This window comes from Arthrobacter globiformis (assembly GCF_030818015.1).
Lineage (GTDB): Bacteria > Actinomycetota > Actinomycetes > Actinomycetales > Micrococcaceae > Arthrobacter > Arthrobacter globiformis_C.
The window spans coordinates 2,164,235-2,221,390 of the sequence record NZ_JAUSZX010000001.1 but is presented as its reverse complement, the minus strand read 5'-3'; the positions used below and the strand labels follow the sequence as shown (position 1 = coordinate 2,221,390).

The following is a 57,156-nucleotide window of genomic DNA, read 5'->3' as shown; positions in this document are numbered from 1 at the left end:
GTCGGCGGCGGCTCAACCACGGGCTTGGCCAAAGCGGTCGCCATGACCACTGGGCTGCCCATCATCGCCGTCCCCACCACCTATGCCGGATCTGAAGCCACCAACGTCTGGGGGCTGACGGAAGCGTCCCGGAAAACCACCGGTGTGGACGACAGGGTACTGCCTGTCACGGTAATTTACGACGCAGCCCTGACGCTCTCCCTTCCGGTGGACCTCTCGGTCGCTTCAGGCCTGAACGCATTGGCCCACTGTGTTGATTCGATGTGGGCTCCACGTGCTGACCCGATTAACCAGGCCCTGGCAGCCGAAGGTATCCGCGCGCTGAACCAGGGTCTTCCGCTGATCAAGGATGACCCGTCAAGCGTCCCTGGCCGGGAACAGGCCCTGTACGGGGCGTACCTTTCCGCGGTCGCGTTCGCTTCCGCCGGCTCAGGGATGCACCACAAGATCTGCCACGTCCTGGGCGGCGCCTACAACATGCCCCATGCCCAAACACACGCCACTGTCCTGCCCTACGTCCTGGCATTCAACGCACCCTTCGCGGCGGATGCGGAGGCAAGAATCGCCGCCGCCTTCCGAACCGACAGCGCCATCAAGGGACTCAACGCCCTGCGCGAGACCCTTAACGCGCCCAAGGCCCTGAAAGACCACGGCCTGGCCGAGGAAAACATTCCCGAAGCGGTCGGGCTGATCCTGCCGGCAATCCCCGCCTCCAACCCGCGCCCGGTCACGGAGGAAAACCTCGAGGAACTCCTCCGCTCCGCCTACTCGGGCACCACCCCCGGACTCTAAGGAACCCGCCATGAGCATCCAGTCCTCAACACCGCAGATCTCCGCCGAGCAGGTTGCCGTCGAGCAACAGCTCGTGGACACCGTCGTCGCATCCTTCAGCAAGGCCGAGGACCAGCGCCTGAAGCAGCTTATGCAGTCCCTGACCCGGCACCTGCATAATTTTCTCCGCGAAGTGCGCCTCACCGAGGAGGAATGGAATGCAGCGATCGAGTTTCTCACCGCTGCCGGTCATATCACCGATGACAAACGCCAGGAGTTCGTGCTCCTCTCCGATGTCCTCGGCGCCTCCATGCAGACCATCGCCATCAACAACCAGGCATACAAGGGAGCCACCGAAGCCACGGTCTTCGGCCCGTTCTTTGTCGCCGACGCACCGGAAATCCCGATCGGTGGGGACATCGCCGGAGGTGCCAACGGCCAGCCATGCTGGGTCGAAGGCACCGTTACGGACACCGAGGGGCGCCCCGTCCCTGGCGCCCGCATTGAAGTCTGGGAAGCAGATGAAGACGGGTTCTACGACGTCCAGTACACGGACCAGCGTGTGGCCGGGCGCGCACACCTGAATGCTGATCAGGACGGGAAGTACGCGTTCTGGGGCCTCCGCCCGACCCCCTACCCGATCCCCCACGATGGGCCTGTCGGTAAAATGCTGGCAGCCGTGGGCCGCTCCCCCGTGCGCGCGTCCCATCTGCATTTCATGGTCACCGCTGACGGCCTGCGCCCCCTCGTGACGCACATCTTTGTCGAAGGAGACCCACAGATCGAGATTGGTGACTCAGTGTTCGGCGTCAAAGACTCGCTGATCAAGAAATTCGAAACGCAACCCCCCGGGACCCCCACTCCCGACGGCCGCGACCTGGACAACCAGTCCTGGGCCCGCACGCGCTTTGACATTGTCCTCGCCCCGGTTCTCTTTTGAGATGAGAGCTGCTAGTTCACCGTCCGATAGGGCGGGGTCGGATCCGGTGTCCGGCGCCGCCCTATCGCTGTTCTGTGCCGTGGCCCTGAGAAAGGCCGTGGAAGGGCAAATCCTTCCCGCCTTCACGGAGGCGACAGGAGCGGTCGTAGACGTCGTCTTCGAACCAACGGGTCTGCTTCTGCAGCGGATTGAAGCCGGTGCGCGGCCCGGGATCTTCGTAGGAATAACAGGGTCCCTGGAGGCCTCTGCTTTCACTGAGGTCTTCGACCTGCCAATGTGCCTGCCGGTCGCGAAGTCCGGAATAGGGGTTGCAGTGCCACCGGACGCCAACAGCCCGGATATTCGTTCAGTTGACGGGCTCATCAGTGCGCTGTCGGCCGCGCGCTCTGTCGCGTATTCGCGGAACGGACCGAGCGGGATCTACTTTTCCCGTGTGCTTTGGGAACTGGGCATAGCCGAGCAGGTGGATTCCCGGTCCACAATCGTTGACCAGGGGCCCACCGCGTACGCACTCCTCGACGGGCGGGCGGACATGGCCATCCATCAGTTGAGTGAACTGATGCTCGTTCCCGAGGCGACGGTCATCGGCCCACTCCCGGACGCCGTCCAGCATTACACCGAGTTCTCCGCGACATTGTCGCGTAAGGCCCGTAACGACGCCCTGGCCTCTTCCCTCTTTGACTTTATGACCGGCCCGTTGGCTGCACGCGCCTACCGTGAGACTGGCCTGCAGTCCCCCTAGTACGCCGTGCAGTGATCTGTTGGCCGGGGAGCAGCGCGCGGTGCCCAGAGACCCGGTGAACCAGGGATAAATCCTCCCGTTTCCACCAACGTCGAATTTCCTAATGGGCATTTCTTTCCCGAACCCCTCCGCCAGCTGATCTCCTGCGCGCGGCCTGCTGGCCTCACTTGCGGATGCTGGATGCTGCAACGGACGGCATCCGAAACCCATGCCGTCAATCGCAGCAGCATGAATGGCGGCGGTGCCTTTGAGCCAGGTACTTTTTGCCCCATGACGTCCTTATCGAAGCCGCCGGGCCCAGCTTCGGTCTTGCCATCAAAGCCGGTCATACCCGTGGGCCGCCTCTTCGTGCGAGGCGGTTGCTCCCGCGCGGGATCTGTGGGGAGGAACCCGGGGACCCCCAGAGCAGACAGGCAGCGGTCCCGGGGCTACAAGCCCGGGACCGCTGCCCCATGCACCTGAAACGCATCGTTTATGTCCGGCCGTTGACCCCTCTGCGGGCTACGATCACCCAGGCGGACACTGCCGCGAGCAAGGCTACTCCGTTGAAGACGTTCGCCACCCAGGTTTGGGCGCCCATTAGAGTCAGGCCGTTGCTGCCCACGGCAAGTAGAAATGCTCCGACGACTGTGCCCCATACGTTGAAGAAGCCCGGCCGTATGGTCGCTGCCCCCAGGAATGCTGCTGCGTAGGCCGGCAGCAAAAACTCCGGTCCCAGGGTGGGCGGTGCACTTCCGGACCGGGATGCCAGGAGGAATCCGGCGAACGAGGCCAGCAGCGCTGCCAGCACGAAGGATGAGGTGAGATAGCGCTCTGTTCGCACGCCGCTGAGGCGGGCTGCCGGGCGACCCATGCCCGTGGCCCGCAGATACCGGCCGAAAGGTGTGCGCTCCAGCAGATACCAGATGACAAGGACGAGAACGAGGGCGTACGTGATGACGATCTGGATGCGGGAGCCGGGCACGCTGGTGAGCCTGGCGAACTCTTCGGATTCAAGGGTCATCAGTGATCCGCGGGTGAGCAGCAAGTTCAGGCCGGCAAGGATGGTGGCCATTGCCAAGGTTCCGATGAAGGCATTGATGCCGATTTTGACGACGAAGAAGGCGTTCACGGCTCCGACCAGCAGGCCGAAAATGAGCGTTCCTGCCAGTACCAGCGGCAGGGGCATCCCGGCGTTCGATAGGGCGATGGAGAGAATTGAGGAAAAGCCCAGGACCGCTGCGATGGAGAGGTCAAATTCCCCGGCGGCCAGGGGAAGGATGGCAGCCAGGGCCAGGATGATGGGGATGGACTGGTCGGCGACGATTGCCATGAGGTTCCCCGCCGTCGGAAAGGTCCGGGGCATCAGCAGCGCAAAAATGGTGACGAGGAGAATCAGGAACACGATAACGCCGTAGCGGGTGAGAAATGCGGCCGGTCCTGGTCGGCTACGAGCCGGGCCCGGCTTCGGCCGGGCTTTCGTGATGGTGGAAACCATTGCTGTGGTGATCCTTTTCGTGGAGGGTGACGGGCTGCGGGACGTCATTGGTCCGCGCCGGCACAGAGGAGTGCAAGCTGTTTTTCGGTGATTTCGTCGGGGCCGGCGGCGGAGGCGGCTATGGCTCCGCGGTCAAGGACGATGACGCGGTCGCACAGGCCAACGAACTCGTCAAAGTCCGTCGATGCGACGACGACGGCTTTTCCGGTGGCTGCGAAGCCGCGGATGATGTTCCAGATTTCCTGCTTGGCCAAGGCGTCGACACCCTGCGTTGGCTCGTCGAGCAGGAGCACTTCTGTTGCCCGGCTGGCTGCTCTGGCGATAACGACCTTCTGTTGGTTACCGCCGGAGAGGGTGCTGATGGGGGACCGGATGTCTCCGGTCTTGACCTGGTAGGTTTCGGCAAGTCCTTGGGCCGAAAGCGATTCGGATTTCAGGCGCAGGAGTCCGCCTTTGAAGAAGGTGTCCAGGCTGCCCATGGTCAGGTTATCGGTGGTTGCCATGCCGAGAATGCATCCTTCGGCCCGGCGGTCCTGTGGCACGGAGACGACACCCCGTTTTACTGCGGTTCCCGGGTGGGTGGGGTGGTACGGCTGGCCGTTGAGTTTCATTGTTCCTTGGTGTGGGCGTTGCGCGCCGGAGAGCAGGCGGATTAGCTCGCTCCGCCCGCACCCGACGAGCCCTGCCACGCCGAGGATTTCACCTGCCCGGATTTGCAGGTTCACGTCCTGGAGCGTGGTTCCTTGGAGGTTGTTGACCTCGAGCACGACGGGTGTCCCGCTGAGGTCGGTCCGGCGTGGTTCTTTGGCTGCGATGGTTTGTCCTACGACCCTGGAGACGATGTCCGGGATCTGCAGTTGTGCTACAGCCTCTTCCACGACGAGTTCCCCGTCCCGAAGGACGATGAGGTTGTCTGCCAGCCGCTTGACTTCTTCTGTGCGGTGGCTGACGTAGATGACCGTACCGCCGTGGTCGCGCAGTCGCTCAACGGTGGCCATGACTGCGTGGACTTCATCGGCGGGAAGTGATGCCGTGGGTTCATCCAGGACCAGAACGTTCCTGGCGAACACGTCCTCGTCTTCGCCGTCGTGCTGGAACGCCCGGGCCATCCCGACCATGGTCCGCAGCGTCGGGCTGAGGTCAGCGACTTTGGTTTGCGGGTGAACCGGCAGGTCGAAACGCTGCAGGACCTGGGCGACATATTCGTCCTGCTCCCGCTGGGCGATGGGACCCAGTGCGGAGGGGGCTCTGAAGCGCCCGACCATGGCGAAGTTGTCCGATATGGTTAAGGGCCCCACCAGCCCGACTTCCTGGTGGAGGAACCGCAGCCCCAAGGTATGGGCGTGCTTCGGTGTCAGGTGCCCAGCGATCGGGGAGCCCGCGATGGTGATCCGGGATCCGGGATCGGGTCGGTATATTCCCGCGAGGATCTTGATCAGCGTCGATTTGCCGGAACCGTTCATGCCCAGCAGTGCGGTGATCTTTCCGCGTTCAAAGCCGGTGGTCACGGACTTGAGTGCTTTAGTGGCGCCGAAGGAGATACTCAGGTCTTCGCATGCGATGGCGTAGTTGGTCATCTTGGTGTCCTGGATCCGGGGCCAGCTGCTACTTGGCCGATTTCCAGGCGGTGAGGAACGCGTTTTTCCAGTCAGCGTCCCCATCCCATGGCACCGTAGTGACATTCGAGGAGGTGATCAGCTTGTTCGGCACCGTCCGCTGGCGTTCGGCCTCTGCAAGGGAACCGCTGAACAAGCGGTTCATCTGATCCACTGCGCTGTAGGCGATCCATTCGATCGAGTACCCGACTGAACCGGACACCGGCTTGTCTCCTGCCTGCAGGTCTTTCAGGGAGGAAGGGTCCGCGTTGTGGGACACGATCTTGATGTCGGGACTGGACGAGCGTTCGATGACGGGGGTGATCGCCGTGACGACAGGATCGTAGGCTGCCCAGACAGCGTTGACGTCTGGGTTGGCTGTCAGTGTGGCCTGGAACTCCTGGGGCAGGGTGGTCTGCAGTCCGGACAACTGGAATTCCATTTCCTTGACGATGGTGCAGGAGGGGCAGAATTCCTTTAGTCCTTCTGTGAAGCCTTTGTGCCAGCCGATGACGGCAGGGAACTGCGGGTCATTGATGGTGACGACGCGGCCGAGGCCGCCTGTTTCAACGGTGAGCAGGGCAGCGTTCATGCGGCCGGCCTGGACGTTGTCCGTGCCTGTTTGCGCATCAGCGAATTCCTTGGAGTTAGGCTCCATGGCGTTGACCACCTTGATTCCGGCGGCGCGGGCAAGGGCAACGTCGTCCTTGACCAGGATTTCCGGGATTGCCCCGAGCACGATGCCGTCGACTTTGAGCTGCATGGCGGTGCGGATGGCCTGACGCATCTTTTCAGGGTCCCCGGCCGGGTCGATCATGCGGGTGTCCCAGCCCAGCGTCTTGCCGGCCTCCTGCACGGAGTCGGCCACGCGCTTGCACCCTTCTGCCGCGTAGGTGCAGGGGATGACGACGATGGAGATGTCCCTGGCGATGGCAGGTGAGTCGGAGGCCAGAGTCGCCTCTGTGACTTTCGACTCGGACTTTTCGACAAAGTTCTTCGCCTGCGCTAACGCCTGCTGGCCGGCGCTGTCAAGGCCTTGGTCTGACTGGCCGGTAGAGGAGCCTGCGCAGGCGGCCAGGGAGAGGATCAGTGCGGTGGAGGCCCCAAGCGTCAGCGCTGTGGACCTGATTCTATTTTTGGGCATGTTCTTCCTTCGACGGTGTGAAGCAGCGGATGTGTGCGGTCCCCAGCCGGGGACCGCACGGTAGAACACGGCAGGGGGTGAAAGGGACGGGCTAAGAGGCCGAGCCAACTGGTTGTGCCGCGACGGCCTCCAGCGCAGCCCGGATCTCGTCGACTGTGGCTGTCTGTCCGAGCAACGAAAAGGTCTCAAGCGTCGCCTCGTGGGCGGCATCCGTTGCCGCAGCGCAGGCATCCGAGACGATGACCGCACGGTATCCGAGATTCACGGCATCCCGGGCCGTTCCTTCGACCGTGATGTTGGTGGCCACACCGGTGAAGAGCACCGTCTCAATGCCGAGGCGGCGCAGGATCGAATCCAAGGGCGTGACCGGGAACGCGGAAGTACCGGGGTGGCTGACCACCGGTTCAGAATCCAGTGGAGCCAGCTCCTCAATGATCTGCGCTCCGGAGCTTCCCTCCACGAGGGCGTTCAGGTCCTTGATGGCATGGCTGAGCCCGGTGTTCATGACGAGTTCGGGGTAGCCGGGCCGGAAGGCGGCGCGCGCCCAGATGACCGGAACGCCGGATTCCCTGGCGGCCTCGACCAGGATGCGGGTCCTGTCGATGACGCCGTGCCGCTGGACGGCCTCGGCGAAGAAAGGGGCGAACGCCCCCTGGGCGGTGACAATGTCCTGTTGCCAGTGCACGTTTACCAGTGCCGTGCGGGCGGGATCCAGCTGCAGCTCGTTGGTGGTCATGGCAGTGTCCTACTTTTCGTTCGGGCTGATGATGTAGTTGCTGAAGCCGCCGTGGCGGTTCTCGATGCCGTTGATCGCGTCGTTGACCTTCGCCAGCGGGTAGACCACGTTTTCGAAGATGGACAAGTCGACCATGCCGTTGGCGGCCATGGCTGCCATGTCCTGGCCCTCCCCTGCGGTGAACCAGACGGAGCCGATCAGCTGCTGCTGCTGGTCCATCATGTGGTGGACATCGATGGGGACGTCCCCTGCAGTGGCTCCGATGTTGACGGCCTTTCCGCCGCGGCGCAGGGATTTCATGCCCTGGATGAAGGGCTCGTGGGGTGTGCCAGGGCCAAGGGCGCTGATGTGGACGTCGACTCCGCCGTCCGTGACGCTGCGTACCCATTCATCGATCGGTCCGTCGAGGCTGGAGAACGTCTGGATCCGCTGGGGGGCCAGGGCGCGGACCCTTTCGAGCAGGGCGCGGTCACGTCCGATGCCCAGGATTTGTGTGGCGCCGAGGGCGAGTGCGTACAGGGCGGCGCCGAGGCCGAGGGTTCCGCTGATGCCGTTGATGAGCACGGTGGTGTCGGTCCCGACGTTGGCTTTACGCAGGGCGGAGTACGCGGTGCCAAGGTAGCCGAAACGGGCAGCGTGTTCGAAGCTGACCGAATCCGGCAGTTTAACCAGCGCATACTGCGGGGCGATCATGTACTCGGCCAGTCCGCCGTAAGGGTAGCGGTCCAGCATTTTGGTGGCCGTCGGCGTGAAGCCGAAGTAGCCGGAGAATGCGTAGCTGGTGCAGTTGATATGGTCTCCGCGGCGGCAGGCCAGGCATCCGCCGCAATGGCGACCCGGGTTGACGTACACCCGGTCCCCCGGCGCGAACCCGTGGACGTCGGAGCCTACCGCTTCGACGACGCCCGCCGGGTCGAGACCGAAAATGGCCGGCAGGGCGGGAAGGGGGTTCTGGGGAAACCAGGTCGTCCAGTTCGCGAGAATGTTCGCGAGGTTCGGCACGATGTTGCAGGCCTGCACAGATACCCGCACATCCGCCGGGCCGGGCTCGGGAAGGGGTACTTCCTCCAGCACCATCGGTGCTCCGACCTCGTGCATACGGGCTGACATCATTGTCCTGGTCACTATTCACTCCTGTGGGATGTTTGAGGGCCGGCTTCACGCCGTTGACTTCAATATAAGAGCCTCTGATGTGACGGGTGACACGCATGCCCACTCAGTGGGAAACTAGTCTGCAAGAGGCGAATAAGAGCCTCTGACATGTAAGGAGCGTCCAATGGCGGGCAACAGCTCAACTCCCGGGCAGTCGGTGTCCGCAAAAATTTTTCTCGTTCTGGACGCCTTCGCCGGGGAGCGCACGGTGCTGTCGATGTCCGACATCGCACGTTTCACGGCCCTGCCCACCAGCACGGTCCATCGCCTCATCCAGGACATGGTCACCTGGGGCGGCCTCGAGCGCACATCCGGCGGCGGCTATGCCATCGGAGTCAGGCTCTGGGAGATAGCGGCAAGGTCCAACCGCAGCTACGGCCTGAGGGAGGCGGCCATGCCATTCCTCCAAAGCCTCTGGGAAACGACGAAGGCGCATGTGCTAATCGCCGTCATGGACGGCACTGATGCTCTTTTGATAGAGCGGATCGCCGGAACCCGCGGAGTGCCCGCAGCCGGCCGGGCCGGGGGCAGGCTGCCGCTTCACGCCAGCTCCTCCGGAAAGGTCTTGCTGGCATACGCCGAACCTGAGATCCGGGACGCCGTGCTGGCTTCACCCTTGGCCCGTTACACAACGAATACACATACCGACCCGGAGGTCCTTCGTCTGGAACTGGACCGCATCAGGAACGATGGCGTGGCCACGTCAGAGAACGAATTGACCCCGGGATCAGTTTCCTGCGCGGCCCCCGTGTTCGGTCCGCCGGAAGTGGGCATCGCTGCGGTGTCACTCCTGAGTTCACCAGGGGCCAGGGACCTGAAAGAGATGAAACTCCTCGTGCAGATGGCCGCGCGCGGACTCTCCCACGCCCTCGCCGGCAGCCACGCCGCCACCACCATCAGCCCCCGTTTGCACCGGCAGGCAGGGAGCTAGACGGTATAGGGCAGGATAGCCGCCGCAGCACGCCTACCGCAGCGGTTCAGGGCCGTCGGCCAAAAGATTCTGGACGCAGGCCTCCATCGTTTCGCGCAGGCGCCTGATCTGGGCATCACTGAGCCCGGCGAGCATCTGCTTCTCGATTCGGTCAGCGGCTTCCTCGCTGCGTGCAAGGACAGCCTCGCCCGCAGCCGTGAGGAAGTTACGCAGAATCCGCTGATGCCCCGCATCGGCACGCCGCTCGATGAAACCACTGCGCTCGAAAGAGGCGACCATTACCTGCATCGACTGAGCTGTGACGAAAGACCGGCGGGCCAGCTGAGCCGATGAAAGGCCCGGACTTCTCCGCAAAATACTCAGGGCGGCGTATTGCGGCGTGGTCAGCCCCTGTTCCTGCATGATCGCATCCAGGTCCCGCCGGACCGCCGACTCCAGGCGCTTCACCAGATAGGTCACACGGGCGTGCGGTTCGTCAGTAACGTGCTCCCCGGGACGGCCGGCGCCGGAAACTTCTGCAGACATGGTTGACAGCTTATCAGAATGACTGATATCTCTTGTATCAGAAACACTGATATTCATTCCGGAGCCCGACGCATCCTGTGATGGGCCGAATCCGGGACCACATCCACCCACTCATTCCGCTGAAGGATTGTCATGACAGTTGAAAACACCACGCCCCAGGAGCCTTGGGGCAACACCGTTCTCGTCGAGTTCGACGAGAACCGCATCGCCTGGGTCCGCTTCAACCGCCCGGAAAAGCGCAATGCAATGAATCCGACGCTGAACCGTGAAATGTACGCCACGCTCGAATACCTCGAAACGGACGACAGGTGCGCAGTCCTAGTCCTGACCGGAACCGAAGAGTCCTGGTCCGCGGGGATGGACCTGAAGGAGTATTTCCGCGAAACGGACGGCAAGCCCCGTTCAATACAGAACAAGGTCCGCACCGAGGGGACGAACTGGCAGTACCGCAAACTGCTCAGCTACCCCAAGCCGACCATCGCCATGGTCAGCGGCTGGTGCTTCGGTGGCGCATTTGTGCCCCTGGTTTCCTGCGACTTGGCCATTGCCGCCGAAGATGCAACCTTCGGCCTTTCCGAAGTGAACTGGGGCGTCACTCCCGGCAACCTGGTGACCCGGGCCCTGGCCGAGACCATCCCGACCCGGGACGCGATGTACTACATCATGACCGGCGAACAGTTCGATGGCCGCCGGGCCTCCCAGATGCGGCTGGTCAACGAGGCCGTCCCGGCCGATCAACTGCGCGAACGCACCATTGCGCTGGCCAAGCAGCTGACGAGCCTCAGCCAGTGGGTGGTCCGCGGTACCAAGATGGGCTTCCGGCACTCCCGGCTCATGTCTTGGGAAACTGCTGAAGACTTCCTGTACGCCAAGCACGACCAGGCCATCCTGTTCGACACCGACGCCAGGGAACAGGGCATGACGCAGTTCCTGGACGAGAAGACCTACCGGCCCGGCCTGGGCACCTACACCACCGCGACCGCAGAGTAAGCAGCCCGTGATGACCACAACAACAGACATTGTCAGAGTCCCTCTCAGGATCGCCGGCGAGGCCGCCGATCCCGCCAGCGGACGCTACTTTAACAAGATCCAGCGCTTGACCGGGGCGACGGTGGCTACCGTCGCGGCGGCTGGACGAGCCGATGCCGAGCGTGCCGTCGACGCTGCAGCTGCCGCCGCTCCGGTATGGGCCGCCACCCCGCCAGCCCAGCGCCGAAAGATCCTGGAGGCAGCAGCAACGCTGCTGACCGAGCGCAGCCACGACATCGCTGCTGTCATGGGTAAGGAAATGGGAGCTGCAGCTGCATGGTGCCACTTCAACGCCATGCTCGCCGCCAACATGCTCCGCGAAGCCGCCGCCCAGGTCTACTCGACGGTCGGCCAGGTTATCCCTTCAGACGTGCCAGGACTCTCCGCGACGGCTGTACGTGAACCCGTCGGCGTCGTTGTCGGTATCGCCCCGTGGAACGCGCCGCTGATCCTTGGAGTGCGCGCTGTGGCCATGCCGTTGGCGTTCGGGAACACCGTGGTACTGAAAGCCTCCGAAGAGACTCCGGCGACACACTCCGCGATCATCGAATGCCTGATCGACGCCGGCCTGCCGGCCGGCGTGGCCAACCTGATCACCAACGCACCCGAAGACGCCGCCGACGTCGTCGACGCCCTGGTCACCCATAAAGCGGTCCGGGTCATCAACTTCACCGGGTCCACGAAGGTTGGCCGGATCATTGCCGAAAAGGCCGGCAGGCACCTGAAGCGCTCCGTCATGGAGCTGGGCGGCAAAGCCCCGTTCATCGTGCTCAAAGACGCAGACCTGGAGGCCGCCGCTGCAGCCGCATCCTTCGGGGCGTTCATGAACCAGGGCCAAATCTGCATGTCCACCGAACGGATCATCGTGGACAAGGCCGTCGCAGCGGAGTTCAGCCAGTTGCTGGCCGAGCGGGCCGCCAAGCTGGTCGTAGGCGATCCCGGAGAACCCGCAACACAGCTCGGCCCGCTGGTTCACGAGGCATCCGTCGAACACGTCACCGCTCTGGTTCGCGACGCTGTCGAAAAGGGTGCAACAGTCCTTACAGGCGGCGAAGCCGACGGGCTGTACTTCCCCGCAACAGTCCTCACAGGTGTCACCAAGGCCGCCAGGATCTACACCGAGGAGTCCTTCGGCCCGCTGGCGCCGATCATTGAGGTTGACGGCGCCGACGAAGCCATTGAAGTTGCAAACGACTCGGAGTACGGTCTGGCCGCGGCCCTGTTCACCAGCGACGTCAGCCGCGGAATGGGGCTGGCGCGACGCATTCAGTCCGGCATTTGCCACATCAACGGAGCCACCGTCCACGATGAGGCACAGATGCCTTTCGGCGGAGTAAAGTCCAGCGGCTTCGGGCGCTTCGGTTCCGCAGCTTCCCTGGAAGAATTCACCGAACTGCGGTGGATCACCGTTTCAACCGAAGAACGCCACTACCCTATCTAGTCAATGGAGACACTTGTGAGTATTGCCGGAGCTTCCGACAGCCCTGCCCTGCACGGGCAGGAAACGGGCCAGTTCCCCGGGCTGAGATACGGGGAGCTGGTGGAGCGCCGGGCGCTCCGACAGCCCCTGCGCACCGCCATCATCCACGACGGGGCGCGCATCACCTACGGGGAACTGCTCGAACGGATCCATGCGGCAGCCGCGTTCCTGACGTCCCAAGGCGTCCGACCAGGCGACAGAGTGGTCTGCGTCAGCGAGAACCGCCCCGAAATACTCATCGCGCTCTATGCATGTTCACGCATCGGCGCAGTCTTCACCCCGATAGGGATTGCAGCTCCCGCCGCGGATGTGAAGTTCATCCTCCGCGATCTCTCCGCAACAACAATCCTGGTATCGGAACGCTCCGTTCCGACGGTTCTGGAAGCCGTCGGAACGGACACCGCCGTCAGCATCATCCAACTCGAAGCCCAATCCCGCCACGGGCTTCCATCCCTTCCACTCAACACCGGCGCGGAAGCCGGAGAAATCCGGCCGGAGGCCGACAGCCCCGCCATCATCATCTACACATCAGGCACCGCCGGGCACCCCAAGGGCGTCGTCCTCACCCACAGCGCGCTGTTCTTCAACGGTGTCAACACCCTCCTGGGGCTGGACATCGCCAGCGACGACGTGACACTGGTGAACACCCCGCTCTCCCACATTGCCGCACTGAACACGATTGCCGTCGCGACCCTGCACAAGGGCGGCAGCGTAATCATTGACAGCAAGTTCGACGCAACCCGCTGCCTCGAACAGATCAGCGAATACGGAATTACCACCATGTTCGCCGTTCCCTCAATGCTGACCCTGATGGCTCAAAGTCCCGGCTTCGCCCAAGCGGATACCTCCAGCCTCCGCTGGATCCTCGGCGGCGGGGCACCTATACCACCGGAACTCGTCGCCCTCTGGTCTGCGCGGAACGTCCCCGTGCTGGCCTCCTATGGAATGACCGAGGCTGGGCCCTCCATCAGCTTCAGGCGGCGGACCGACGCCTCCGGCAAAGCAGAATCATCCGGAACGCCAGCCCTGCTGACGGACGTCCGCATTGTCTCCTCGGACGGAACCGACCTCCCGCCAGGGGAAATCGGCGAAATCCTGGTCCGCGGACCACACACGGCATCGACTTACTGGCGGGACGCCAAAGCAACCGACGCAGCCTTCGTCGATGGCTGGCTCATTACCGGCGACAGGGGCCTGATTGATGCCGACGGTGATCTCTGCATCACCGGCCGCTCGAAGGAAATCATTATTACCGGCGGAGAGAACGTTGACCCGGCAGAAATTGAACACCTGATTGCCAGCTACCCCGGCATTCTGGACGCTGCGGTGATTGGCCGACCCGACCCGTTGTGGGGTGAAGTCATCACCGCCGTGATCGTCTCCGAGTCCAACGTTGAACTCAAGGAGCTCCAGGAATACCTCCGCCCTCATCTGGCCAGGTTCAAACTCCCGCGCCAGATTGAACGAAGGGAAGAACTGCCCCGCAGCCCTGTCGGAAAACTACTCCGGCGCGAACTGCGCATCCTCCCGCCGGACAACCCCTAACCACAAACCAACCAGGAATGCAGAAGGAAACACGATGACCGCAGCCACCCACGAAACCGCGCAGTCCGAGAAAACAACTCTCCGGACCCGCCTTTACGGCGAGTGCGATCCCATGAACTACGAAGCGCTGCTCACCGATGCCGAGCAAGGAGAACTCCTCAAACTTCGTGCATTCCTCGAAACAGAAGCCAAACCCCTGCTTGCCGACTACTGGGAGCGGGGCGAGTTCCCCGCCCAACTCATCAAGCCCCTGGCGGCGCTGGACCTCATCACCCCGGCATCCCTCACCGTCGGCGGCACAAAACCACGGTCACTGTACGAAGGCTTCCGCAACTTTGAACTGGCCCGCACGGACGCCTCGCTGGCAACGTACTACAACGGCCAGTCCGGGCTCTTCCGGACAACCGTGCTGCGTGGCGGCAGCGAGGACCAGGCCCAGACCTGGCTGCCACTCATCGATTCCTTCGAAATGACCGGCGTGTTCGCCCTCACCGAGCCAGAGCACGGATCCGATATCGCCGGCGGACTAACAACGTCCGCCCGCAGAAGCGGGAACAACTGGGTCATCAACGGGGAAAAGCGCTGGATCGGAAACGCTGTCTTCGCCGACTACCTCGCCGTCCTAGCCCGCGATGTCGCCGACGGCCAAATCAAAGCCTTCCTCGTGAAAACAGATGCCCCCGGTGTCACCATGAAAACCATCGGCGGCAAGATGTCGCTGCGCATGGTCCAGAACTCAGACATCTCACTGGACAACGTGGAGATAACCGAAGAGTTCAGGCTGGCGCGCATCAATTCCTTCGCCGACGTCGCCGACCTGCTCCGCTCCATGCGTTCCGGCGTGGCATGGTTCGCCGCCGGTGTGCAGGCAGGAGCCTACGAAGCAGCACTGAAGTATGCCGGGGACCGCGAACAGTTCGGCAGGCCCATCTCCGGATTCCAGATGGTCCAGGACAAACTCGTCGGCATGCTCGGCAACACCATCGCCTCACTCGGCATGGTTGTCAGACTCTCCCAGCAGCAGGACCAGGGCGTCTACCGGGACCAGGACTCCGCGATGGCCAAGGCCTGGGCCTGCTCGCGTATGCGCGAAACCGTAGCCTCGGCCAGGGAAATCGCCGGAGGCAACGGCATCCTCCTGTCAAACGACGTCGGTCGATTCTTCGCCGACGCCGAAGCCATCTACACCTACGAGGGCACAAAGGAAATCAACACCCTGGTCGTCGGCAGAGCCATCACCGGCCGCAGCGCATTCACACGATAACAAGCCGCACAGGAGACCGTCCGCAGCCGCACGGCGACGAGGCCCGTGACAGCGAGGCGAACACAATCGCCGACGTATCAATGAACATATTGCCGCAAACTCTCACAGAGAAAGGGAATCACGGTGACGAGATTCAGAGTTGACGATTGGTACCGATTGCCCTCTGCCACCGTAGAAGTCCGCCGATATGGTGCCTTTGTCCGAAACGGAATTGTCGACGCAGCCACCCCTGATTCGCAAATGCTTTGGTTATCACCCGAGGGTGTGGACAGCCGCGTTTTGCTCGACAAACAGGACGGTTACGAAGTTTGGATCCAGCCGTACCAGCTGCAACTGGTGAGGACCTGCAGCGCGATCCGATCAGAAGCGATCCGCCCAGATGCGCCAGCAGGTGTCCACGTTCGGGTCCGCCTTCAGCTAGCCATGGGTGACATCTGCGGAGGATCCCCGCTCTTCAGCCCAAGCGGCCAATCGCAATAACCAACCCGAAATTCGGGTGTCGGTTCCGCCCCAACCCATTGAACCTCCCGTCTTCGGCCCGTGGGGCTATGCGGCGCCGTAACTACGGCCCTAAAGGGCGGCGAGCAAGATCGCCAATCGCCGCCTTCAGCGGAGAGCCGTAATGGCAGCCCACGGGTGCACCGTCGCGAGACGTGATTGACCCCAAAGCAGTGATGTTCGTTCAACGAACATGGCCCTCCTGAAAGCCCACCGCCGACAGACGATGGAATCAACACCAATTGAGGAGTCCCAGCCCAGGCCTCACTCCTCCGACGGAAGGCAATGAAGTGTCTACTGAGACGACGAGTGAGACCAGGAATGAAGAAGCTCCAGAACACTCCCCCGACTACGAGCTGACCGCATCACCCTGGATTGGACTCCACTACAAATGTGAAACGGTCAGTAGTCGACCCTAGGTCGTGTTGAAACTGCAAGTACGGCACGCATGGGGGACAGGCCGCCCTGGCTTTTGGCCCGGCATCATTGGCTGCGGGGGTGCCACTGCCCATCAGTAAGCTTCGCAAAGAGATATCCCGCAATCACGCCGAAGGCCCGACACTATGTACAGACCGGGAACAGGCGTAGTGCGGCGGACCCTCCTATCCGGTTGGAATGAACCCCAACCTGACGTCAGGCATGAACCTGCAGGGCTGAGTAGGGTCGATCCGTCTCTATTCTGACGGCGGCTAGGGAACCTCCTCGGTCTCAACATGACAGGGCACTATTGCCGGCGACTGTCTGCATACTCACCACGGGATCGGCGGTCAGCAGGTAACAACGTCATAGATGAGCCGGTCCCCCGCAGCCCGCACGCCGCCGGTCGGCTGATGGGTCGACATTCGGCCGGCCAAGTGCACGGGTTTCGCTCCATCGAGAAGCAGCGCGTGGTCGGCAATCAGCCGCCGGTGACAGCGCCACCAGACCGTTTCGCTGCACATGATGGCCGTCCGCCGTTCTGCTGCTTCCGCCAGCACCTCGGCCAGCGCCAACCGATCTTTGCCAAAGTGCGGATGCTTCCGACTGCCCGGGGCCGATCCGCACATCGACGACGGAAGCAACATCCGCTGCCTGCAGCAAGTTCCGGAAGCCCTCCTCGCTGGAGGCCCCGTGCCCCACGGTGAGCAGGATCGTAGATTCGGACCTCATGGGTTCGAGCCTACCGCCGTCACAGCTCATGGCCAGTTGGGTTCGGCGTCTCCTCATCCGGTCATGCAGCCATTCAGCAAGCTGGCCATGAACAGGAATGAAAGACCAGCCGAACAGCGGCCCCCCCAGTTCAGGAGAGTCGGGACAAGTCCACTACGTCATGCACTCGGCGCCGACGGCAATCATGAACAGCTATGAACGGAAAAATCCCTGGATCCAGGGAAGAAGAGGGGTGAGCATCATGCGCTCCAGCGTAAGGCAACATTCGCTGGCCGACCTGTCGTCTCGGACAGCCCCCGGGCCGTCCGGGAGAACCGATCCCAAACAACACGGCACAAGTCATGTCGCACTCCCCCGGACCCACCATGAAGAAGCAGATCAGCCAAAACCAGCCGCGAAGGAGAATCCAGTGGACAACCAACGACCCAGAAAAGAAACCCAACCGGAATTCTTCTCAGGTCATGTTGCCCCAACCAGCTGCGTCCATGAACTGGTAGCGAGCAACGAACCGTCGCTCCAAGCACAAAAGGAGGCACCCGGCCACACCAACGGCCACCAATGAAAAAGGCCCCCGAAGGGGCCACAAGTGAACAAAATGTCCACACTCAGAGGCCTAAATGCCCCTGAACAGGGAAAACACGTGCCCGAGGTGGGACTCGAACCAGCCGCTCCCCCTGATAATCCGCCACTTCCCCGAAAACATCCCGAATCCGGCCCAGTCCGAGGTCGGTACAACCGAATCCGAAGCCCAGGGTGTGGACACTGTCCACACCCTCTTTTGTGAGCATTTTGAGCCCCACCGCATCCGAGTGTGACGATCCTTTTGCGGCACTGGGAATCCCTCTCCACCACCAGCAGCCGCGCAGGCCAACTGCGACGAGACGACGTTCCCAGGCTCAGCCGGAATCCGACTCACGAAATGCGCCGAGCAGTAATGTGCGGACCAAGCCGAGGACTCGGATGCAGTGAACCTCATAGCGTTGCGACCTCCCTTCGACCATCTCATGGGCGCAGACAGGAGAAGAGAGCATGACCAAGACTCCGCTCTATTTAGCACGGAACAGCCCCGCGCCTTCCAGCACGACGGAATCTTCACTATCGGCGTTCCGAAATCACTCGGGAGTAGGGGCTCCGGGCCGTGCAAAGGCCGAAACGTGTGAGCCGTTGAAGGGCTCGAAGCGGTTACTGAACCTGATAGAGCATTTCGCTGTCCTGTGCTGTTCCCCCGAGGCAGGCAAGGAGTCCGAACTCAGGAGGTAGGGGCGACAGTGGGTCTGGATGTGGGTGCCCAGACCCGCCGCTGCTGCCGTTATGGAATTGCTGGACATTCAGAACGGTTGCCGTTTGGCTGGCGGGCCTCCCTTGTGGTCGTGCCGCTATGCGTGCGGCAACGGGGCTGCGTGAAAACAGAGAAGCTGGCCGGTTTGCAGCCGGCCAGCTTCCTGAGAACCACTTAGAGCGGCTGGATGTTCTCCGCCTGCGGACCCTTAGGGCCCTGGGTGACGTCGAACTGAACCTTCTGGTTCTCGTCCAGGGAGCGGTAACCGCTGGATGCGATTGCTGAAAAGTGTGCGAACACGTCAGCGCTTCCGTCGTCGGGGGCGATGAATCCGAAGCCCTTTTCGGCGTTGAACCACTTGACCGTACCTGTTGCCATGCTTTTTTCCTTCACGGGTCGCGGGCCGGATCCGCTTGTCGGACTGCCGTCCCCGCCACTCACATGTTGAGCCTATGTGTCAGTGCCGGTGCGGGCAACAGATCGGTCAAAGCGGAACCTGGATGAAGCGGTCTGCCCCACTGCCCACGGCGTAGTCAACCGCTCCACGCGAGCCTCTGGGATCCACTCCTGTCCAACCGCGATCCCAGCCTCGGATTCTTCCACGCAACCCGCCCCTTCAGGCCTCGCTGTCTTACGGGAAGACGGCGTGACCTCCCCCGCCGCGGACAATAGCTTGACGAAAGAGTGGTTATCAGCGTCCAAACACGATGAGTGCTGTTGCGCCGGTGTCGTCCAAGGGCTTCGCGTGTAGGGCGCCGAGGGCAGGAAGGGACCGATCTCATGCGAGCACCAGACGGCTACTAACCGCCGGGCTCCCATCGCCGCACCAGCGAATTTTCGCTTCTACGCAAGGCGCGCTCAGCGCAACCGAATCAGCGCAATAACAACTAGTGGGCACGTCTTGTTTTTAGCCACGCTGGTCGGCGGTGGCTTGTAAGGGGCTACCTTCTCGTAGGTGCTAAGTAAGCTGATAACCTACTATCATGCGGAAAACAGTAGTGGTACTTGAAGATGATCTCGACGGCTCAGAAGCGAGCGAGACCCTAAACTTCTCCGTCGACGGCACGGAATATGAGATAGACCTTAACGCCGACCACGCTAACGAACTCCGTAGCGCTCTAAGCCGCTACACCAATGCGGCCCGCAAAGTTACTGGCGGCCGCAGCCGGCCGGTGGCTCGCAAATCCAGCGGTACCGGTACTGACGCCAAAGCTATTCGGATGTGGGCAATAGATAACGGCCTCCAGGTCAATACTCGTGGCCGAATCCAGGCCGACATCGTCGAGAAGTACCTGGCTGCGCATTAGCCCCATAGACGTACAATCAGGCTCGGAATCCAAATGGATCTCCGAGCCTGATTTTTTTGCTGCAGCACGTTATCCGAAGCTGCCACGCGCGATAAGCGAAAGTAACCTGTGCATTACCCTCGATTTGGGGCTAGTCCCTGCGCGACTCTTGGCGTTACTCCCCCGATGCCATCCGCTACCGTTTTTCCGACCAAACTCGCCAAGACGCTATTGCCTCGGGGGTGGCGGCCGGTATCTTTATCAGCGCGGCTGGCCGGGCGGGCTCGCCGTCTTCAGCCGTCGTTGTATCGGTGGCCTTCTACATCGCCCCCAACGAGGGCTGATAGCGGATATTCCGTCAACCTGAGTTGATGGAGGGTCGATTATTGGCGTCTGGTTCTCTGTCCGGTCTCAATTTATTGTCAGTTTTCTCATCGAACCTGTCAGCCTACGGATTCGTGACGTGAGTCTTACGCAGGTGTCAGTGCAGATAGACCGGCATTGGCTGTTTTGAGGCACCTCGTTGGGCAGTTTTGCGGTGGGTCAGGCCGGAATCCGGCAGGCGTGGGCCGATGGCATCGCGCGAAGCGGCTGAACGGCTGCGAGAATTGCGGGTTTAGAGGACCTTGGCTCGGCCACCGGCATCAATACGGAACTGACACCTTCGATGAGACAGACCAGGCCATTCTTCGTCTCATCCAACCTGTCAGTTCCCACGTCAGGACTGACAGGTTGAATGAGACCGGACATTCTCAGCCAGATACCGCTAGATCCGGCCTTGATGTCCTGTCTCATCTAGAGTGGCCCAGTCTCATTACAGATGGACCATTAATAGTTTCTGTCTCACTTCAGGTGGACCACCCGTAACCCGCGTATTTCCGGAGACCTGGCGTGATCGGCACTTGCTGCGATTCTACGTTTTGGGCCAACTGTAGTGAGACAAATCGGGGAAAATCTACAGTTGGCCTAACCGCGAGTTTTCGGGGTTTCGTGGGCCAACTTAGATGGGATTAGGACACTTGAGTCCCGATTCCGGATAGATACCTTACCGGTTTGTGCGTCGGCCTTTGGAAGTGCCAAAGACAATCGGGCCAGCATGCCGGTCACAGCCGACCCGGCGGTAGCTTATGCCGGTGTTCAGGACGGCCCGTCGGACACTCAGAAATGTGCGAGACAGGGCGGAGTGGAACGGAGCGCCCCCAAGCAGTAGCTCTGCTCTCGCGGGGCGCAGCCAACATCTCCTCTATTCCATTCGCCGCTGCACTGGCGGTCGCCGCGTTCAACGGCGGGATCGCCGTCGCGTCCTCGGTCGCCGGCGAAGTACTCGAATCCCCTCTCGGCACCACCGGAACTTTCTCGTGGGCGCCATCATGGCAGCACTCGGCCTGCTGCCTTGGCCGTCCTGGCGGCGAAGCGGGCAACCCGCAGCAACACCGCTCATCAGCGTGCGTTTTGGCTGCTACTTGAGCGTCACGGGGTCGGCTTGTAAGGCCACGAACTAAGGCGTTTCCGAGTCGGTTATCACTTTGGCTAGAAAATCCGGGCGGCGATTTCCGCCGGCGCTGCCAGTAGTTCCTCGATCTCCTTGTCGAGATGTACGAGGGTCAGGGATGCGCCTGCCATGTCCAGGGATGTGCAGTATTCTCCTACGTAGCTACGGCCGACGGTCATGCCCTGGTCAGCCAGCCGTTTATGCGCCCGGCCGTAAAGTACGTAAAGCTCGCTGACGGGCGTACCACCGAGCCCGTTGATCATCAGCGCCACCTTGTCGCCGGCTCTGAAGGGAAGGTCCCTGATTACCGTGTCGAGCAGCTCGTCAATGATGTCATCGGCCGCCGTAAGCTGTGCGCGACGGCGTCCGGGTTCACCGTGGATCCCGACACCGACTTCGATTTCATCCTCGCCCAGTTCAAATAGAGGCGAGCCTTTGGACGGTGGGGTGCAGGAGGTCAGGGCAACCCCCATGGTGCGGGTTCTGGCGTTGACTTTTTTGCCAATCCGGATTAGCTCTTCCAGTTCGGCCCCCGCTTCGGCGGCGGCGCCTACTGCCTTCATGACGAAAAAGTTACCGGCCACGCCGCGGCGTCCCACGGTGTAGGTGGAATCTTCTACCGCGACATCATCGTTGATGAACAGGGTCTTGACCCGGAGACCGTCTGATTCGGCCATTTCCTGGGCCATCTCGAACGCCATCTTGTCGCCGGTGTAGTTGTTCACCAGCAGCAGCACGCCCTTGGATGAGGCCAGCATCTTGGTGGTCTCGTACACATAGTGGGCCGGCGGGGCGGCAAAGACATCGCCGGGGCAGGCGCCGTCCAGCATCCCTTTACCGACGGTCATCACATGGGCGGGTTCGTGTCCGGAGCCGGAGCCTTGGATGATGGTGACTTTGTCCTGACTGGGCGCATCCTTGCGCATGATGAGGTTATATTCGGGAACATAGCTGAGGGTATCTGGGTTTGCCAGGGCGATGCCCTTGAGCATTTCCGGGACAAAGTTCTTGGGGTCGTTGACGAATTTTTTCAAGGCATGCTCCACTTCGTTGTGAGGTTGGGGACTAACGGTCCCGGAATCCGGTGTTGATGTTTTCCAGAATGATGGCTATGGCCATCGCTCCCGCGTCAGGGGAGCCGATGCTGCGCTCCCCGCTGTAGCTGGCGCGGCCGCGGCGGGCGATGAGCGTGCTGGTGGCTTCGGCGGCGGCGCGGGCGGTTTTTGCGGCGATTTCCACTGCGGTTGCCGCGTCGGCGCGGTCATGGCTGGCCTGTTCGAGGGCATCGGCGACGGGGACCATGGCGTCCAGTAGCGTCTTGTCACCGACTGCGGCTCCGCCTCGGGCCATGATCCCTTCAATTGAGGCGCGCAGCATGGCTACCACGACGTCGCCGGTAAGGGTGTCCCGGCCCTTGGCGACTGAGGCGGCCCGCAAGAAGGCGGTGCCCCAGATGGGGCCGGATGTTCCGCCGATGCGGGCGGACATCAACATGGCGATTTTCTGCAGGAACGTGCCGATGTCCGACCGGTCGAAGGTGTCCCACTCGGCAAGGACAGTCTCGAAGCCCCGGGCCAAGGAATAGCCGAAGTCGCCGTCACCGGCCGCCGCATCCAGGTCGCAGAACTCTTTCTCCTTGGCGACGGCCGTCGTGGCTATGGTTTTGACGATGTATTCGGTGTCGGCGAAACTTTGGGTCGTCATGGTGCGGGTACCTCCGTGGAATAGAGAATTGCTTTGAGCGTTTCGAGGTTCACTTCACCTGGGGGCATGATGCGCCATGGGTCGCTGAGCGACCGCGCCGGTTCGGTGGGGTCACCCAGTGACGAAACCACCAGGGCGGCCCCTTCGAAATCCTCGTTTGCGGTGTAGCTGCTGACGGTTACGACGGTTTTAAGGCCCGCGGCCAGAGCGGCCAACAGCCCGTTCCGGCTGTCTTCAATCACCACGGTTTCTGCCGCGTCGGCACCCAGCTCCGTGACCGCCATATCGTAAATGTCCGGTGCCGGTTTCTTGCGCGGCACAACGTCGCCGGCAAAGACTGAAAACCAGGAGGTACGATCCGCGCCGACAACATGCTCCAGCACGGCCCGGACGGCGGGCTCTGCCGATGTCGAAGCGACAGCAAGTTGCCAGCCGGCCGCGTGCGCTGCGTCAACTATGCGTACGATGCCGGGCCGGCCAGGCATCAGCCCTTGTTCGACGGCCTCTGTGTAGTAAGCGGTCTTGGCCTGATGCCAGGCAGCCAGTAATGACTTCTGACCGTCGGCATCGGATGGCAGGGAGTTCGCCGCCACGAATTGCGGCGTCAGGAGGCTCGCCATGCGTTCCTTGCCTCCCCCGATGGTCAATTTTTCCGCGTAGTCGGACTCGGTCCAGCGGACCGGCAGCCCGAATTCGGCGAAAGCCCGGTTGAAGGCCGGCAGATGGCCAAAGCGCTCGGTGTCCGCCAGGACGCCATCGCAGTCAAAGATCAATGCGGGCATGCTCACCACGCCCGTCCGGCGCTGCCGAACTGCTTGGCCAGCCCGATGGTCATGTCCTTCACGTCTGCGCCGACCTTTTTGAACAACGACGGCGGGTCCCATTTGTCGGCCTGCTCGGCGCTTTTAAGGAATTCCAGGCTGGAGCGCATGTAGTCGACTTTGAGTGCAGTGGAGATGTTGACCTTGGCGCAGCCGCGGGCGATGAGGTCACTGAACTGTGCATCGGTGAGACCGCTGCCTCCGTGCAGGGCTATGGGGAGTGGTACCGCCGCTACGATGTCGCTCACCCGCTGGTAGTCCAGCACAGGCTCGGTCTTGTACTTGCCGTGGGCGTTGCCGATGGCCGGAGCGAAGACGTCCACGCCGGTCCGGCGAATGAAATCCAGCGCTACCTGGAGGGGCTGGCGGGCGGACTCCGCGTCCGAGCCGACGCCGTCTTCGACGCCGGTGATGGATTCAATCTCGCCCTCCACATGTGCTCCGAAGCTGCGCGCTTCTGCGACAACCTCGATGGTCTGGCGCAGGTTTTCCTCAACCGGGAGTTCCGAGGCATCGAAGAGGACCGAGTTCCAGCCCCGGCGCAGGCACTCGGTGATGACGGCCCTGTCGGGACAGTGGTCAAGATGCAACGCCACCGGAACCTCGATTCCGGCAGTCATGGCTTCCCACATATGGAACAGAACATCTGCACCGATCGTCCGGACGGTCTTGACTGAGGTTTGGACGATGACCGGGGAGTTGGCCTCCACGGCGCCCGCCAGGACGGATTCGAGCGTGAGGTCGTTGAAAACATTGATGGCCGGAACACCGTACCGTTCCTTGAAGGCGTGGTCCACGATTTCCTTCAGTGAAACAACTGCCATGAAAACTCCTTTGTCGTTGTGGTCATCGCGGTGCCTATTTCGTTGAACCGGCGGTTTTGGCGGCCTCGGCGCGGTATTCTTCGAAGGCTTGGGCTCGCTGCTGCGCGCCTTCAGGATCGCTGTCCCGGGCCGCGAAGGCGTCCAGGATTTTCTCGAAGTGGGCGCGCACGGCCTCCTTGGTCTCCGGGTACGGCAGGATGTAGAGGTCGTTGTTCTCGATGGCCCGCTTGACGTGGCCGGCCAGTTCGACAGGGTCCATGCCGCCGCTGTAGAGCCGCCGCTGGAGTTCGATGAAGGCCTCATCGGAGCGGAACCCGCTGTTGGCGGCCAGATGGGCTGGGCGGGTGTCCTGGGCGTCGGCGATGTTGGAGCGGATGCTGGCCGGGCAGAGCACTGAGGCGCCGATACCGTATTTGGGAAGCGTGATTGCGTAGCTTTCCATCAGGTTGATGAGTGCCGCCTTGGTGGCGTTGTAGATGGCAGCTGTCGCGCTTCCCGCAAATCCCCCCATCGAGGATGTGGTGACGATGTGCCCGTCTCTGCCGCTGGCGATCATGCGAGGCAGGAAGGTCTGGATCCCGTTGATGACACCGTTCAGGTTCACCCCGAAGATCCAGTCGAAGTCCTCGTAGGTGGCGTTCTCCAAGGGCCCGAAGCTGTTGACCCCGGCGGTGTTGAAAAGAAGCTGCGGCGGTCCGCCGAAAACGGCTTCCACCTCATCTGCGGCGGCCGCGTAGGCGGCACGGTCCGAGATGTCCAGGCGTACCGAATGCACCTCAATGCCTTCCGCCCTCAACCGTGACGTTGCGTCATCCAGAGCATCCTGGCGGATATCAGCAATTACGATCCTGCAACCCGCCCTGCCGAAGACCTGAGCCTGGCCGAACCCCGCACCCGATGCGCCGCCGGTGATGAATGCGACTTTGCCGTTGAAGTCTTTCATTGCCGGTCCCCTAGCGTCCCAATGGAATGATGCCGAGGTCATGGAGCAGGCTCGCCCTGTTCCATGAGGCCCACTCTTCAGCGATCAGTCCGTTCTCAAAGCGGCACATGACGATGCCCCGTGCCGTGATCGGCCTGCCTGTAGGGCGGACCCCCAGGTACGCCCCGCGGTGGGTGCCGGTGGCTTCCCAGCGGTAGGCCACACGATCCCCGTCGACAATGACGTCATGCTGCGTCCGCTTCAAATCCGGGAAGCCGGCGTAGAGCTTGCTCAAGCCGTCAGCCAGCCGTTCCTTGTCGTAATCGCCTTTGTCGCCGTGACGGACGAAATCCGCGGAATAGTAATTCTGCAGCGCCTCAATGGATTCCTGCGGCCCGTCGTGGTCGAAGGCCAGCAGCAGTTGCCGGCGGTTGTTCTCTTCGGTGTTCGTATGGTCAATGCTCATGATTTTCTCCATTGCTGATTCGATCGAGGCCCGCGCTACTGGACCGGTTCCAGCCGTGCTCCGTCAAAGAATTTGCCGGCTTGGTATACCAGCGGCGCCTTGTCCGCCGAGGCCGCCTCGACCACCTGGCCGACGAAGATCGTGTGTGAGTAGGCCGGGATCTTGTACTTGACTTCCAGCTCGAAGTGGCCGGCAACACCGGCCAGAACAGGAACTCCCAGCCTGCTCAACTCCCAGTCCAATTCGGCGAATTTGTCCCCGCCGGACTTAGCGAAGGTCCCGGCCACGCCTACCTGGTCGGCCGCGAGGATGTTGATACCGATGTAATCGCTGGCAAAGACGGGACCGTAGGAGTTCGAGGACTCATTCACGCACACCAGCACCAGCGGAGGGTCCAGTGAGATGCTGGAGAAGGCGTTCACGGCCAGGCCATACGGCTTGCCGTCGACGCCCGCCGTCACGACCGTCACACCCGTAGGGTACTGGCGGTGTACTGCCCGCACGCGGTTGCTCAGGTCGGCGGCGCGTTCATTTTCTGTGATGGCGGTGGTGCCGGTGTCAGTCATGGCGAGGTCCTTCAGGTCAGGCGGGCTGCGGGGCCGGAAATCCGGCTTGGATACGGGCATGTCGGGCGGCGGCCTGCTGCAGCCATTCAGCATGGGAAGCGACATAGAGCCGGTTGTCCCGGATGGCGTGGAGGACCATTTCCCCGACCTCCTCCGGTTCCAGAAAGCGGAAGGCGCTGCTCCTGGCGGCAATGTCGACGTCAACGAGTGAACTGTTGCCCGCTGCAGGTCGGGTGCGCAGACTGGTGGCGATGTTCGTCCGTACGGGGCCGGGAATGAGTGCCGTGGCTCCGACGACGGACTGCTCTTGCTCCAGCTCCGTGGCCAGTACCTCGGTGAGGCCGAGGACTGCCGCCTTCGCCGCCACGTATGCGCCCAGGTTGGCCGGCGGCGCCATCACCGACATGGAGGATGTGTTGACGATATGTCCCCAGTCTTGGTTCTTTTTCAGAATCGGAAGGAAGGAGTGCACCCCGTAAATGACGCCGTAAAGGTTGACGTCCAGCATCCATTTCCAGTCATCGAGCGACAGCTTCGATATCGGGGACATTGGCCCGACGCCGGCGTTGTTGCAGACAACATGGACCTCCCCGTATTCGGCAACCGCCCGGTCCGCCAGCGCCTGCACGCTCTCGGGATCAGTGACGTCGGTCCGTACGCCGAGGACTCCAAGCTCCTGGGCCGTAGCGGCCAGGGCCGCAGCATCTATGTCGGCGATGACCACATTCGAGCCGTTCGCCAAGAAGGACTTAGCGATGCCCTTTCCGATGCCCGAGGCACCTCCGGTAATGACCGCTGTCGCTCCGACAAATTCCACGGTTCTGTTCATGTCCACTGCTCCTCTGTCCTGTATACGGCCTGCATCAGTGCAACTCGTAGCGCTTGAGCTTGCGGTAGATTGTCGCCCGGGACATACCGAGCCTTTCCGCCGCAACGTTTCGGTTGCCGTCGGCATCCCGCAGGGCTACCATCAGGGTCTGCCGTTCCACGCGTTCCATCTCCCCGAAGAAGCGGCTGGCCTGGCCGCTGCCGTACCGGGCTGGGAGATCTGCCTGCTTGATCTCCCGACCGGCGGCACGAATCCGCGACGTGGCCAGTACCTGACGCAGCTGGCGGATGTTGCCCGGCCAGTCGCTGGCCACGAGGGCAGCGACTGACTTCGAGGCAAGGGAAGTGGCTCTGCCATCGGATCCTTCGAGCTCGCGGAGTATGTCCCGGCAAAGCTCGCTGAACTCGTGGGCACGGTCCCTGAGCGGCGGAACGGGCACCACAACCGGAAAACTTTCACGAACGAACACAGACGGGCTGTCGTCGTCCACCTGTTCCGAGGTTGTTCCGACCAGCGCGCATGTGGCCCTTGCAACGAGGTCGGACACGGTGGTCATCAGCCTCAGCGGGATTTCCTCAATGTGGCTGAGCAGGACGATGGAGCCCGCATCTTCCACTGCCTGCTGCAGCGCTTTGAGCCACCGGTCCTCATCCAGGTGAGCAACAGATCCGTCAATCTCGGCGACTTCGGAGCGGGGCGACTTCCGCCGCAGGGCCTCTGATCCGATGAAACGCTTGCCGGTTCCCCGTTCGCCGGTGAGCAGCACGGCGTGACCCGCTGCAAGGGCCTGGCCGAGCTGGCGCCGCGCGTCCGGGCGATCCTGCTCGGCGAGGTCGCGGTCACCCTGGTCAAAATGAACCGATTGGTGGGCGGTTTCGAGCTCGAGCGTCAGCACTGCTGCAAAGTCCCCCCGCGCTTGTTCCACAGGGGAGATCTGGACCGACGCGACAATCCCGGAGCTCAGGCGTCGCCGCACTGTGCGGGGCTTGGACCGGGCGCATGCCTCTTCGGCCAGGCGGCGTAGGAGGTCCTCATCGGCCTCCCCGACGAGTTCTCGCGACTGGGTATTGGTGATAAACAACGATTTCGTGATGCCGACGACGGCGCCGCGGAAGCGCCGCTGCGTCCGCAGGAAGAAGTCGAAAAAGACCCTCTCCCCATCGGCCCGGCTGGCAAGCAGCTGGGTCTCGATGGACCTGCCGATTTCGGCCACCAGCGGCAGAAGCGCCGTCGATCCGTACTCCCGGCGGCAGTGCACCCCCAGGGTCCCGACAAACCGTTTCGTGTAGGGGTCCCGGATGTTGACGCCCGTCGTCGTGATGATCCCCGTGTTCATCCGGAAATGCTCGGTGCCGGAAATGATGAAGGACTGCTGTTGTTCCTGCGCACAGCCGATGCCGTTGGTGCCGATCTGGTCCTCCGCGAAGCACAGCCCAGGCCGCAGGTCCACCTGCCGCATTCGCTTTGCCTGCGGCGAATCTCCAACCACAGCTGTGAGGAGCCTGCACGCCCGGTCCGTGAGGAAGCCCCAGGAGCTTAAATCGGAGATCTGGTCCTCAAGCCGGTTCATAATGGGCTGGGCAACCTGGGCGAGCCGGCTCTTCGGGGTGAAGTCCTCGTCGAACGGAATCGCCGTGGACCAGGTATCCACGCCGGCCAACAGCGACCGTTTCCAGGAGAGCAGGACTTCCCTGCGGACCTCTGGATAGTCATCCGGGTCCAGCAGCAGCGGATCCTTTTGGATCACTTTCAGTTTGATTTCGCTGATCCGATCCCACTGCTCCGGCTTGGACGGAACGGGAGGTCCGGGTGTGTGCGCCTGCTCAGTCATGGCTGCGCTGCCCTGGCGTCCTGTGTCATTTCGCTGCCTCTCGTTCGTACGTGCCCACCGTGGAATTGCGGAGTGCGCGCGGTGCCGGCCGGCCGGCACTGCGCACCTGCCCAGACCTAGGCTGCGACGCTGACTTTCTGGCCGTTCAGGCTGCGGGCCTTCGGCATGACTTCGCGGGCAAACAGCTCAAGGCTGGCGCGTGCCTGATCGTAGGGCATGCCGCCAAAGCACGGGGCGATGATGATTTCAAAGTCGCCGAGCACGTCCCGGATTTCTTCGATCTGGCCCAGGATGTGCTCCGGGTTTCCCCAGAGCGCCGCTTCGGCGTACTTGTCGGCAGCGCCCTGCAGACCGGCATCCTGGATACGCTTCGCGGTATCTGCGTAGCGTTCATAGCCCTTGGTGGTGGCGAAATGGTCGCCGGCCATTTCGTAGTGGTCCACATTGGACTGGAAGAACCGGGAGATGTATTCGAAGTGGCGCTCCTGGGCCACCTCGTTGTCCTCGTGGCAGTACATGTTCACGTTCAGGCAGATGGCAGGGGCCACCGCACCGTGCTTTTCCTCGTACATCTCACGGTACGTGGTGAAGTTGCCCATGAGGTCCGGGACAGGACGAACGATGAACGACATCAGCCGGGCACGCAGGTTCACGGCGGAGACGAGGGAGTCCGGGGAGCCGGCCACGCAGTAGCGGCGGTCCGCGAAGGAGCCGCGCGGTCCCGGGCGAAGCTCGGCCCTGGGCTGCGGGTAGAAGCGGCCGTCGCCTTCGATGATTCCGGACTCGACGGCGTCGAAGATCATGGCGGACGCCTCGTCGAAGCGTTCGCGGGTTTCCTCCAGCGGGATGCGGAACGGCACGTACTCGTTGCGGGACAGGCCCCGTCCCACGCCCAAGAGAAGGCGGCCCTTGGAGAGGGTGTCCACCATCAGCGCCTTCTCGGCCACGCGCAGCGGGTCGTTCCAGGGCACGATAACGGCACCGGTTCCGAGCTTGATGTCCTTGGTCTGTCCGGCGATGTTGGCCAACAGGAGGAGATTGTCCGGGCACATGGAGTAGTCGCTGAAGTGGTGCTCAACGGCCCACACGCTGTCGTAGCCCAGAGCCTCGGCGCGCACCGCGAGGTCGATCTCGCCGTCGTACATTTCCTCGTCGGTGAGGCTTTCGTCCAGCTTTCCGAAGCCCAGGTTGATCCCGATGTTCAGCATCGCACTATTCCTTTCAGTGGGTGGCATTATTTGTAATCCACATCACTAGGTGATGTATTTGATATCACAGTATCGGCGGCGCAAGTTCATTGGTGTCTCACTTTGAGACTGTCAATCATTCCGGCTTCGATTGCCTGAAAAAACGCGAAAATCCGCACGCGGCGCCGGACCCCGCCTGAAATGGCCAGGGCTGGACGCCGCGTGCCGGCCGATACGTCTTGCGGTAGCTGGGCGGCCGTTTCCTTGTTCTGGACGGGTTGCTTCAGGTGGATTGCCCGGCCCCGGCGGCGAACTTGTAGATGGTGTCGGTGCGCAGGAAGTCGTCTACGGCCTCGGGTCCGTTTTCGCGCCCCGAGCCACTCGCCTTGGTGCCTCCCCAGGGCGCAGCCATATCGGGGAGGTAGCCGTTGATGCCGAAGGATCCTGCCTCGATTCGGCGGGCCACATCCAGTCCGCGCTTCACGTCGCCCGTCCACACCGAACCGGCTAGGCCGTAAGGGGAGTCATTGGCAATGCGGACTGCGTCATCCTCGTCCCGTGCCGGGATGATGCAGACGACGGGGCCGAAGATCTCTTCCTGCGCGATGGCCCACGCGTTGTCCACATCGGCGAAAACGGTGGGCCTCACGTAGAAGCCCTGTTCGGGAACTTCGCCCGTGACACCGCCGCTCACCAGCCGGGCCCCGGCTGAGACGCCCTGCTCAATGTACTCGTTGATCCGCTGCCTTTGTCTCCGGGATATCACCGGCCCCATCGTGGTGCCCTCGTCAAGCGGGGAACCGAGGACTTGGGACTTTGCATAGCACCGGTACCCCTCCACGATTTCCTCGTAAATTTTGGGGGTGGCGATGACGCGGGTCTGCGCGAAGCAGGTCTGCCCCGCGTTGAGGAAGGACAGCGGGGGCAACTGCGACAGGGTGTGCGCCACGTCTGCGTCATCCAGGACCACCGCCGCGGACTTGCCGCCAAGTTCCAGGTTCACTGAGCCGAGCCGCTCACCGACTTCCTTGGCAATGCTCCGGCCCACCAAAGTCGAACCGGTGAAGGCGACTTTCCCGACCTTGGGGTGCGCGACGAGCGCCCGTGCAAAGTCAGGTCCGCCCGCCACGATGTTCACGACACCGGGCGGCACTCCCGCTTCCGTCATGATGTCGGCGACGAGGTAACCGCTGAGGGCATTTTCCTCCGCCGGTTTGATGACGACGGTGCAGCCGGCAGCCAGCGCAGGTCCCAGCTTGGTGGCCATAAGCATCAACGGATAGTTCCACGGCACGATGGCCGCAACCACCCCCACCGGGCTCTTCCGCACAATCACCTCGCCCTTGAAGGCAAAGGGAGGACGCCGTTCCTCCCGTTGAACGTCTCTGGCGATCCCGGCGTAGTACCGCAACACGGCCACGGGACCCGCAACGTTATTGAAGGCTGAGTCCCTGAGCGGCATCCCCATTTCCCGGGTGACTAGAAGTGCGACATCCTCGCCCCGGGCCTCCCAGGCGCCGGCTATTCGTTCCAGCAGTTCCGCCCGTGTTGCGCCGGAGGTCATCGACCAAGTCTGGAGGGCGCCGTCCGCTGCCTCGACAACTGGCCCGGCGTCCGCCGCGGTGGCGATCACCGCCTGCCCGAAGACTTCCTCTGTGGCGGGATTCACCAGATCACGCTGCACGCCCTGCGCGGTTTCCTGCCACGCGCCGCCGATGAACATCTTCGTTCGGTTCATGCCGTTTCTCCTCAAAAGGTCACAATTGCCTTGACGGTGTGTCCGGCCGCACTGTCCTCGGCGGCCTGCTGGATCTTGTCGAACGGGTACAGTTCCACGAACCGTTCGAAGGGGAACCGCCCCGCCCTGTGGAGGGCGATGAGCTCCGGAATGAACTTTTGGGGCACGGCGTCTCCTTCGACGATGCCCACCAAGCGGCGTCCGAAGCCCATCACGCTGTGGTCCAGAACGATTTCCGAGCCGGGGCGGCCCAGCCCTATGAGTCCGGCCGTCCCGCCGACATCAAGCACGTCCACGGCGTTCCGGACGGCGTGCATGTTCCCGCTGGTCTCTACCGAGTAGTGGGCACCGCCTTCAGTGATGTCAATGATCTGTTGCCGGGCGTCCGCCGCGAGAGCGTCGACCACATGGGTGGCACCAAGATCCATCGCCAGCTGGAGCCGGCTTTGGTTCACGTCACAGACGACTATGGTGGTGCAGCCGCTGACAACCGCAGCGAGCAGCGCACTCAGGCCCACACCGCCGGCGCCGAAGATGGCGATGGAGCTCCCTGCCCGGGCATTCAGGCTGTTGAGGACGCCGCCGGCGCCGGTCTGAATGCCGCATCCGAACGGTCCGAGAAGCCGCAATAGCTCAATCGGTGTATCGTTTGGAAGCTTCACTATGTTGCGTGGACCCGCCAGCGAGTATTCGGCGAAGGAGGACTGCCCGAAGAAGTTTCCGCCAATCTCCTGCCCGTCCTCCCGCCGGATGCTGCGGCTTCCGTCAGCGCGGGTGCCGAACATATTAAGTGGAATAAAGTGGCGGCAATGAGCCGGACTGCCCGTGAAGCACTTGTCGCAGTCTCCGCAGGAAGCGAAGGACATGATCACCTTGTCACCCGGTGCGAGGCCCCGGACGTCCTCACCGACAGCTTCGATGATGCCGGCACCCTCGTGCCCGAGAACCTGAGGGGACTGGACTCCGTTTCTGACGCTCAAGTCCGTATGGCAAATACCCGTGCCCACGAGTTTGACGAGAACTTCGTCGGCACGCGGCTCGTCCAGTATCACGTCCTCGAGTTCGAATTCCCCGCCGGCCTGGTTCACCACGGCGGCCTTCATATTGATCACGGTGACCTTTCGAGTTGCCGCCGTGGCGCATGGGCGCCCGGCGTCGGAATGAATGTTGAGGATGCTGCCCTGCCGGAGGACAGCCGTCAGCCGCCGTTTCGCCTTGGGACGGCCAGTGAGCGGAGCCCGCCACCGCTGCGGAGCAAATGGGAAACACCTCGCGGTTCAAAGACCATGACGAGTACCAGGGCAAGACCGTAGACGAGCAGACCGACTTGCCCGACCGGGATTCCAATGGCCCCTGACTGGCTGAAATCTTCCTGCAGAAACGGGATGTACTCCGCATATTGCGTGGCTAGGACGGGGATCGAGCTAATGATGGCGGCTCCGATGACAGGCCCCCAGGTGGAGCCCAGACCCCCCACCACAGCGATGATCAGCAGTTCAAGACCCATACTGATGCCAAACTGGTCCGTTTGGACAAAGCGCAGCTGGGCCAGAAGGAGCCCGCCGGCGAGACCGCCAAAAGCGCCGGCGATGATGAATGCCTTCATCTTGACGCTGCCCGCATTGATACCGGCGATCTGGGCGGCCGTTTCCGCCTCGCGGATGGCTGTCATCGACCGTCCGAAACGGGTTCGGTGCATGTTTACCACTGCCACCATGCAGGCCGCCACGCAGAGCCAGACCAGGATGAACAGGCCCTGCTCGTAGGTGTACTTCATCCCGCCGATCATGAGGTTGCCGAAGTCAACGAAGCCCAGGGACATGCTGGGGGCCGCGGAAATGCCGGCGTTGCCGCCGGTGATGAAGGGCGTATTCACGAAGATGTAGTTGCCCACGAAGATCAGGCCCAAGCTGAGCACAATCTGGAAGACTCCTTTGAGCCGCAGCGTCAGGGGTGCAACGATGGCTGCGGCCAGTCCTCCCCCGACAGCGGTTGCAGGGAGCCAGAGAAGGAGCGGCAACTCCGCGATGCTGCCGAGCGCGACGCCCGTGAAGGCACCAATCCCGACGAACACGCTCTGCGCCAGGGAGATCTGGCCGGCGTGGCCGGAGAGGACGTTGAGCCCGATCGCGGCGATGGCATAAACGCCGATGGTCCCCCCGAGGGAGAGCAGGAAGGGGCTGCCGACGCTCAGCGGAATGATGAAAATGAGCAGCAATGCCAGGCCCAGCATGATTCGCTGCCCGGTGGAGCGGCAGAGGCGGGATTCATCACGCCGGCCGCGGGATGCCGCTCTGTCCGATGTCAGCGGCTTGACCAGTTCGGTAACGGCCACGGGGATCACGCCTTCCTAGTTTCGAGTTTCTTCGCGAAGCCGTCCGGCTTCACCACCAGCAGCAGAATGAGGCCCACCCAGGGCAGGGTGGTGGCGAATCCCTGTCCGAAGCTGTCAGGCGCATACCCTGCGGCATACGTCTGCGCCAGCCCGAGTGTGAGGCCGCCGTAAACGCAACCCGGCAGCGACGAGAGCCCGCCGAGAATGAGGGCCGGAAGCGCGGTGAATGCCACCTGGTCCAGGTTGGCCACCAGTCCTCCGCCCATCTCGGTGGCAAGCATCATTCCTGCCAGAACTGAGGCGGCGCCACACATGGCCCAGGCCGTCGCCGAAATGACATGCGGGTTGATGCCCTGTGCCCGTGCCGCTTCGGGATCATTGGCCGCGGCACGCATGCCTACGCCGATCCTGGTGTGCTGGATGATGTAGTAGAAAACGCCCAGCAGCATCACACTCAACAGCACACACCAGATGTCCCGCACAGCGATCGCAATGCCCCCCAGCCGGACCATATCCAGTCCCCACGGATCCTCGATGAGATAGTTCAAAGGGCCCCAGACGCTCACTACTGCGGCCTGCGCAATGGAAATCAAGCCGAGGCTGACCAGCAACACGGACATGTGCTCGATCGACTTGTGGCCCTTTCCGCTAAGCCGTGAGAAAAGGAACCGCTCTCCCAGCACGCCCAGTGCCGCGCAACCCAGCGCTGCCAGCGCCACGGCCAGAACGAAATCCAGGTCCCACAGCACGTGAAACTGGTACGTCAGGTAGGCGCCCAGGAGAACCAATGCTCCCGGCAGCATGTTGAAGTGGCCTGTGGCCTTGAGTAGGACAGCGAATCCGATGGCCACCAAGGCATACAGGATGCCCAGAGAGACGCCGGACGCCGTCAGCTGGATGAAACTATTCACTGATGGCCCCTTCCAGGAGCTTCTTGGTTTGCACATCGGCCTCGTCAGTCGCGCCTAAATAGGCCGCGATCACGCGCCCGTTCTGCTGAATTTCCGCCGGGGTGCCCAGACCGATCACCTCGCCGAAATCAAGGGCCAGGATGCGATCGGCTATTCTCATCACCATGGCTACATCGTGTTCGATCAGCACAACGGTCAAGCCAAGCCGTTCCTTAAGCTCCAGCACATAGTCGACGAACGTTGCGGTTTCTTCGTGGTTCATCCCGGCCACCGGCTCATCCAACAGCAACAGCTCGGGCCGGGAGGCCACGGCCTTGGCGATCTCCACACGTTTCCGGATACCATACGGCAGGGTGCCCACGACAGTGTCGCGGTACTCCTGCAGTGCCATGAGTTCCATGAGCTCGTCGGCCCGATTCCGGGCTTCTCGTTCTGAGCGGAAGGCGCTCGGCCAACGGAGGGCAGCAGCCACCGCGCCGCCATGGATCTGCAGGTGACCGCCGACCAGTACATTCTCGGCAACGGTCATTGACCCGAACAGCCCAAGGTTCTGGAAGGTCCGCGCTACGCCCATACCGGCAATCTCATGCGGTTTCTTGCCGAGGAGCTCCTGCCCGCTGATCTGGATTGATCCGCTCGGATTGACCAGTCCGCTCAGACAGTTGAACAGCGACGTCTTGCCCGCACCGTTGGGGCCCAGGATGGCAAAGAGCTCATTCTTCTTCACATCGAAGGTCACGTCCTTCAGTGCAACGACTCCGCCGAATTCGAGCCTCACCGCTTCCACGCTCAGCATCAGTTACGTGCTCCGTTCTCGATTTTTTGGCCGGCGGCCGGGGCGGCGATTCCGAGGTACAGATTGCGCAGGGTGTCGTCTTCGAGCAACGCTGCGGCGGTGCCCTGGTGTTGGACCCGTCGGCTGTCCAGGACGTAGGCGTAGTCGGCAATGGAAATCGCCGTCGCCACGTTCTGTTCAATGAGCAGGACGCTGCAGCCCTGGCCATTGATTTCGACGATGATGTCCCTGATCTGTTGGACGATCAGCGGCGCCAGCCCCAGGGACGGCTCGTCGAGCAGGAGCAGCCTGGGACCTTGCATGAGGGCACGCCCTACTGCCAGCATCTGCTGCTCGCCGCCGGAGAGCAGTCCCGCGGGAAGGTCTTTCTTACGAGCCAGGACAGGGAAAAGCTCCACGACATTCTCGTACGCCTGCGCGGCGGCTGGCTTGGACTGGATATAGCCGCCGGCCTTGAGGTTGTCACGCACGCTCAGGTCCGTAAATACCCGCCTTCCCTCAAGGGAGATGGAAATTCCCTTGCGAACCCGGGCCCAGGCGCTTTCGCCCGAGACATCGCTGTCCCGGTACCGAATCGCGCCGCCCGCAATTGTGCCGCCGTGGATTCCCAGGAGCCCTGATATGGCACGCAGCAAGGTTGTCTTCCCAGCCCCGTTGACGCCCAGGAGAGCAACAATCTCTCCTTCGAAGACGTCGAGGCTCACACCCTCGAGGGCGGATATCGAGCCGCCGCTGTAGGCGACGGAGAGGTCCTCCACTGACAGCACCTTGGTGGCGTGTGAGCGGTCGGGACTCTGCCGTGCGGTCCGTCTCTCGCTGTTCATGGTTTCTCCTTGTGGTGCCATATCAGGCTCGTGGACTACTTGTTGAGAACTGAGGCGTTGTATTTCTGCGCCACCTCGGACTGGAAGCCGTATTCCTTCAGCTTCAGGCCGGTCTTGGCGGACTCGTCGACAGTGAAGATCGACACGGTGTTGCCGGACGTGCGCTCGTTCAGGCTCTGGCCGTAGTTGAAGGCGCCGCCGGCGAGGCCCATGTCGTCCACGGTGCCCAGCGATTTGGAAACCTCCAGCAGCTTCTCGCGGGAGAGGTCACCGGCTTTGACTGCCTTTTCGAGGACGGCAACCGTGGTGCGGGCGGCCATGTACCCGGTCTGGTAGCTGTTGGCCATGGGCTTCGCCTGGGGGTCAATGGCCGCGATGTCCGCTTCCATCATCTTCTGGCCCTCAGCGGAGGCGTCGCCCCATTCCGTGCCGGTGACCACGAAGCGGACGTTCTGCTTTATGTAGTCGGCGGCGGGTCCTGTGGCGAGGCTGGCGTTGTAGGCAGTGTTGCCGGCCAGCCAGCGGGCGTCAAAATTCAGCTGCACGGCCCGCACGGCCGCGTTCTGAATGGTGGCACCGGCGCCGCCGAGGTCAACAACCGCGCAGCCGGCCTCCTTCAGCTTGGAAACCTGCGGTGTGAAGTCCTGGAGTCCGTTCGGGTAGCGCACGGCTGCACCGGTTTTCAGGCCGAGCTCTTTGGCGGCAAAGTTAAAGCCGTTTTCAACCTGGCTTCCGAAGTCATCGTCCTGCAGCAGTGCGCAGTACGTCGCGTCCTTGAGGCCTTCCTTTTCCGCCAGGTACTGGAGGCCCGCAGCGTGATAGGTGGCGTAGAACGGTCCGAAGGGAACCAGGTTCGGATTGGAGATCAGCTTCTCGTCCGAGGAGGCCGGAACGGCGAGAATGTTGTCCGTCTTCATCTGCGGAAGCAATGCCAACGTAATGGCGCTTCCCAGCACATTGGTGAACATCAGGACGTTGCTCTTAAGGGAGTTGTACAACGGAACTGCAACCGAGGGGTTGTATTCGGTGTCTACGTTCTTGACCTTGATGGTGAAGCCTTCAAGGGGACCGCCGGGCTGGGTGGCCCTGTGGAAGTAGGCCTCCGCGCCGGTGATGTTCGTGGCTGCCGGAGCCCAGATCCCGGATGTCGGCACCATGGAGCCAACGGTGATCGTTTTAGTCGCGGCATCAAAGCCGGGAACGCTGACCAGCGTCTTGGCACCCTGGCCTGCTGAACCTGCGTCGTTGTTGGATACGGCCGTGCCGGCGCAGCCGGTCAGCATGAGTGCGGCGGTGGCCGCCAAGGCGAGTGCGCGTCGACTTGCAGTCATTTTTACTTCTCCTTTGAAGGAATTACGGGTAATAAAACATGGCTGGAGTGAACTGAAGTGCAGAAGATCGATTGGGTTGCAGGGGACAAATCGTCCTGTGTGACTTGTCCAGCCAGCTTGCCGGTGCCGGAATTGCGGTCAAAGCACGGGAAATTCGAACTCGCGATGTCCACACGGATTCGATGCCCCTTCTTGAACACCTGGCTCGTAGCGACCAGATCGATGGCGTATTCGTAAACTTCCCCGGGTTCCACGGTGGCGGGGGCATCCATGCCATGGCGGTAGCGCGCACGCACTATCCCGTCCGCGACTCCCATGGCTCGTCCGTCCGGGAAAACGTTGACAAGTTTTGCGGTGAAATCCGCATCCTCGGCCGAAGTGGCCGCGAACAACGTGACGCTCAGCGGGCCGGTCACCTCCATGTCACAGTCCAGGACAGGGCTGGAGAACCGGAGAACATCGCTGCGGCCGTCCAGCACACGCTGGTCCCGGGACCCCGGCATGTAGCCCGCGCCGCCGCCGGGCCCGCCGTTGATCAGGGTGCCGCCGCCAACGGTAGGTACTGGATCATGGGGATCATGGACGTACCGCAGCGGGTCCGCGTTGTCTGCCGGCACCGCTGCGCCGAGCGAGCCGTCCGGCTGCAGATACCACTTCTGCCAGTCGGTTCGCGCCAGCGGCCATTCCTGTTCCGACCGCCAGCGGTCGGCCCCCATCACGAAGATCTGGACCGGCGGAATCGAACTCGGGGCGCCATCCACGCTTTCGCGAAGGAAGCGCATCTGCTGCTCTTCCAAGCGAATGGCCTGTGCTGCGCCTGTCGCAAAGTGCAGCTCGCCGGCCGCCCCGGACTGGTCCGCGTGCGTCCAGGGCCCGATCACTAGATGCTGATTGGCCCGGGCTTCCTCGGACTCGGCTCCCCGGGCAATCGCGGTGTAGTTGTCCAGGGTGCCCGCAAGGAACAGATCGAACCAGCCGCCGACGTGCAGCGCCGGAACGGCCGTGCACGTGCGGTCCCTGGTGTAATTGATCCCCTCCCAGTAACCGCTGTCTGCTTCCTTTTCCAGCCATGTCGTCCAACTGGGCAGGACGTCGCTGACCGCTGTGAGGTCAGTCAGCGGCAAGGTGCGGAAGGTCGCCTCCATGTCGCGTGACATGCTCAGGAACGCGCCCATCTGCGCCGCAATGTCCTCCCCGCGCTGTGCGCGATCCCCCAGAGTCTGGGCCGTCTTGAGCATGTGCCAGCCCAGGCCCTGCCCGAGCTGCATGGCCCCCTGCTTGTAGACCAGTCCGTCCCGGTAGTTGTTCGTCGCGACGATCGGGACGATGGCGGCCAGTCCTGCGGGGTTCTTCCCGCTGACAGCAAGCTGCGCCATCCCAAGGTACGAGGCCCCGAACATGCACACCTGACCGTTGGTCCAGGGCTGGTCGATGAGCCAGGCAATAGTGTCCAGGCCATCGTTGGTCTCGTTTTCAAAGGCCTGGAGCACACCTTCGGACTCCGCAGTCCCGCGGCAGCTCTGGACGACGACGGCGAAGCCGGCGGCAAGCGCCGGCGCCACGGGCAACGTTCGCGCCATCGGCTCCGCATACGGGGTACGGACGAGAACCACCGGCTGGGGCTCTGCAGACACGGAGCGGTAGGCCGTAGCGACGAGGGCGATTCCGTCGCGCATTGGAATGCGGACTTTTTCCATCACCCGGGATTCGATGGTTTCCGTGGTCTGTGTCATAGCCTGACAAACAACCTTTCGCTCTCGGAGCAGCGTTGCTCCACTGGGCCCACTGTGAGGCGTCTCACATACACTACGGGTCCGGTCCGGGATGATTTGTCTCAAATTGAGACTGTCAATCTGGCTGATTCCGGGCACGCGGGACCGCCGGAGCCGCCGCCTTTAGCGCGGGCCGGAGAGGAAACGATGGGAGTACTCAACGGTTGACTTTGCCTCAGGCAAAGTTGACGACGGCGGCACTGGCCGCCGCCGTCGTCGTTTCTTGTCAATGTGTCACCACTGTTGCGGTCAGGAGACCTCGATGGTCACCACTGCCGGTCCGGAGGCAGACGCCTCGGCCATCAGGCCGGTCCCTGAGGTGACGGCCCGGGAGACGCAGCAGGCCATCTTCTCGGCGGCGTTTTTCTGCCTGGCACTGTAGAAGACATCACGATGGTCGATGGCCCCCTCAAGCCTGAGTATTTTGACCTCGCAGAGCCCGCATTCGCCCTTGCGGCAGTCGAACATCAGGTCAGCTCCAGCATCCTCGAGGGCTTCGAGCATGGAGCGGCCCTGGTTTACTGGAACCTCCAATCCCAGACTTGGGACCTTGACGATGAATTCCTCGGCGTCATACCAGCCGCTGTTGCCGAACGTTTCGTAACGCAGGTTGGGGTAGCTGAGCTCCCGCTCGGTCCAGGTGCGGCGCACGGCGTCCATGAGCCGAATGGGACCGCACATGTATAGTTCGGTGTCCTCCGTTGCGCTGGCGACCAGCCGGTTCACATCCAGGGACGTTCCCTCATCATCCACATGGACCACGAGGTTCTCGCCATGGACCTCCTGAAGCTCCTCCAGGTAGGCCATTGCCGCGCGGTTACGCCCGGCGTAGACGAAGCTGTAATTGGCTCGTAAGTTTTTCAGTACCTTGGCCATGTTGATCATGGCGGTGATGCCAATGCCCCCGGCCAGCAGGATGTATCGTTCCGCCCCCACCCGGAGCGGAAAGTTCTGCAGCGGCTGGGTAATGTCCAGCAGGTCCCCGGCCTGGAGAGCGTGCATGAAGGCCGAGCCGCCGCGGGACAGCGGCGCCTTCAGCACGCTGATCACCAGACGGGCGCCGTCCTCGCTGGCCTCGACCACGGAGTAGGAGCGCTTGCCCTCGTGGCCGTCAATGCAGACCCTGACATCGATATGTGAGCCCGGTTCCGCCTTCCGGGGCAGGGACGGTTCAATCACGATGCGCTGGATATCGGTGGCGACGTTCCGGATTTCGACAACTGTTCCCAGCTGCCAGACTTCAATGTTTGTTGCTGCCATGGCTATTTCAGACCTGTTCTCGTTGCTGCCTGTTCCCGCGCTAGGCGACGGGAACCAGGCGGCCTTCGGATTCGAGTTGGCGTTCGATGAGGCGCCGCACCCACATGCCGCCGGCGTCGATGTTCAGGCTGTAGAACTCGTAGTCCGGGTTGGCGTCGATGGCGGCCTGCTGCGCTGTGAGCATGGCCTCGTCCTCCCCGAAGACGCCGTGCACGCCCTCGCGCAACTGGGTGGTGATGAGCTGGCTGTCCAGGCGGTAGTTGCGCATGAACGCCCAGAAATAGTGGCAGGACTTGTCATTTTCGGGCGTGATCGCGTTCATCACAAATCCGTTGACGCCCTGGCTGCGGTCACCTTCGAAGGCACCGGTGCCCGCCTTGGCCACTCCCACGTCGATGTTGATGACGGATGGCGAGCGGAAGGTGATGATCTGCCAGCGGTCCACCTTGCCCTCGAAGCCGGGGAACTTGTCGCGCATGTTCTTGCGCCAGAACGGGGGGGCGTCGATGTTGAACATCCAGCGCGCAACCGTGACGGTGTCGTCGTCATGGGTGACCACGAAGTCGGATTCGCTGAGTTCATCCTGTCCAATCGAGGAGGCGTGGATAAACTCCTCGTGGGTGAGGTCCATGAGGTTATCCAGGACCAGCTGATAATTGCAGGGGGCGTAGATGGTCTCACCGTCGCCTGCCCACTCGTTGGAGTCCAGCTGGTGCATGTCCGGAACCAGCTGAGGGTCGGCTTTGGTCGGGTCGCCGAGCCAGACCCAGACGTAGCGGTGGCGTTCCACTACCGGGAAGGACGGCACCGTGGCGCTGGGGTTGATGGTCTCCTGCGCCGGCATCGATACGCAACGTCCCGCGGAGTTGTAGACGATGCCGTGGTACGGGCACTGGATCTGGTCCTTTTCGAGTGTTTTGCCCATGGAGAGAGGGGCCAGCCGGTGCCAGCAGGCGTCGGCCAGCGCCACAGCCTTGCCGTCCTCGGTGCGGTAAAGCGCAAGCTGTCGGCCGGCGATTTTGCGGGACATCGGCTTACGCGTTACTTCCTTGTCCCAAGCAGCGACGTACCAGACGTTTAGGGGGTAGCCGAGGACCTTGTTGGTGGTAGAGCTCTGGGTACTGACAGCAGTCATGGTTTTCCTTCCATGTAACAGCGGCGTCGACAATGACGCCACCGATCGGGCGCAGGGGGAACGGTGGTCTGTCCCACTCCAATAACTATCTACGTAGTTAGTGCGGTGGGTCACAGATTATCTATGGATATAGTTATTGGCAAGAGCCGGAGGAAAAGAGGTCGTTCTGTGAGTCTTCGCTACGCACTGCTGGCATTGCTGACGGTCGAACCCATGACGGGCTATGACCTGTCCAAGCGGTTCGAGTCCTCCGTTGCCTATGTGTGGCATGCCCCCGATTCGCAGATCTACCCCGAGCTGCGTCGAATGGAAAAAGACGGGCTTTTAATCGGGGAAGAGGTGCCCTGGGGTCCGAACAGCAAGAAGACGCAGTACCGGATAACGGAGGCCGGCATTGCAGCGTTCCGGGAATGGATGAACACCCCGTTGGAATACTCCCGGGAGCGCGATCCGGTTCACCTGAAGGCCGCCTACCTGGAATGGGCGGAGCCGGACTCGGCGAGGGCACAGATGGAAGCCCACATTGCCTACCACATGCTGCGGCGTAACCAGTGGGAAGGCATGGTCCAGGAACTGCGCAGCGGCACCAGCGTCATGCTGGGCCGCCGGCTTGCCGTGACTCCGGCGGCGGAACACCGGCGCACCACCGAGTACAAGATCTTCACTTATGAGGGCCTGATCGCCCGTGCCGAGACAGAAATAGCGTGGGGCCGCCGCGGCCTGGAGCTCATCGATTCCCTCGAGGATGGTTCCTGACCACGACGGGCGTACGGCGGGGGGCCTGGCTTTCCGCGTACATCTGGCGCAGCTCGGCCTTGCGGATCTTGCCGCTGGCAGTCCGCGGCAGCTCGTCCACAATCACCACGGACTTGGGAATCTTGTACCGCGCCAGGCGGCCCTCCAGATGGGCACGGACTTCTTCCTCTGTCACGGTGTGTCCCTTCCGGACGGTGATGATGGCCTTGGGCACTTCGCCCCATTTCTCGTCCGGCACGCCGATGAGGGCCACGCTTCCGACAGCCTCCAACTCGATGACGATCTGCTCGACCTCGGCCGGGTAGATGTTCTCGCCTCCGGAAATGATCATGTCCTTGAGCCTGTCCGAGATGTATACAAAGCCTTCGTCGTCGGCGTAGCCCATGTCCCCGGATCGGAACCACTCGTCGTCGGCAAAGCTGTTTTCGGTGGCGTCCGGCCGGTTCCAGTATTCGCGGATGACGTTGGGGCCTTTTACCTCGATTTCCCCCACCGCGTGGGATCCCTGGACGTCCCCTAGCGGATCAACAATGCGCACCTCGGTGAAGAAATGCGGCAGACCCACCGAGCCCATCTTGTCCCGGCTCCGGTCCGGCTGCAGGCTGGTGGCCCCCGGCGCGGTTTCGGTCATGCCGTAGCCGCCGGAGAAGGACAGCCCCCGGCTCTCGTAGGCTTCCATCACGCGGACGGGCACGGCCGAACCGCCGCAGGTGAGCTTTTTCAGCGAACTGAGGTCCGTACATTCCCAGGCCTCGTGCTCGGCGAGCATCTGGTAGGTGGTGGGAACGCCGCTGATCATCGTGGCCTTGTAATGCTCGATCAGGGACAGCGCCCGGCCGGGAACGAAGCCCGGTTCCAGTAGCAGGGTGCCGCCCTTGAGGAAAACCGGCATGATAGCCATGCCGAGCGAGGCTACATGGAACATGGGCGAGATGACCAGGGCCACGTCACTGCTGACCACGTCGTAGTCCACCAGCACGTTGTAGGAGTTCCAGGTGATGTTGCCGTGGGTCAGCACGGCTCCCTTGGGACGGCCGGTGGTGCCCGAGGTGTAAAGGATGATGGCCGTGTCGTCCAGGGTGACCCGGACATCGATGCGGTCAGCGGAAGCAGCGGTCCGTGCCTCGGCGTAGTCCTCGGCGCCATCGGAGACGTCGGTGGAACGCGTATCACGGACCACAAGGCGGTGGCGGACGGCCGTGTCCCGTGATCCCGCGACGGCCAGGCCGTCCAGGGCTGCGGCGTTGATCAGCACTGTGGAGCCCGAGTCCTGCAGGGCGAACTGGATTTCCGGCGGGGCGAGGCGCGTGTTCAGCGGAACAAAGATGGCGCCCAGGGTGCCGGCCGCGAAGAACGTCTCCAGGAACGAGGGATCATTTTCGCCCAGGTAGGCCACGCGGTCCCCCTGCTGCACGCCGCGGTCACGCAGGGCATTGGCCAGCCGGTCCACGCGGTCGGCCAGTTCGCCGTAGCTGGTGCGGGTGTCGCGGTAGATCAGCGCGGTCTTGGTGGCGGATTTCGTTCTGCGGCGTTGCAGCCACGAACCCACTCCTTGGTTGTACATGTGAGCGGAACCTTCCTGTCATAGGGAACGGGCGACGGCGGCGGCGCGCGGGCAACATTGCCAGCCGGGCCGCCGTCTTCGCCTGCTAGGCGTAGAAGCGGTAAAGGGAGTGCGCGACGACGGCGGGCTTGGTGCCGCCTTCAACCTCGATGCTCTGGTCCACGCCGATCTGCACGCCGCCGGCAATTTCGGTGACGGTGGCGATCTTCGCAGACATGCGGATCTTGGAGCCTGCCTTGACCGGGGACGGGAAGCGGACCTTTTCCAGCCCGTAGTTGACCCTGGTCTTTACACCCGTGACATCCAGCAGTTCGGTCCAGAACGGGATGGCCAGGGACAGGGTGAGGAAACCGTGCGCGATGGGCGCGCCGAAGGGGCCCTCCTTGGCCTTTTCCGGGTCCGTGTGGATCCACTGGTGGTCGCCCGTGGCGTCGGCGAAGGTGTTGATCTGATCCTGGGACACCTCGATGTAGTCGGTGTAGCCCAGGTCGTGGCCTTCCATACCGGCCAGTTCTTCGAAAGTTACCGTGGTGATGCTCATGATGCTCCTTGGATGTTGTCGATGACGATCAGCGGAATGCGCCAAGGCCGGTGAGGGCCCGGCCCACTATGAGTGAGTTGATTTCGTGGGTGCCTTCGTAGGAGTAGACGGCCTCGGCGTCAGCGAAGAACCTGCCCACCCTGTTGTCCAGGATGATGCCGTTACCGCCACAAATTTCGCGGGCCAGGGCCGTGGTTTCCCGCGCCCGGGCAGCGCACCACATCTTGGCCATGGCCGAGTTTTCGTCCTTGTAGATGCCTGCTGCCTGCTGCTGGGTCAGGCGGACCACCATGCCCAGGCACGCGGTGACGTTGCCCAGCATCGCGGCGAGCTTTTCCTGGATGAGCTGGAACCCGCCCAACGGCCGGCCGAACTGTTCACGTTCCTTGACATAGCGCAGGGCGGCCTCGTAAGCGCCGGCCTGGAGCCCGGTGGCGATCCAGGCTACGTCTGAACGCAAGTTCCGCAGCAGCCCGGCAACGTCACCGAAACCGTTCACGTTCTGTAGCCGGTGGTCTTCCTGCACCACAACATCGGTGAGCGTGATGTCCGCGTTCTGCATGATGCGCAGGGACATCTTGCCTTCGATCTTGCGGAGCGCGACGCCGGGGTCGTCCGTCCGGACCAGGAACGCCTTGATCTGACGGTCTGCCTCGTCGCGGGCAAAAACAGCCAGATAGTCGGCCGTAGCGGCACCCCCGATCCAACGTTTGACGCCGTTGATCACCCAGGTGCCGCCGTTCCGGCGGGCACTGGTTTCCAGGCCGCCCGCAATGTCTGAGCCGTGGGCGGGTTCGGTCAGGGCAAAAACTCCGGTCATCTCAAAGCTGCGGATGAACGGATCCCACGCCGCTGCCTGTTCCGGGCTGCCACCCAGGTTGACCGCTGTGCGGAACAGCCCGGACTGGGCGTTATAGAAGGTGGCCACGGAGGCGTCCGTGCGGGCGAGTTCAAAATTTCTGAACCCTCCGTACAGTGCCCCCGGAACGGCACCGTCCCGGGTCAGTTCCGAGGGTTCCATCAGGTTCAGGCCGACCAGCGGTTTGATGATCTGTTCCGGGAATTCGCCCCGTTCCCAGTAGTCGGCCAGGAGTGGCTGGACGTCATCATCCAGGACGGTGCGCAGCCGGCCCAGCACCTGCCGTTCGTCCTCGCTGAGGAGGGTGGAGTAGCCATACTGGTCAGAAGGGTAGAACGCGCTCATGATGCGGCCTGGGTGTTCAGCCCCAGCAGCCGGACGGCGTTGTCCTTGAGGATCTTGGGCCGCACCTCTTCCTTGAACGTGAGGTCGGCGAAGTCGTTCATCCAGCGGTCCGGTGTGATCAGCGGGAAGTCCGAGCCGAACAGCACCTTGTTCTGCAGGACCGAGTTGGCCTGCCGGACCAGGATCTCCGGGAAGTACCTGGGCGACCAGCCGGAGAGATCGATCCACACGTTGGCCTTGTGCGTGGCCACCGCAATGGCTTCTTCCTGCCACGGCACCGAGGGGTGCGCCATGATGATCTGCAGTTCCGGGAAGTCCGCCGCCACGGCGTCGAGCAGGATGGGGTTGGAGAGCGCCAGCTTCAGCCCGAATCCTCCCGGCAGTCCGGAGCCGATCCCCGTCTGTCCGGTATGGAAGATGACCGGAAGCCCAAAGGACTGCAGGAGCTCCCACAGCGGGTAGAACTGCTGATCGGAGGGATCAAAGTTCTGCACCGTGGGGTGGAACTTGAACCCGCGGACGCCGAAGTCCCCTGCCAGCAGCCGGGCCCTTTCAAGGGCTTCCGTATTGGTGGTGGGGTCCACGGAACCGAAGGGAATCAGCACATCGTTGTTACGGGCCGCACCGAGTGCGATTTCCTCGCTGCTGTTGGGCCGGTGGCCCAGCGCCCGGCGGGCGTCCACCGTGAAGACGACGGCGGCCATCTTCCGTTCACGGTAAATCTCCGCAATGTCGTCCAGGCCGGGACGGGGACCGTCCGTCTTGAAATACTTGCTCGCCGCGTCCACAAGTTCCTGGGGCAAAGCGTTGTGCCCATGATCGTCCACCTCGACGTGGACATGCATGTCGATGGCCGTCAGAGCGTCAACATCAACTGCCGATACGTAGCTCATGGCGCTTACTTGGCGGGGGTCGGCTCGGGACGCAGCTCCGCGGGCAGCTCGGGGAACTCCTCGCCGACGCTCTGCAGCTTGTTCCCGAGAAGTCCCTCAAAGTTGGAGATGAGTTCCTCGTAGCTCCAGCCCCCGTCGTGGTATTCAGTGGCCACGGCCTCGGGATGGGACCAGAGCTGCAGGCGGTCTCCGCCCACGCCGATGGCCTGGCCCGTGATGGTACCGGCCTCATCAGAGGCGAGGAACGCCACCAGTCCGGCAACGTCTCCGGCCGTGCCAAAGCCAAGGTCTTTCCGGAAGAAGTCCGGCATCGCTTCGCCACGGGCGGAAGCCTGGACGGCCTTTTCGAAGAAGGGGAGGGTTTCGGTCATGGCGGTGGCAGCCACCGGTATCACCACGTTGGCGGTCACGCCGGCCCGCTTCATCTCCAGCGCCCACGTCCGCACCATGCCCACGATGCCTGCCTTGGCGGCGGCGTAGTTGGTCTGGCCGAAGTTGCCGCGCTGTCCCGTGGGCGATCCGACGGCGATGATCCGCCCGGTCACATTGTTTTCCTTGAAGTAGGCGAAGGCCTCGCGGACGCAAGTAAAGGTTCCGCGCAGATGGACGTCGATTACCAGGTCGAAGTCTTCGTCCGTCATCTTCAGCAGGGACTTGTCCCGCAGGACGCCGGCATTGGTGACCAGGATGTCCAGCCGGCCAAACGTCTCGACAGCGGCGTTCACGAGCTGCCTTGCGGTTTCGGAGGATCCCACCGGGGCGGCGACGGCTACTGCCCTGCCGCCGGCCGAGGTGATGCTGTCCGCGGCTTCCGCAGCAACGGCCGCGTCAACATCGTTGATGACCACTGCGGCACCTTGCCGGGCGAGTTCCTGTGCATATGCCAGGCCCAGTCCACGTCCACTGCCGGTAACGATTGCTACTTTTCCTTCAAGGTTCATGGCTCTCTCCTTCGGTTCAACTATGCGTGGTGCTGCCGTTCTGGCTCCCGGCGCATGAGGGTTCGCCTCAATGACAACCCATCTAGTTAACAATGTCAATCATTCTGTTTGAAACTATTCTGCTTCGATCGTCCTGCAGTATCGTTGAGTAAGTCATTTCGATAATTCCCCTACCATCGGACGCATGAGGGCCCATGACCGGAGCAATTATGGAAAGCATCGAGCGGTTCCGTGCACCGCTAGTACCCGGGTCGACCGACCGTTTGCTCGCCAGTGACCTGGCCAAGGAAACAGAGTTCCTCGCGGCCCGGACAATCAGCATCGGAACGGCAAGGGCCAACGCCATGTTGGGCCCGTTGGATCTGAAGGTCAGGTCCTATTCCGTGCTCGCCCTTGCCTGCACCGCAGACGCCCCTTCCCAGCGGGAACTGGCTGACTTCCTGTGCCTCGTGCCCAGTCAAATCGTCGCCCTCGTGGATGGCTTGGAACGGCGCGGCCTGGTGGAGCGCCTCAATGATCCGGGCGACAGGCGCTCCAAAATCATCCGCGCGACGGCGTCCGGCAAGAGGCTTTACAAGCGCGCCTCCGAAACTGTTCGAGAAGCGGAGGACATCTCTCTCCAGGCACTGACTGCCGAGGAACGCAACCAGCTCCGGAGCCTGCTTCGCAGGACTGCATTCACTCCGACAGACCAGGCCAGCGCTCCTGGGTAAACGGTGACGACGAACTGGCGTCCTCGATACCGGCTGGCTCTCACTTCACAGACCTCCTCGGAAGACACCTGCCATACCTGGCTGCTGCCACACCCTAGGGTCCAGAAGTGGCACAGCATGTCATACCAACCGCGGACGCGGCCTACGGGACGCCGCGCAGTGGATGTCCCGCGGACTCGCCTGCTGGCCTATTTCGTGAGAGGAACCTCTCTCTGCGAAAGCCCCTTCCCCAGTCCTCCCGCGACACTTTCCCGGCCACTCCCCTGCCGGTCAAGAATCTTCAGAGATCGTGCTTGCCGGATTGGCGGACACCCCACGTGCCCCCAGACCTGTTGAACTGCACCAGCCGACATGTTCTGCTTCAGGCCCCTCCGAGCCGTCCTACTCGACCGGGTACGTGTACTTCCTCGGCAAAGCCACGACGAGCAGCGCGGCGAGGGCCAGCAGCCCGGTAAAGACAAAGAGCATCGGAGTATAGGACCCGACGGCGTCGAAACCGAAGCCAAGGGCCATAGGCCCGAAGGCCGCTCCGAGACCGAATGCGCCGAAGAAGTAGCCGCTGAGCTGGCCGAACGACCGCAGACCAAAGTACCGGGACCCCAGGAAGGCGATGAGGTCTGTTTCGGCCCCCGCAGCGACTCCGAGCGCCATTATGCCGAGGACAGGAGCGGTTCCGGTCGCAAGCAGCGCCACCCCGAGGCCGCCGACAAGGAAGGCCAGCGCCCCGATGTACGGAGCGTGGAAGCGGTCGTAAAGGTATCCCCCGCCGAGTCTGCCCACGATCGAGGCAACACCAGCGAGGCCCAGCATGCCGGCTGCGGCAGCGGGCTGCCATCCCTGGTCGGTCAGCAGCGGAACCACGTGGATCAAGGCCCCTTGAATGGTCATGGCGACCAATACGATCGAGAGTGCCAGCCGCCAAAACGTGCGGGTGCGCAAAGCGGAGCGGACGGATATGCCTGGAAGTTCCGTACTTGCGGTTTCGGAGCCCAGGGCGCGGTTGGCCGGCACTCCTTCACCGGGACGCGGGTCACGGATCATGAAGAACAGCGCTGGCAGAGCGACGACGAGGAGCAGCCCGGCCAGACCGACATAGGCGTTGCGCCATCCCCAGTTAGACACCATGTACTGCGCCAACTGGGGAGCCAGCGATTGGCCTACCGCCAGCCCCATGACCGTGGCGCCAATGGCCAGCCCGCGGTTGCGGTCAAACCACCGTGAAACGGTTTTGATGTACGAGGCCACGTTCTGCGGCGCCCCCGCGATACCTGTTAAACCGACCAGCACGATATACACGGCCAGAACCGGCGGAACCAAGGAGATCGCCGCAATATTCAGTGCCAGCAGCACGACCCCGACGGGCAGCACGCGGCGGATTCCCCATCTGTCGACCGCTAGACCGACCAGGGGAAGGAAGATCGCTGACATCAAGCCGCCGACCAGCAGCCCGGCACTGATCGGGCCCCGGTCCCAGCCGAACTCCTTGCTGACCGGAACCATGAAGACGCCCATCGTGCTGAGGACCAGCGGGGCGGTGGAGACGGACAGCGCCAGCGCCGACCCAGCAACCACCAGTGAAGACTTTCCGCTCATCTCTTTGCGTGCCGCCACGATGCTGGCAGGAGACCCGCCGGGATCAGTGACGGTCAGTTCGTTGCGCATGTTTTTTCTTCCTGATTGCTTGCCTTCGTCGTTGAACACGTCACAAGCCGCATGCGGCGTGATTCCCCTCACAGAACCATACAGGTGCGGTCATAGGGGCTGCGTCTCATTCTGAGACTCGACTGGGCCCAAATTTCAAGGCATCAAATCAGGCGAAATCGCAGGGTTATTGAGCGTTGATCCACTGACGGCAGGCGGAAGACATTGCTGGTCGCGTGCCCAAGGTGTCGCCTCTGCGCTTTTGACCGGTAGCGCCCGCAGCTAATTTTCCGGTGCCTGCTGAACATTACTTGCCATTGGGGGATGACAGCCGCACATGCAGGTGCAGGCGTGGCACGTTGCTGCATGCGGTCGGGAAATGCTTCGGAAGTCGGATCGAGCCCCATGGAGCACTGCCCGGCACCGGGACGGCCTGACGAATTGACGGTCTCACAATGAGACGCCCGGGCACTGTAGCCCCGGATAGCTTAGTACGAACAACATTCCGTGGTGATCTGGATTACAGCCAACGTTTCCCGGAAGGGGCCCTCATCAGCTGAAATTCGGTCTAACCCCGCGGTGCTGCATAAACGCGGCGTTGGCACACAAGTGGCCGACTGGTGGGGCAGGGCAAGAGGGCACGGTGCCCCTCGGATCCAGTTCAGTGAGCTCGGGTTTCAGAGGAGAGAAACATGATCAGTGGGGAAATAAATGCAACACAAAACTCCGGGCATGCAGGCGTCAACACTGGCGCGGGCGCCCATGTGCGTCGCCCGGTCGTGTACGAAGAATCTGGCACCTTCCTTGGCGGTCAGCTCACCTCTTCCGCCTGGAGCGGCTGGTGGTATGAAGAACCAGACAGCGAAACTTGGAGCTTGGCGGAACCCGCGTTCGGGAAGCCGGTCAATCTTGCTGTGCCGTCAGCCCAAGATGATCTGCCCGGCAACACTATTGGGCACCGACGCTTTCTATGAGGCCTGAGAACCGCTATTCAACACGGTTGGGACAAGCATCCGCGACTCGAAGACATCGTCGAGGCCGTCGAACGTCACGGCGTGTCACCAAGACCCTTAGAAACCTGGATTCCGTCAAATCTCCTCAAGTCACTTTACGCTTGCGGGCTGCGTCGACGGCATCGCCAAAAGATCTGAACGGAGACGCAGTAAATGTACAAAACCCGAAATTTGCAGCTCATGGCCCAAGACGGTCCAGGTGTATGGCACCCAACAGACGACCGGACCACGCTCGAAGGGCGGAAGATCGTGGTCCACGACCACGGAGATATCGTTGATCGGGGCCAAGTTGAAGTCATTACTGCCGACGGGAGCATTCTCTGGTTACGCCAGGATGGCACATCACCGCGACGTCTGATAGAAAAGCCTCCGCGGGTACATGTACGAATCCACGCTCCGGAATGAGGGCGGCCTCAGCCCGCCCCAGGCTTTCCGCCTGATGCTGCCGGTCAACTCGTCGTGATCAAGGACACTTCACGCGGCTTTATCATCAGCTTCGAAGAGCTTCTGCGACGCGGACAGGACGCGGCTCAATCCCTGCAGATATACCAGTTGATCGCGGCGATCTTCATCATCCTTGATTACACCCTCTCGAAAATCGCAGAGCACGTCGAAATAGGAACGCAAGAAGAAGCCAAAGAAGGCACCTGCGAAGCTGAAACCCTTGTTGACGCGGAAGTGACCCTGACAAACCATCCCGCTGCTGCCTGAATCGAAGGGTTAGCCAAGGCCCCCGCCCTGATTGACTCCGCAGCATCTAGAGAGCCGTTCACCTGCGCCCAGATCACTCCGTGATCGAGCGCCCAAATTGAGAAGAGAGCCCATTGGCAGCGAACAGAGCGGTCGCCTACAAAGGACCCGGGAAAGTCGAAGTCATCGACACCGATTACCCGACCTTCGAGTTGAAAGACGGACCGGGTGTTAACCCGGCCAATGTGGGCAGGAAAGTACCCCACGGCGTTATTCTCCGCACAATAACCACCAACATCTGCGGATCTGACCAACACATGGTCCGCGGCCGCACCACCGCCCCCTCAAACCTGGTCCTCGGCCACGAAATTACCGGCGAAGTCATCGAAACCGGGCCTGACGTCGAGTTCATCAAGGTCGGCGACGTCGTCTCGGTCCCCTTCAACATCTCCTGCGGCCGCTGCCGGAACTGCAAGGAACGCAAAACCGGCATCTGCCTCAACGTCAACCCGGACAGGCCCGGCAGCGCCTACGGCTACGTCGACATGGGTGGCTGGGTCGGTGGTCAGTCTGAGTTCGTCCTGGTCCCGTACGCAGACTGGAATCTCCTAAAATTCCCCGACCGAGATCAGGCTCTGGAAAAGATCATGGACCTGACCATGCTCTCGGACATCTTTCCCACCGGATTCCATGGAGCAGTCACCGCCGGAGTGGGCGTCGGTTCCACGGTCTACGTCGCCGGCGCAGGCCCGGTGGGGCTGGCCGCCGCCGCCAGCGCGCAGCTGCTCGGCGCCGCAGTGGTCATCGTCGGAGATCTGAATGAAGACCGGCTCGCACAGGCGCGAAGCTTCGGATGCGAAACGATCAACGTCGCCGCCGGTGACCCGGCCGACCGAATCGAACAGATACTCGGCGTCCGAGAAGTGGACGCCGGTATCGATGCGGTGGGCTTCGAAGCCCGCGGCCACGGACACGGGGCCCAGGCCGAAGAAGCCCCGGCAACCGTCCTCAACTCCCTCATGGACATCACGGCGGCCGGAGGGGCGCTTGGTATCCCAGGCCTTTATGTCACAGGAGACCCAGGCGCTGTCGATGACGCAGCCAAGAAGGGCTCCCTTTCGCTGAGTCTCGGCACTGGCTGGGCCAAGTCCCTCTCATTCGCCACCGGCCAGTGCCCCGTCATGAAATACAACCGCCAGCTGATGATGGCCATCCTCCATGACAAGGTCCAAATCGCCAAGGCAGTCAATGCCCAAGCAATGTCCCTCGAAGACGCACCGCGCGGATACGCCGAGTTCGACGCCGGCGCAGCGACCAAATACGTCCTGAACCCCAACGGATACGTCAAGGCATAAAAGGAGCAAGTCCAAAATGACCTCACCCACCCTTGCCGAAGCACGCGACCTGATCGCGGCCGCCGAAGAACGAGCCCAGGAAATTGGCCAGCCAATGAACATTGCAATGGTCGACGTCGCACCAAAGTCAATGGCGCCACTGGCGTCAGCGGCGGTTCCGGCGAACAGAACCAGACCGTTGCAGAAGCAGGCGTCAAGGCACTGACCGGCATCGGGACGCGCAGCTAACGTCTCCAGGGGGCCTTGGCCGGAGCTCCCTGCCCCGTCAAGGCCATCCCTTCTTAGCCACTCCCCTCAATCCCGGCCGAGGACCGCAAAAGGTGCCGGAACCGAATCCCGAAGGAAAAGCGCATGACTGAATTCAGTACAAACGACAAAACCCTAAGAGTGTCGGTCACCGGATCCGAGCCAGTAGTACTGCACCTGGATTCCACCGGTACAGCAACCCTCCGGCTTGAAGTTACGACCGCCCGCCCGGAGGTCACCGGGTACACCTTCACGGAACCTCCCCGCTGACCTCCTCCTCACACGACGCTTCCATCAGGACCACCCATCGCAGAATGGTCCAAGTGACTGCGAAGTCGTGGACCATGCTGGAATAGGGTGCCTTGAACCAGGTTTCGTGAATGATCCGGCCGCTTGCATCGGCCTCGTAGTACGCGATGTCCCTTGAAGTCTCCCCCTTGGCGGCATAACCGAAAAACACCATCTCTCCGGTTTTCGGATCAACCTTGGGGTGGGCGGTTGCGGTTTTGGAGGTCAGGGAACCCTCAAAGTCGTAGTCCCCCACGGTTTCCAAGGTGTCCGGGTCCAGGATCAAAGGCGGGCTGTCCTCCTTGGCAGCGTAGAGCTTACCGCCATGGAAGAAGACATTGGTGTTGGCAATTCCGCGGACCATGCCTTCGACCGCCGCATCATCGGTATAGGGGTTGCGATAGCCGCCGAACAAAGCCCTGCCGGCGTCACGCTCCGCATTGAACCGCGGCGTTTTGATGTAGCGGCTCTTGTAGTCCACCCGTCCGTTGTGGAAGCGGAACGACAGCGCCATGCCATCCCCGTTGAAGAGGTCGATGTCCCCCTTTATGAAGGATGGGAACTGTCGGTCGCAGACAACCTTGTAGAACGTACCATCAAGGTGCGCGGGTATTTCGCCCTGAATACATTCCAAGCCGACGATGTCGGCTTCGATCCGGCTGGGTGCATCGAACGGATGCGCAGCCTCGGGGAAGCGGACAATGGGATACGGATCAGGCGGCGGGATGGAATCCTTGGGTTCGGTCCGATGCCATACCAGCGCGTCGGTGCGCGACGAACTGATAGGAGATCCCACCCGGTGAAACAAATCCGCACGGGAAACTGCACACGGCGCAGCCCGCAGGCGAACGCGTCCGTCGGCAGCAGTTTCCGGATGTAGGAAGCGGAGCCCGGCTCCATTGTCGGCTTTCGGGAAAGCTGCTTTGGTGAGGGACAACCTCCTACGAACAGTAATCAAGTGGGGGCCGAATTATGAGACCAACAATGGAGTTGTAATGACACAGCAGCTGACGGACCAAATGATCCGTACGGATCTTTACATCAATGGCGCAAAAGAGTCGGCAACAGGCGAACTGAACATTAATAATCCAGCGAATCCGCTGGAGACGGTAGGGGTGGCGGCTGCGGCGTCCAGGGGACAGGCGCTGGATGCAGTTGCGGCCGCTAAGGCAGCGTTCCCGGCCTGGTCAGCGCTGGAACCGGCCGAGCGCGCACGGCAGCTAAGCGAAGGTATTAAAGCTTTAGACGCCTTTCAGAAGGAAGACGCGCACTTGTTGTCCCGTGAAAACGGAAAGGTCCTGCAGGAAGGCCTTGTGGACCTGATCGTCTTCAACATCCGGGTCCAACTGGCCTGCGGGCTGGCGGACAAGGTAAACCAGACGTCCGTACTGGCCGGGCCTCCTACAGAGACGGTCGTGGAGTACAAGCCGCTCGGCGTGGTCACTTTGATTGTGCCCTTCAATTGGCCGCTAGCCATCCTGGCCGCATCCCTCCCCTATGCATTGGTCACTGGTAACACCGTGGTGGTCAAGCCGCCTCCCTCTGCTCCGCTGGCCACCACACGCGTTGTACAGCGTTTGGCGCAGACGCTGCCGCCCGGTGTCCTGAACGTCATCACGGGCGAGGATACCGAGATCGGAGACGCTCTTATCGCCAACGAGGACGTGGCCAAGGTCTGCTTCACCGGAAGTGTCGGCGGGGGCAAGCGCATCATGGAGATGGCCTCTCGGACTTTGACCCGTGTGGCGCTGGAATTGGGCGGAAATGACCCAGCGCTCATTCTTCCGGACGCCGAACTGGACGATGCCTCGCTGGACCGCCTGTTCCACGGCACGTACGACACCACGGGGCAGGTCTGCATGGCGGTGAAGCGATTGTACGTCCATCGGTCCCGCTACCAAGAAGTGGTAGACGGCCTGAAATCACGGTTGGAAAACACTGTGCTGGGCCGCGGCACCGATGTCGGAACCACCATGGGACCTCTGCACTCGCCGTTGCAGAAATCCTTGGTCAATGAGTTGGTTGAGGAAGCGCGGGCATCCGGGGCAGAAGTGCTTGAGTTCGGTACTCTTCCAGAGGGAGACTTGATCGCCGGCAACTTTGTTCGCCCGTCCCTGGTCCTGAACCCGGACCCGGAATTACGGATCGTCACTGCCGAGCAGTTTGGCCCGGCGTTACCCGTGATGGCCTTTGACGAGATTGACGACGCAGTTACTGCCGCCAACAACACATGGGCGGGCCTTTGTGCTTCCGTATGGACAAGGGATGAGACAAAAGCACGCAGCGTGGCTGCCCGCTTGGAAGCCGGGTACATCTTCCACAATGCCCATGGTCCGGCGTGGCTGGACCAGAGGGCTCCGTTCGGGGGCCTGAAGTCCTCCGGCATGGGGCGCGAGATGGGTATTGAAGGCCTCCGCGAGTTCATGGATACGCGGAGCATCGGGATCAACACCGGTGGCTTTGAAGTCCACTGAGGGCGTAGGGGAAGCTGTAACTGGGCATACGGCGTTGCAGCCTTAGGCAGCTACTGCTCAGAGAGGATCCGGTGCCGATCAGGTACCTCAGTTACTGCCGCGCAGCCGGCGCTGGATCTGCTCCGCGTGACCGTCCAAGGTTTCGGCAAACGCGGCGGCCTCCTTTGCGTTGCTGAGCCTGATGAGCGGAACAGAGACGCAGATTGCGGCCCGTGGCGTGCCCGTGCTGTCGATGATGGGCACGCCAACGCCGGCCAAAGCCAGATCCGTTTCCCCGAACTCGACCGCCCACCCGCGACGCTCGATTCTGTCAAGATCAGCCAACAAATCCTGCCATTCTGTGACGGAATGGCTCGTTACCGGTGGGAGTCTTTTGGTCGGGTAGCGCCGGTCGAGCTCGAAAGCGCTCAGGTGAGCCAGGATCGCCTTTCCTCCTGCCGTGGCGTGCGCCGGAAAAACCTGCCCCAGCGGTGACGCCACACGTACGGACTGGCGGCCTTCGATGGACTCGACGAACCGGGATCTGGCGCCCTCTAGGATCACTAGGCTC

General features: G+C 62.3%; 53 protein-coding genes (2 of these 53 only partly in view). 17 read left to right on the top strand and 36 right to left on the bottom strand.

Translation table 11 applies throughout. The annotated features are described in order from the left end of the window. The 3 genes in view from QFZ23_RS10190 to QFZ23_RS10180 are tightly spaced (at most 10 nt apart) and all read left to right on the top strand, a layout consistent with a single transcriptional unit that may run on beyond the window. Positions 1 to 792: the 3' portion of a maleylacetate reductase gene (locus QFZ23_RS10190; RefSeq protein WP_306922646.1), read on the top strand. 270 nt of this gene lie to the left of the window's left edge; only the last 792 of its 1,062 coding nucleotides appear in the window; its start codon lies off the left edge, out of view; the stop codon is at positions 790 to 792. Between the two features lie 10 nt (positions 793 to 802). Then, positions 803 to 1,711 (top strand): intradiol ring-cleavage dioxygenase, encoded by a 909-nt coding sequence (locus tag QFZ23_RS10185; RefSeq protein ID WP_306922644.1) that lies wholly within the window; start codon positions 803 to 805, stop codon positions 1,709 to 1,711. 1 nt (position 1,712) lies between these two features. Then, the gene (locus QFZ23_RS10180; RefSeq protein WP_306922642.1) at positions 1,713 to 2,453 is read left to right on the top strand and encodes a molybdate ABC transporter substrate-binding protein; all 741 of its coding nucleotides are present in this window, start codon (positions 1,713 to 1,715) and stop codon (positions 2,451 to 2,453) included. A gap of 472 nt (positions 2,454 to 2,925) precedes the next feature. Here the strand turns inward: QFZ23_RS10180 and QFZ23_RS10175 are convergent, their stop codons facing one another. The 5 genes from QFZ23_RS10175 to QFZ23_RS10155 form a co-directional block, all read right to left on the bottom strand. Next, positions 2,926 to 3,930 (bottom strand): ABC transporter permease, encoded by a 1,005-nt coding sequence (locus QFZ23_RS10175; protein WP_306922640.1) that lies wholly within the window; start codon positions 3,928 to 3,930, stop codon positions 2,926 to 2,928. A 44-nt stretch (positions 3,931 to 3,974) separates the two neighbouring features. Then, the gene (locus QFZ23_RS10170; protein ID WP_306922638.1) at positions 3,975 to 5,507 is read right to left on the bottom strand and encodes a sugar ABC transporter ATP-binding protein; all 1,533 of its coding nucleotides are present in this window, start codon (positions 5,505 to 5,507) and stop codon (positions 3,975 to 3,977) included. 28 nt (positions 5,508 to 5,535) lie between these two features. Further along, positions 5,536 to 6,669, bottom strand: coding sequence for a sugar ABC transporter substrate-binding protein (locus QFZ23_RS10165; RefSeq protein WP_306922636.1), 1,134 nt, complete (start codon positions 6,667 to 6,669; stop codon positions 5,536 to 5,538). Between the two features lie 91 nt (positions 6,670 to 6,760). Further along, positions 6,761 to 7,405 (bottom strand): cysteine hydrolase family protein, encoded by a 645-nt coding sequence (locus QFZ23_RS10160; RefSeq protein WP_306922635.1) that lies wholly within the window; start codon positions 7,403 to 7,405, stop codon positions 6,761 to 6,763. 9 nt (positions 7,406 to 7,414) lie between these two features. Then, the gene (locus QFZ23_RS10155; RefSeq protein WP_306922633.1) at positions 7,415 to 8,530 is read right to left on the bottom strand and encodes an alcohol dehydrogenase catalytic domain-containing protein; all 1,116 of its coding nucleotides are present in this window, start codon (positions 8,528 to 8,530) and stop codon (positions 7,415 to 7,417) included. Between the two features lie 151 nt (positions 8,531 to 8,681). Between QFZ23_RS10155 and QFZ23_RS10150 the strand changes: the two genes are divergently transcribed. Then, positions 8,682 to 9,488, top strand: a complete 807-nt coding sequence (locus QFZ23_RS10150; RefSeq protein WP_306922632.1) for an IclR family transcriptional regulator — start codon at positions 8,682 to 8,684, stop codon at positions 9,486 to 9,488. 33 nt (positions 9,489 to 9,521) lie between these two features. On the opposite strand, the gene QFZ23_RS10145 is transcribed toward QFZ23_RS10150, so the two are convergent. Beyond that, on the bottom strand, positions 9,522 to 10,013 hold the full coding sequence (locus QFZ23_RS10145; RefSeq protein ID WP_306922630.1) for a MarR family winged helix-turn-helix transcriptional regulator: 492 nt from the start codon (positions 10,011 to 10,013) through the stop codon (positions 9,522 to 9,524). Positions 10,014 to 10,145: 132 nt separating this feature from the next. Here QFZ23_RS10145 and QFZ23_RS10140 point away from each other — a divergent pair, with 132 nt between their 5' ends. The 4 genes from QFZ23_RS10140 to QFZ23_RS10125 are packed head-to-tail and all read left to right on the top strand — an operon-like array spanning position 10,146 to position 15,331. Next, on the top strand, positions 10,146 to 11,003 hold the full coding sequence (locus tag QFZ23_RS10140; RefSeq protein ID WP_306922628.1) for a p-hydroxycinnamoyl CoA hydratase/lyase: 858 nt from the start codon (positions 10,146 to 10,148) through the stop codon (positions 11,001 to 11,003). 10 nt (positions 11,004 to 11,013) lie between these two features. After that, positions 11,014 to 12,483, top strand: coding sequence for an aldehyde dehydrogenase (locus QFZ23_RS10135; RefSeq protein ID WP_306922626.1), 1,470 nt, complete (start codon positions 11,014 to 11,016; stop codon positions 12,481 to 12,483). Between the two features lie 15 nt (positions 12,484 to 12,498). Beyond that, complete coding sequence (locus QFZ23_RS10130) at positions 12,499 to 14,067, top strand: class I adenylate-forming enzyme family protein (RefSeq protein ID WP_306922625.1); 1,569 nt, start codon at positions 12,499 to 12,501, stop codon at positions 14,065 to 14,067. Positions 14,068 to 14,101: 34 nt separating this feature from the next. Then, positions 14,102 to 15,331 carry an acyl-CoA dehydrogenase family protein gene (locus tag QFZ23_RS10125; protein WP_306922623.1) on the top strand — a complete coding sequence of 410 codons (1,230 nt, stop codon included), beginning with the start codon at positions 14,102 to 14,104 and terminating at the stop codon, positions 15,329 to 15,331. 1,265 nt (positions 15,332 to 16,596) lie between these two features. Here QFZ23_RS10125 and QFZ23_RS10120 read toward each other — a convergent pair. Then, on the bottom strand, positions 16,597 to 16,893 hold the full coding sequence (locus QFZ23_RS10120; protein WP_306922622.1) for a DUF488 family protein: 297 nt from the start codon (positions 16,891 to 16,893) through the stop codon (positions 16,597 to 16,599). Positions 16,894 to 18,431: 1,538 nt separating this feature from the next. Further along, positions 18,432 to 18,635, bottom strand: coding sequence for a transcription antiterminator/RNA stability regulator CspE (cspE, locus tag QFZ23_RS10115; RefSeq protein WP_104046164.1), 204 nt, complete (start codon positions 18,633 to 18,635; stop codon positions 18,432 to 18,434). A gap of 602 nt (positions 18,636 to 19,237) precedes the next feature. Between cspE and QFZ23_RS10110 the strand changes: the two genes are divergently transcribed. Next, complete coding sequence (locus tag QFZ23_RS10110) at positions 19,238 to 19,564, top strand: histone-like nucleoid-structuring protein Lsr2 (RefSeq protein WP_306926790.1); 327 nt, start codon at positions 19,238 to 19,240, stop codon at positions 19,562 to 19,564. Between the two features lie 1,509 nt (positions 19,565 to 21,073). Here QFZ23_RS10110 and dhaK read toward each other — a convergent pair. From dhaK to QFZ23_RS10010, 20 genes are all read right to left on the bottom strand, one after another. Then, positions 21,074 to 22,081 carry a dihydroxyacetone kinase subunit DhaK gene (dhaK, locus tag QFZ23_RS10105; RefSeq protein ID WP_373427867.1) on the bottom strand — a complete coding sequence of 336 codons (1,008 nt, stop codon included), beginning with the start codon at positions 22,079 to 22,081 and terminating at the stop codon, positions 21,074 to 21,076. Between the two features lie 19 nt (positions 22,082 to 22,100). Continuing rightward, complete coding sequence (gene dhaL / locus QFZ23_RS10100; protein ID WP_306922620.1) at positions 22,101 to 22,739, bottom strand: dihydroxyacetone kinase subunit DhaL; 639 nt, start codon at positions 22,737 to 22,739, stop codon at positions 22,101 to 22,103. Further along, on the bottom strand, positions 22,736 to 23,623 hold the full coding sequence (locus QFZ23_RS10095) for an HAD-IA family hydrolase (RefSeq protein ID WP_306922617.1): 888 nt from the start codon (positions 23,621 to 23,623) through the stop codon (positions 22,736 to 22,738). The genes dhaL and QFZ23_RS10095 overlap by 4 nt, the downstream gene beginning before the upstream one ends. Beyond that, complete coding sequence (locus QFZ23_RS10090) at positions 23,524 to 24,384, bottom strand: class II fructose-bisphosphate aldolase (RefSeq protein WP_306922616.1); 861 nt, start codon at positions 24,382 to 24,384, stop codon at positions 23,524 to 23,526. The genes QFZ23_RS10095 and QFZ23_RS10090 overlap by 100 nt, the downstream gene beginning before the upstream one ends. A 34-nt stretch (positions 24,385 to 24,418) precedes the next feature. Next, a complete protein-coding gene (locus QFZ23_RS10085; RefSeq protein ID WP_306922614.1) occupies positions 24,419 to 25,327 on the bottom strand; it encodes an SDR family NAD(P)-dependent oxidoreductase in 909 nt (302 codons plus the stop codon). Positions 25,328 to 25,337: 10 nt separating this feature from the next. Beyond that, a complete protein-coding gene (locus tag QFZ23_RS10080; protein WP_306922613.1) occupies positions 25,338 to 25,772 on the bottom strand; it encodes an ester cyclase in 435 nt (144 codons plus the stop codon). 35 nt (positions 25,773 to 25,807) lie between these two features. After that, a complete protein-coding gene (locus QFZ23_RS10075) occupies positions 25,808 to 26,338 on the bottom strand; it encodes a flavin reductase family protein (RefSeq protein ID WP_306922610.1) in 531 nt (176 codons plus the stop codon). Between the two features lie 16 nt (positions 26,339 to 26,354). Further along, the gene (locus QFZ23_RS10070) at positions 26,355 to 27,167 is read right to left on the bottom strand and encodes an SDR family NAD(P)-dependent oxidoreductase (protein ID WP_306922608.1); all 813 of its coding nucleotides are present in this window, start codon (positions 27,165 to 27,167) and stop codon (positions 26,355 to 26,357) included. Between the two features lie 34 nt (positions 27,168 to 27,201). After that, positions 27,202 to 28,998: a helix-turn-helix domain-containing protein gene (locus QFZ23_RS10065; protein WP_306922607.1), complete on the bottom strand. Its 1,797-nt coding sequence runs from the start codon at positions 28,996 to 28,998 to the stop codon at positions 27,202 to 27,204. Between the two features lie 116 nt (positions 28,999 to 29,114). Continuing rightward, positions 29,115 to 30,206: an LLM class flavin-dependent oxidoreductase gene (locus QFZ23_RS10060; protein ID WP_306922605.1), complete on the bottom strand. Its 1,092-nt coding sequence runs from the start codon at positions 30,204 to 30,206 to the stop codon at positions 29,115 to 29,117. A gap of 262 nt (positions 30,207 to 30,468) precedes the next feature. Continuing rightward, the gene (locus tag QFZ23_RS10055; protein WP_306922603.1) at positions 30,469 to 31,923 is read right to left on the bottom strand and encodes an aldehyde dehydrogenase; all 1,455 of its coding nucleotides are present in this window, start codon (positions 31,921 to 31,923) and stop codon (positions 30,469 to 30,471) included. An 11-nt stretch (positions 31,924 to 31,934) separates the two neighbouring features. After that, on the bottom strand, positions 31,935 to 33,026 hold the full coding sequence (locus tag QFZ23_RS10050; protein WP_306926786.1) for an NAD(P)-dependent alcohol dehydrogenase: 1,092 nt from the start codon (positions 33,024 to 33,026) through the stop codon (positions 31,935 to 31,937). 95 nt (positions 33,027 to 33,121) lie between these two features. After that, positions 33,122 to 34,258 carry a branched-chain amino acid ABC transporter permease gene (locus QFZ23_RS10045; protein ID WP_306922601.1) on the bottom strand — a complete coding sequence of 379 codons (1,137 nt, stop codon included), beginning with the start codon at positions 34,256 to 34,258 and terminating at the stop codon, positions 33,122 to 33,124. A 5-nt stretch (positions 34,259 to 34,263) separates the two neighbouring features. After that, entirely contained in the window at positions 34,264 to 35,169 is a 906-nt protein-coding gene (locus tag QFZ23_RS10040) for a branched-chain amino acid ABC transporter permease (protein WP_306922599.1), read from the bottom strand. Further along, positions 35,162 to 35,965: an ABC transporter ATP-binding protein gene (locus QFZ23_RS10035; protein WP_306922597.1), complete on the bottom strand. Its 804-nt coding sequence runs from the start codon at positions 35,963 to 35,965 to the stop codon at positions 35,162 to 35,164. Before QFZ23_RS10035 ends, QFZ23_RS10040 begins: the two co-directional genes overlap by 8 nt. After that, complete coding sequence (locus tag QFZ23_RS10030) at positions 35,965 to 36,789, bottom strand: ABC transporter ATP-binding protein (RefSeq protein ID WP_306922595.1); 825 nt, start codon at positions 36,787 to 36,789, stop codon at positions 35,965 to 35,967. Before QFZ23_RS10030 ends, QFZ23_RS10035 begins: the two co-directional genes overlap by 1 nt. A gap of 35 nt (positions 36,790 to 36,824) precedes the next feature. Beyond that, the gene (locus QFZ23_RS10025) at positions 36,825 to 38,120 is read right to left on the bottom strand and encodes an ABC transporter substrate-binding protein (protein ID WP_306922594.1); all 1,296 of its coding nucleotides are present in this window, start codon (positions 38,118 to 38,120) and stop codon (positions 36,825 to 36,827) included. A 2-nt stretch (positions 38,121 to 38,122) separates the two neighbouring features. After that, on the bottom strand, positions 38,123 to 39,853 hold the full coding sequence (locus QFZ23_RS10020) for a CocE/NonD family hydrolase (protein WP_306922592.1): 1,731 nt from the start codon (positions 39,851 to 39,853) through the stop codon (positions 38,123 to 38,125). 288 nt (positions 39,854 to 40,141) lie between these two features. Then, positions 40,142 to 41,152 carry a PDR/VanB family oxidoreductase gene (locus QFZ23_RS10015; protein ID WP_306922590.1) on the bottom strand — a complete coding sequence of 337 codons (1,011 nt, stop codon included), beginning with the start codon at positions 41,150 to 41,152 and terminating at the stop codon, positions 40,142 to 40,144. Positions 41,153 to 41,192: 40 nt separating this feature from the next. Further along, positions 41,193 to 42,287, bottom strand: coding sequence for an aromatic ring-hydroxylating dioxygenase subunit alpha (locus QFZ23_RS10010; protein WP_306922588.1), 1,095 nt, complete (start codon positions 42,285 to 42,287; stop codon positions 41,193 to 41,195). 168 nt (positions 42,288 to 42,455) lie between these two features. Between QFZ23_RS10010 and QFZ23_RS10005 the strand changes: the two genes are divergently transcribed. After that, complete coding sequence (locus QFZ23_RS10005) at positions 42,456 to 43,043, top strand: PadR family transcriptional regulator (RefSeq protein WP_306922587.1); 588 nt, start codon at positions 42,456 to 42,458, stop codon at positions 43,041 to 43,043. Here QFZ23_RS10005 and menE read toward each other — a convergent pair. From menE to QFZ23_RS09980, 5 genes are all read right to left on the bottom strand, one after another. Next, entirely contained in the window at positions 43,015 to 44,607 is a 1,593-nt protein-coding gene (gene menE / locus QFZ23_RS10000; protein ID WP_306922585.1) for an o-succinylbenzoate--CoA ligase, read from the bottom strand. The two genes, QFZ23_RS10005 and menE, sit on opposite strands and share 29 nt — an antisense overlap. An 85-nt stretch (positions 44,608 to 44,692) precedes the next feature. Further along, on the bottom strand, positions 44,693 to 45,148 hold the full coding sequence (locus QFZ23_RS09995) for a MaoC family dehydratase (RefSeq protein WP_306922582.1): 456 nt from the start codon (positions 45,146 to 45,148) through the stop codon (positions 44,693 to 44,695). 28 nt (positions 45,149 to 45,176) lie between these two features. Further along, positions 45,177 to 46,352: an acyl-CoA dehydrogenase family protein gene (locus QFZ23_RS09990; protein ID WP_306922581.1), complete on the bottom strand. Its 1,176-nt coding sequence runs from the start codon at positions 46,350 to 46,352 to the stop codon at positions 45,177 to 45,179. Then, complete coding sequence (locus QFZ23_RS09985) at positions 46,349 to 47,245, bottom strand: amidohydrolase family protein (protein ID WP_306922578.1); 897 nt, start codon at positions 47,243 to 47,245, stop codon at positions 46,349 to 46,351. The genes QFZ23_RS09990 and QFZ23_RS09985 overlap by 4 nt, the downstream gene beginning before the upstream one ends. Before the next feature lie 5 nt (positions 47,246 to 47,250). After that, positions 47,251 to 48,186: an SDR family oxidoreductase gene (locus QFZ23_RS09980; protein WP_306922576.1), complete on the bottom strand. Its 936-nt coding sequence runs from the start codon at positions 48,184 to 48,186 to the stop codon at positions 47,251 to 47,253. Positions 48,187 to 48,380: 194 nt separating this feature from the next. On the opposite strand from QFZ23_RS09980, the gene QFZ23_RS09975 reads away from it, so the two are divergent. Continuing rightward, positions 48,381 to 48,899 carry a MarR family winged helix-turn-helix transcriptional regulator gene (locus QFZ23_RS09975; RefSeq protein ID WP_306922573.1) on the top strand — a complete coding sequence of 173 codons (519 nt, stop codon included), beginning with the start codon at positions 48,381 to 48,383 and terminating at the stop codon, positions 48,897 to 48,899. 381 nt (positions 48,900 to 49,280) lie between these two features. Here QFZ23_RS09975 and QFZ23_RS09970 read toward each other — a convergent pair whose 3' ends face one another. Further along, positions 49,281 to 50,561 carry an MFS transporter gene (locus QFZ23_RS09970; RefSeq protein WP_306922571.1) on the bottom strand — a complete coding sequence of 427 codons (1,281 nt, stop codon included), beginning with the start codon at positions 50,559 to 50,561 and terminating at the stop codon, positions 49,281 to 49,283. A 671-nt stretch (positions 50,562 to 51,232) separates the two neighbouring features. Here QFZ23_RS09970 and QFZ23_RS09965 point away from each other — a divergent pair. From QFZ23_RS09965 to QFZ23_RS09945, 5 genes are all read left to right on the top strand, one after another. Continuing rightward, the gene (locus tag QFZ23_RS09965) at positions 51,233 to 51,514 is read left to right on the top strand and encodes a hypothetical protein (protein WP_306922569.1); all 282 of its coding nucleotides are present in this window, start codon (positions 51,233 to 51,235) and stop codon (positions 51,512 to 51,514) included. 498 nt (positions 51,515 to 52,012) lie between these two features. Further along, entirely contained in the window at positions 52,013 to 52,264 is a 252-nt protein-coding gene (locus tag QFZ23_RS09960) for a hypothetical protein (RefSeq protein WP_306922567.1), read from the top strand. Positions 52,265 to 52,377: 113 nt separating this feature from the next. Beyond that, positions 52,378 to 53,598: a formaldehyde dehydrogenase, glutathione-independent gene (fdhA, locus tag QFZ23_RS09955; RefSeq protein ID WP_306922566.1), complete on the top strand. Its 1,221-nt coding sequence runs from the start codon at positions 52,378 to 52,380 to the stop codon at positions 53,596 to 53,598. Positions 53,599 to 53,614: 16 nt separating this feature from the next. After that, entirely contained in the window at positions 53,615 to 53,803 is a 189-nt protein-coding gene (locus QFZ23_RS09950) for a hypothetical protein (protein ID WP_306922564.1), read from the top strand. A gap of 146 nt (positions 53,804 to 53,949) precedes the next feature. After that, positions 53,950 to 54,114, top strand: a complete 165-nt coding sequence (locus QFZ23_RS09945) for a hypothetical protein (protein WP_306922562.1) — start codon at positions 53,950 to 53,952, stop codon at positions 54,112 to 54,114. On the opposite strand, the gene QFZ23_RS09940 is transcribed toward QFZ23_RS09945, so the two are convergent. Next, positions 54,095 to 55,069 (bottom strand): carotenoid oxygenase family protein, encoded by a 975-nt coding sequence (locus QFZ23_RS09940; RefSeq protein WP_306922559.1) that lies wholly within the window; start codon positions 55,067 to 55,069, stop codon positions 54,095 to 54,097. The genes QFZ23_RS09945 and QFZ23_RS09940 overlap by 20 nt on opposite strands. Positions 55,070 to 55,127: 58 nt before the next feature. On the opposite strand from QFZ23_RS09940, the gene QFZ23_RS09935 reads away from it, so the two are divergent. After that, a complete protein-coding gene (locus QFZ23_RS09935; protein WP_306922557.1) occupies positions 55,128 to 56,606 on the top strand; it encodes an aldehyde dehydrogenase family protein in 1,479 nt (492 codons plus the stop codon). Positions 56,607 to 56,693: 87 nt separating this feature from the next. Here QFZ23_RS09935 and QFZ23_RS09930 read toward each other — a convergent pair whose 3' ends face one another. After that, positions 56,694 to 57,156 carry the 3' portion of an IclR family transcriptional regulator gene (locus QFZ23_RS09930; protein ID WP_306922555.1) on the bottom strand. It continues 311 nt past the right edge of the window, so the window shows 463 of its 774 coding nt (coding positions 312–774); its start codon lies beyond the right edge, outside the window; its stop codon occupies positions 56,694 to 56,696.

Coding starts and splice junctions, on each gene's coding strand:
- QFZ23_RS10185 (WP_306922644.1), top strand. CDS start 803: ATGAGCATCCAGTCCTCAACACCGCAGATCTCCGCCGAGCAGGTTGCC.
- QFZ23_RS10180 (WP_306922642.1), top strand. CDS start 1,713: ATGAGAGCTGCTAGTTCACCGTCCGATAGGGCGGGGTCGGATCCGGTG.
- QFZ23_RS10175 (WP_306922640.1), bottom strand. CDS start 3,930: ATGGTTTCCACCATCACGAAAGCCCGGCCGAAGCCGGGCCCGGCTCGT.
- QFZ23_RS10170 (WP_306922638.1), bottom strand. CDS start 5,507: ATGACCAACTACGCCATCGCATGCGAAGACCTGAGTATCTCCTTCGGC.
- QFZ23_RS10165 (WP_306922636.1), bottom strand. CDS start 6,669: ATGCCCAAAAATAGAATCAGGTCCACAGCGCTGACGCTTGGGGCCTCC.
- QFZ23_RS10160 (WP_306922635.1), bottom strand. CDS start 7,405: ATGACCACCAACGAGCTGCAGCTGGATCCCGCCCGCACGGCACTGGTA.
- QFZ23_RS10150 (WP_306922632.1), top strand. CDS start 8,682: ATGGCGGGCAACAGCTCAACTCCCGGGCAGTCGGTGTCCGCAAAAATT.
- QFZ23_RS10145 (WP_306922630.1), bottom strand. CDS start 10,013: ATGTCTGCAGAAGTTTCCGGCGCCGGCCGTCCCGGGGAGCACGTTACT.
- QFZ23_RS10140 (WP_306922628.1), top strand. CDS start 10,146: ATGACAGTTGAAAACACCACGCCCCAGGAGCCTTGGGGCAACACCGTT.
- QFZ23_RS10135 (WP_306922626.1), top strand. CDS start 11,014: ATGACCACAACAACAGACATTGTCAGAGTCCCTCTCAGGATCGCCGGC.
- QFZ23_RS10125 (WP_306922623.1), top strand. CDS start 14,102: ATGACCGCAGCCACCCACGAAACCGCGCAGTCCGAGAAAACAACTCTC.
- QFZ23_RS10120 (WP_306922622.1), bottom strand. CDS start 16,893: ATGTTGCTTCCGTCGTCGATGTGCGGATCGGCCCCGGGCAGTCGGAAG.
- cspE (WP_104046164.1), bottom strand. CDS start 18,635: ATGGCAACAGGTACGGTCAAGTGGTTCAACGCCGAAAAGGGCTTCGGA.
- dhaL (WP_306922620.1), bottom strand. CDS start 22,739: ATGACGACCCAAAGTTTCGCCGACACCGAATACATCGTCAAAACCATA.
- QFZ23_RS10095 (WP_306922617.1), bottom strand. CDS start 23,623: ATGGGACCCGCCGTCGTTGTTCAAAAAGGTCGGCGCAGACGTGAAGGA.
- QFZ23_RS10090 (WP_306922616.1), bottom strand. CDS start 24,384: ATGGCAGTTGTTTCACTGAAGGAAATCGTGGACCACGCCTTCAAGGAA.
- QFZ23_RS10085 (WP_306922614.1), bottom strand. CDS start 25,327: ATGAAAGACTTCAACGGCAAAGTCGCATTCATCACCGGCGGCGCATCG.
- QFZ23_RS10080 (WP_306922613.1), bottom strand. CDS start 25,772: ATGAGCATTGACCATACGAACACCGAAGAGAACAACCGCCGGCAACTG.
- QFZ23_RS10075 (WP_306922610.1), bottom strand. CDS start 26,338: ATGACTGACACCGGCACCACCGCCATCACAGAAAATGAACGCGCCGCC.
- QFZ23_RS10070 (WP_306922608.1), bottom strand. CDS start 27,167: ATGAACAGAACCGTGGAATTTGTCGGAGCGACAGCGGTCATTACCGGA.
- QFZ23_RS10065 (WP_306922607.1), bottom strand. CDS start 28,998: ATGACTGAGCAGGCGCACACACCCGGACCTCCCGTTCCGTCCAAGCCG.
- QFZ23_RS10060 (WP_306922605.1), bottom strand. CDS start 30,206: ATGCTGAACATCGGGATCAACCTGGGCTTCGGAAAGCTGGACGAAAGC.
- QFZ23_RS10055 (WP_306922603.1), bottom strand. CDS start 31,923: ATGAACCGAACGAAGATGTTCATCGGCGGCGCGTGGCAGGAAACCGCG.
- QFZ23_RS10050 (WP_306926786.1), bottom strand. CDS start 33,026: ATGAAGGCCGCCGTGGTGAACCAGGCCGGCGGGGAATTCGAACTCGAG.
- QFZ23_RS10035 (WP_306922597.1), bottom strand. CDS start 35,965: ATGCTGAGCGTGGAAGCGGTGAGGCTCGAATTCGGCGGAGTCGTTGCA.
- QFZ23_RS10030 (WP_306922595.1), bottom strand. CDS start 36,789: ATGAACAGCGAGAGACGGACCGCACGGCAGAGTCCCGACCGCTCACAC.
- QFZ23_RS10025 (WP_306922594.1), bottom strand. CDS start 38,120: ATGACTGCAAGTCGACGCGCACTCGCCTTGGCGGCCACCGCCGCACTC.
- QFZ23_RS10020 (WP_306922592.1), bottom strand. CDS start 39,853: ATGACACAGACCACGGAAACCATCGAATCCCGGGTGATGGAAAAAGTC.
- QFZ23_RS10015 (WP_306922590.1), bottom strand. CDS start 41,152: ATGGCAGCAACAAACATTGAAGTCTGGCAGCTGGGAACAGTTGTCGAA.
- QFZ23_RS10010 (WP_306922588.1), bottom strand. CDS start 42,287: ATGACTGCTGTCAGTACCCAGAGCTCTACCACCAACAAGGTCCTCGGC.
- menE (WP_306922585.1), bottom strand. CDS start 44,607: ATGTACAACCAAGGAGTGGGTTCGTGGCTGCAACGCCGCAGAACGAAA.
- QFZ23_RS09995 (WP_306922582.1), bottom strand. CDS start 45,148: ATGAGCATCACCACGGTAACTTTCGAAGAACTGGCCGGTATGGAAGGC.
- QFZ23_RS09990 (WP_306922581.1), bottom strand. CDS start 46,352: ATGAGCGCGTTCTACCCTTCTGACCAGTATGGCTACTCCACCCTCCTC.
- QFZ23_RS09985 (WP_306922578.1), bottom strand. CDS start 47,245: ATGAGCTACGTATCGGCAGTTGATGTTGACGCTCTGACGGCCATCGAC.
- QFZ23_RS09980 (WP_306922576.1), bottom strand. CDS start 48,186: ATGAACCTTGAAGGAAAAGTAGCAATCGTTACCGGCAGTGGACGTGGA.
- QFZ23_RS09975 (WP_306922573.1), top strand. CDS start 48,381: ATGACCGGAGCAATTATGGAAAGCATCGAGCGGTTCCGTGCACCGCTA.
- QFZ23_RS09970 (WP_306922571.1), bottom strand. CDS start 50,561: ATGCGCAACGAACTGACCGTCACTGATCCCGGCGGGTCTCCTGCCAGC.
- QFZ23_RS09965 (WP_306922569.1), top strand. CDS start 51,233: ATGATCAGTGGGGAAATAAATGCAACACAAAACTCCGGGCATGCAGGC.
- QFZ23_RS09950 (WP_306922564.1), top strand. CDS start 53,615: ATGACCTCACCCACCCTTGCCGAAGCACGCGACCTGATCGCGGCCGCC.
- QFZ23_RS09945 (WP_306922562.1), top strand. CDS start 53,950: ATGACTGAATTCAGTACAAACGACAAAACCCTAAGAGTGTCGGTCACC.
- QFZ23_RS09935 (WP_306922557.1), top strand. CDS start 55,128: ATGACACAGCAGCTGACGGACCAAATGATCCGTACGGATCTTTACATC.